Here is a 57,671-nt window from a genome sequence, read left to right as displayed (position 1 = left end):
TGGGTCAAACCGGCGTACAACTGCAACCGCTCGTGGAAGCACTGCGCGAGGCAGTGCTGGCCCAGCGAGTCGTCCATGCCGATGAAACACCCGTGCAGATGCTGGCACCGGGTGAAAAGAAAACGCACCGAGCGTATGTCTGGGCCTACTGCACGACACCATTCTCGGCACTGAAGGCGGTAGTCTACGACTTCAGCCCGAGCCGTGCTGGCGAACATGCGCGCAACTTCCTGGGCACTTGGAACGGCAAGCTGGTCTGCGATGGCTTCGCAGGCTACAAGGCCGGCTTCGAAGGGGGCATCACCGAAATCGGCTGCATGGCCCATGCTCGCCGCAAGTTCTTCGACCTGCATGTGGCGAACAAAAGCCAACTGGCCGAACAGGCGCTGCACTCAATCGGCGGCCTATACGAGGTTGAACGAAAGGCCAAAGAGATGAGCGATGAAGATCGCTGGCGATTACGTCAAGAAATGGCGATTCCTATCGCGGAGAAGTTGCATGAGTGGATGCTGGCTCAGCGCGAACTTGTGCCCGAGGGCTCGGCCACAGCCAAGGCTCTGGATTACAGCCTGAAACGCTGGGTAGCGCTGACGCGCTACCTCAATGATGGTGCTGTGCCCATCGACAACAATCGGGTCGAAAATACGATCCGGCCTTGGGCCCTTGGCCGTTCGAATTGGCTCTTCGCCGGATCACTGCGCAGCGGTAAACGAGCGGCGGCAATTATGAGCTTGATTCAATCGGCACGCATGAATGGGCATGATCCGTTCGCGTATCTCAAGGATGTACTGACGCGGTTGCCGACACAGAGGGCCAGTGCAATTGACCAATTACTACCGCATCAATGGGCACAGGGCTCCTAACACGCTATGAGCTACATTCAGTCCGACGCGTCTGAATCTAATGGTGTCGATGGAGGTATTTGCCATGCGGGTTTTTTGTCATCCTGACTGTCGAAAATACGCCGCGCCTTGCGGAAATCCTCAACGTTCTCGACAACCCAAGTCCAGATAGGTGACATGCGGATCAACAGTCCCATACCCAGCGGCGTCAGCTCATACTCGACACGTGGCGGAATCTCACCGAACTCCCGCCGAACCACTAGCCCATCCCGCTCCATGGAGCGTAGCGTCTTGGTTAACATCCGCTGAGTCACCCCAGTCATCTGCCTTTTTATTTCGGCATGGCGCATCGTGCCGTAAACCCCCAGGGCATGCAGAATACCTAACGACCAGCGGCTACCTGCGTGAGCAAGCACTTCTCGTCTGACGCCATCATCGTCTTCTCTAAGCGTTCGGCAAATTGTTTCTGCCTGGCTGAGAGCCTCCTGATCGGTCATTTCATTCTCTGGTATCACAGGTGTGCCTTCTTACGAACGTTGCCTAATCGTGCAAGCATTTGTTCATCTTACAGGCAACAGGTCTCAGGAGAAATCATGACCGAAGTGACCCAGCTTTCCCCCCAATCCATTCTCGTTCTAGGCGCCGGTGAGCTTGGGCTGCCGGTTCTGCGCAATCTTGCGCGAGTAGCAAAGCGCGCGCCCGGCTCCACAATCAGCGTCCTGCTCAGGGATTCGACCATCAACACTCAGGTGCCCGAGAAAAAGGTCGAAATCGATGAGCTTCGAGATCTTGGCATCCAGATGGTGGCCGCAGATCTCGTGAATAATTCAATCGATCAGTTGGCTGAAGTGTTCGCACGGTTCGATACCGTAATAGGCTGCGCAGGCATGGTTGCAGGCCGGGAAACCCCGATGAAGCTGGCTACAGCAGCTCTCAAGTCCGGTGTGAAGCGCTACTTTCCTTGGCAGTTTGGTGTCGACTTCGAGGTAATCGGTCGGGGCAGTCCTCAAGATCTGTTCGATGCTCAGCTTGATGTACGCGAATTGCTTCGCGCCCAGGATAAAACTGAATGGGTAATCATCTCGACGGGTATGTTCACCAGCTTTCTATTCGAGCCAGTATTCGAGGTGGTTGACTTCGAAAACGATACCGTGAACGCGCTAGGCAGTCTTGAGACCAGCGTGACGCTCACGACTCCAGAAGACATTGGTGCGTTGACAGCGGAAATTGTTTTCTTCGAACCTCGCTTCCGCGATCAGATTGTGTACCTCTCGGGAGATACAGTGACGTACGGAGAGGTTGCGAGCCTCCTCGAACGTGTACTGGGTCGCCCGTTCAAACGTAACGTGTGGACTGTTCCGTACTTGCTCCAAGAATTGGAGAGAGACCCAACGCATCACATCAAGAAGTACCGCGCTGTGTTCGCCCAGGGCAGAGGCGTGGCCTGGCCTAAAGCAGGCACTTTCAACGCGCAGCAGTCGACTCAAGTCACGACCGCTGAGGAGTGGGCCCGTGCAAATCTGGCAACCTCATCAGCATAAGGGCAGTAGCTGAACGAACGTTCTCGCGCTCGGAGTTGACCTGCTAAAAAGCTCCTCAGTCTGATAATGGGCGCTGATAACCGAAGCTAAGGCGCGGAGAATGGGTCTGGTAATCCAAGACGACCGAATCTTTATCTTATCCGCACCATCTGCCGAGGTCTGAGGCGTCCCACTTCACTATCTATTGAGTTTTCTAAGCGCGAATTCCGAACCACGGTGACTTAACCAAGCGCTTACTAAAGCCTTGCAAATGAGCGTGGTTTTGAGGAGCACGGGGGAGAATGGTGTGGTCAAGGTGTGTCTGCCGGACGCTTACCCCCCCTCCCACATTTTTGAATGTGTTCACAACTCAAATGTGGGAGGGGGCTTGCTCCCGATAGCTGTTTCCTTGTTGGTGCATACCGTGGGTGGGTAATCACTTTTTAAGTGCGATAAATCCCTATTTCCTGGGTTTATTTATATCTAATGCACCATTTAAATTCACAAAAGCGACATTTTGCCCTGTCGCGGTGCGACATGAATTGATAAAGTCCGGCTCAATCTCACTTAAAAACAATCAATTTGCCGAGACTTCTCATGATCGAATCCGTCGAATCCTTCCTTGCCCGCCTGAAAAAACGCGACCCTGACCAGCCGGAATTCCATCAGGCCGTAGAAGAAGTCCTACGCAGCCTGTGGCCGTTTCTTGAAGCCAATCCCCATTACCTGGCCTCGGGCATCCTGGAGCGCATCTGCGAGCCGGAGCGTGCGATTACCTTTCGGGTGTCGTGGGTGGATGATCACGGCAAGGTCCAGGTCAACCGCGGCTTTCGTATCCAGATGAACAGCGCCATCGGCCCCTACAAGGGCGGCCTGCGTTTCCACCCGTCGGTAAACCTGGGGGTGCTGAAATTCCTCGCCTTCGAGCAGACCTTCAAGAATTCCCTGACTTCGCTGCCCATGGGCGGCGGCAAGGGCGGCTCGGATTTTGATCCCAAAGGCAAGAGCGATGCCGAAGTCATGCGCTTCTGCCAGGCGTTCATGAGCGAGCTGTACCGCCATATCGGCGCAGACGTGGACGTACCGGCCGGCGACATCGGCGTGGGCGCCCGTGAAATTGGCTTCCTGTTTGGCCAGTACAAGCGCCTGAGCAACCAATTCACCTCGGTGCTGACCGGCAAGGGCATGACCTACGGCGGCAGCCTGATCCGCCCGGAAGCCACCGGGTTCGGGTGTGTGTACTTCGCCGAAGAAATGCTCAAGCGCGACGGCCTGCGAGTGGAAGGCAAGCGTGTCGCGGTCTCCGGCTCCGGCAACGTCGCCCAATACGCGGCGCGCAAGGTCATGGACCTGGGCGGCAAGGTGATTTCCCTGTCTGACTCCGAAGGCACGCTCTACGCCGAAAGCGGCTTGACCGAGGAACAATGGTCGGCGCTGCTGGAGCTGAAAAACGTGCAGCGCGGGCGCATCAGCGAACTGGCCGGCCGTTACGGCCTGGAGTTCCGCGCCGGCAAAACCCCTTGGGAGCTGGCCTGCGACATTGCCCTGCCATGCGCTACCCAGAACGAACTCGACGCCGAAGCGGCCCGCACGCTGCTGCGCAACGGCTGCATCTGCGTGGCCGAAGGCGCCAACATGCCGACCACCCTTGAGGCTGTGGATATCTTTATCGAGGCGGGCATCCTGTTTGCGCCGGGCAAGGCATCGAATGCCGGCGGCGTCGCCGTAAGCGGCCTGGAGATGTCGCAGAACGCCATGCGCCTGTTGTGGACCGCCGGTGAAGTGGACAGCAAGCTGCACAACATCATGCAGTCGATCCACCATGCCTGTGTGCACTACGGTGAAGAGAACGGTCGGATCAACTACGTGAAGGGCGCGAACATTGCGGGCTTCGTCAAGGTTGCCGACGCGATGCTGGCCCAAGGCATCGTCTAGGCCTCGGCCTCGATGCGCAGCACTTCGATCAACTGGTCGCCGACGGGGCGCTTCCACAGTACCTCGTCCCCCACCTGGGCGCCCAGCAAGGCACGGCCCAGGGGCGAGCCCCAGTTGATCAGGCCGGCGCCGGCATCGGCCTGGTCTTCCCCGACCAATTGAATGCGCTGCTGCTCGTCATGCTCATTGGCGAACGTCACCCAGTTGCCGATCTGCACCTTGTCGGTAGACGTAGCGGGCGCCACCACCTGGGCGCTTTGCACGCGCTGGTTGAAGTAGCGCAAATCCCGCTCAAGGTCGGCCTGGCGCTGCTTATCGGCCTGTTCGCCCTTGGCGGACTCGGCGCTGTGCGCGGCTTGTAGCTGCGTAACCTTGGCCTGCAATTGCGCCAACCCTTGCGCGGTCAGGCGATTGGGCTGCTCACTGACCTGGCGCTCCACCGGCTGATCTGCCTGGGCGGCGGCGTTGTCCTCATTTACAAAAGCTCGGCTCATGACGTTCTCCCTCTATGGAGCTTGGGCCATGTTCGCCGCGCTTTAGTTTCGATGAATGTCTGAAAGCGACCTATTGCGAGCGATAGGCCCGCGCAGCATCCCGGTTCTTCTCCTGTTGCCAGGCGCGTTCACGGTCATCCCAGTGATTGTCCTTGTAGTCGCGCAGCTCCTCGTTCTCGTGCATGGCCTTGCACTGGCGAAAACCATCCTCCCAGCCTTCGGCGTAGACCCGGTCTTTCAGGTAACGCGGCACGTTTTTGCGAAACACCCCGGTGATCACCCCCGCCGCCTGGCGGCCGCTGCTGCACCCATCGTCAAAACCATCGGCAAAGGCGGGCGGATAGCCCCGAGCCAGCAATTCCTGATGGGTTGACTGGCAACCCGATAGCCACACCACCGCACACAGCATTACTGCATACCGCCACATTGCTTGCTCCCTGGCCGTTTCACGGCTGATAGGGGAAGTCTAGATAGGGATTTGTCGGGGAGGCGTGAAAGGGGTGTGAGAAAGGTGTGGAGCACGATGAGATCGAGCGGTGGGCACTGAAACTGTGGCGAGGGCGCTGGCTTCCGTAGGACCGCAAAGCTGCCCCAATGCTGACGGTGGATATTTTTTCGGTAGGAACGCTTCGCTTGGTTCGGTGGCTGCTGCGCAGCCCAGCGGAAGCAAGCTCTTATCAAACTTAAAATAACTCACTGATTTTAAAGAGTTAAAATTTCACACTAAAGTCTTGAGTCTTGCATAAATAATTTCAGGCAAGCGCATTCTTGTGGTGAGCGGGCTTGTCCCGCGTTGGGCTGCGCAGCAGCCCCAAAACCAGGCGCAGAGGAGTGTCTGATACACACATTTGTCTTCATCAGGGGCGCTTCGCACCCCAACGCGGGACAAGCCCGCTCGCCACAGATTTCACTCGTATTGAATAAGTGTTGCTCGATCTAATCTGGCCTTCAGGCGTAATAGCCCACGGTCCTTTTCAACTGATCGGCGTACTCATAAATCTCATCAATGGATGAGATAGCATGCCGAGTCTCATTTTTCTCCTCGTCGAATATTCCGAGGTATTTCTGACTTCTGTTGAAGTGAAGGCGACAAATCGGTTTACGATTGTTGTCGTCCAGCAGGATGCCAAAATAACTTTGGGTGTCTCGTTGAACGATTCTTTTGGCATCGACAACGGAGCGGACGACAGCCCGAACGATGTGATAGCCCTCAAGCTCTTCAAGCGTTGTCAGGATTTTATCTTCTGACTCGTCTCGATCCTGAATGTCGACATTTGTGCTGTTCGCCATCGTCAGTGACGCTACCGTCGGCTGAATGGCGCCGCTCATAGCTGACTTGAGCCGGTCATTGATTTGGTCATTCAGAAACTGAGCTAACGCTTTTCGTGTCAGTTCGAAAAATTGCTCACGGACTTTCTGCGTGATTGCTCCCTCGTAAACGCGGGATGCGAAAAATTTCACGAAGTCGTCTTCAGGTTTACTGACTTGGGCGCCAATAAGCTTCTTTAGCTGGCTGACGTATTTCAACTCCCCCGCAGCATTGATGATTGAGTCGACATCAAAGGCCGACTTTGTAAGCTTTATCAGCTCCGGTACGGAGTACTCATCAATGTCCAGCAAATCTAATTCTAAAAATGGTTTTTCGTCCATTTTATTAGGTGCATCCAGGTCGGTGAAAAACCTGTAGACCTGGCCGTTCGTGAGAATTGAGATTCTTGCGCTTGTGACGTGAAAGTATCGAAACAGCTGTGATGCGTGATTAATGCTCAATGACTCGCCGATTTTTTTGCATTCGATGAGTATTTGAACCTCTCCGTTTTTCATAATCGCGTAGTCGATTTTTTCGCCTTTTTTTGTCCCTATGTCGCAGACAAACTCAGGCGTTACCTCCTGTGGATCAAACACGTCGTAACCCAAAACCGTGTTGATAAAAGGCATTACGAAAGCGTTTTTTGTTGCTTCTTCTGTTTGGATGGCGGGGCCTTGCAACCGAACTTTTGCTGCCAGATTGGTGAGCTTTTCAAAAAATTCCATATAAGCCTCTTACCCTATTCGAATCCGTGTATAGATGTGATGGCAAATTGACTGCCATTCGATACTAGACACAAATCCTCACAAAGAAAATGGAGTGAGAGACAGTTTGTTTCGACTGAAAAAAGCTAAAAAATTGTCGGAAATTTCCTGCCTATTTATCAATAGGTTGGAAGCCGAATAGTAATTTGTACTTGCAGGCAAAAGTTTGAAAATTCTGAGCAGGTCAGTTTTATGAATTAGGTTTGTGGCTTTCCTGCTTTCGTCAGGACTGAATGTTCCGCCAATTCCTGCTGGATAAACGCCGCGATCATTGCGCGATAGACCTGCTCGGTCACCTCGGGGTTGGCACCCACGGTCTGCGCCAGATCCCGCACCTTGGCGATCACCTGCTCGACCCGCTGCGGGGCCTTGACGCCATCGGTATCTTTTTTGAAGCGTGCCGCCTGGGAGACGTAGCGGCCGCGTTCGGCCAGCAGGGTGACGATTTGCTGGTCGAGGCGGTCGATGTTGTTTCGAACTTCTTCAAGGGTGGTGCAGGTAACGGCCATGTCGAGTGAACTCCTGATTGTGCGGGCAATGCTGACAAAAGGTGTTAGTCAGTAGTGATACCACTTCACCTCAAGCATCACTTCATTCACCGGCGTCGACAAGTGGCTGTACTCGCGCTGTGCACTCAGGCGCAGGCCGAGGTTGCGGGACAGTTCCCACTGCTGGTTCAGGCTGAGGCTGCGACGTACCTCGCCATTGGTGAAGAAGTCTCCTTTAGCCTCCAGGCTCAAGTTGCCCAGGGGGTTTTTCCACAGCACGCCGGTATTGAACCCGGCAGCGGGGGAGATGGCTTCGTTGAAGTCGTTGTTGTGTTCCACACGCACGGTGCCGAGGGCGAAGCCGAGCATGTCGTCGCGCAGTTGCCAGGTGCCGCCGGCGCCGCCGTTGACGTGGGCGACCAGGGTGTCGTCGTCGTGTTTACCGGGCACCCGCTCCAGGCCACCGGTGACTTGCCAGGACCACGGCTGCAGCAAGGCGTTGCGCGGGGTCAGGGAGCGGATGGTGGCCAGGTCCAGTTGCTGCAGTTGCCAGTGGTTGCCTTCGTACTGGCGCAGTTTCATTTGCAGGATTTCGATCTGGGCGCCGAGGGGGAAGCCTTCGGCGTTGTCGTTGAGGTCGTGGTAGGCCATGCGCAGGCCGTATTCGCCGAAGGCCTTGTCGCCACGGGTGCCGATGCCGGCTTGCCAGGTGCGGGACTCATGGCCGTTTTCGGGCAGGCCGGGGGGCGTGATCGTCAGGTCGGGCGCGGGGTTCTGGTTGATCGCGCGCAGCAGTTCGAAGCTGCGTTGGGAGCGCGCGGTGTCGCGCTCGAGGCCATTGGCACGGTAGCGGCCCAGGCGGTAGGCGGCGTCGATGATCAGGGCCTGGCGGTCGCGAGGCAACGCTTTAAAGGCCGGTTCCTGCAGTTGTTGCTGGTCGTCGCTGACCTTCAGTACCCATTGTTGCTCGTCGCTGTTCAGCGGCTTGGCACGCTCCAGCAACTCGCGCTCGCGGGAGGGGCGGTAGTCGATCTTTTCCACCAGTCCCGCATCCTTCACGGCCTTGACCGTGTCGGTGGGGATCGCGGTAAGCGGGAATTGCTCGGTCAGGCGCAGGCCGGGGCGCGCCACTTGCAGCAGTTCCAACAGGCGATAGGAGCAGTTTTCATCGAAGAAGAAGTAGTCGAACTGAATCTGCTTGAGCTCCCACACGTGCTCGACCATGCGCTCGGTCTCGACCTGGGTGAGGTTGAGGCGGTATTCCCACAGGTCGCGGTTTTCGAGGCTGCGGTATTCGGAGAGTTTTTCCTGGTAGGGCACCAGGGCGAACAGGCCGGGGTAGCCGCCCATCAGGCCTTTCCATGCGTAGAGGATGCTGTTGTCCGAGCCTTCGATGTAGGCGCCGAAGTTGATCGCGTAGCTGAGCAGCGCAGTCTTGTTGCTCTGCACGTCGGCCTGGTCGATACGCAACAGGGTATGGCCGAACATCGACGACGGACTGTTGAGGTAGGCCGCCGGGAAGATCATCACCGCGCTATGGGGCGCGACGTCCTTGAACCATTGCTTGAATTCCTTGCAGTCCACGGCGGGCAGGTCAGTGAGGTGCAACTGATCCTTGAGCCAGCGGGTACGTGCGGGGTAAACGCATTGAGCGTGTTTTTCACCCAGGCTGGCCGGAGCGTAAAGCGCTTCAACGGTGGCCTTGAGTTCTGCATCCGGGTGGTGGGCGCCATCGGCGGCGAGGAAGAATTTCTTTTCACTGACATAGCTGCGCCAGCCACTGATTTTGCCGGCTTCGTAATGGCCCAGAGAAAGCCAGAACGGATCATTGGCCAATTGCTGCAAACGTTGATCATCAAGATGCGGTGCCGCGTACAGCGGGGCGCAGGCAAAGAGTGCCATCCAGGCAAAGCGTTTGAGCATAGGGGCAACTTAAGTCGGAAATTAGAGAGACCCAAGGAGAGGCGGGTCCAAAAATAAAACCCGCGCCTGGGTAGGCGCGGGCAGGACGAGCTTAAGCCTGGGTAGCGTATTTCGCCAGACGGGCATCGCCTTTCAGTACAGCCAGGGTGTTGTTGTGCACGTCTTCAGCGGTCACATCGGCCTTGCTGAAGATTTGCTGGAAGTGTTCGTGAGCCACGGCAGCGAAGTGCTCGCGATCTTCCGGAGCAACGCCCAGTACCACGGCGTAGGTGGTCAGTGCTTCGCCATTACCCTTGGCCATGTCTTCGGACAGCTCGTTCATCATGCCATTCATGGCAATCCAGGACTTGCCGCCGTAGGTCAGCGCGCTGTTGGTGCTGCAACCGTTGGTGCCCGAGGTCATGCCGAAGGTGGCGTTACCCGAAGTACCGTTGGTGGTGGAAGCCAGGAAGTGAGCTGGAGTACCGCGCTGGCCTTCGAACAACATGTTGCCCCAACCGCAGTTCGGGCCACCTGGTGCTTCAGCCATTGCATTGAGGGAGACGACGGTGAAGAGAGTACCGAGAAGGATCCGTTTCATAGCTTTGTTCTCTTTGTGTGCAAACCAATGGACAAGGGTTCAGGCACTTCATAGCGCCCTCGGGATCGGTTATTAGTCCAACCCGCGCAGTTTGGAGTTTAGGCACGTTCCAAGGGTTCCGTGTGTTTTTATAAAACAATCAGCAATGTCGCGATTTTTTTTGCAGGGCGCCTCCCGTGTCCAGGGTTTCCCAACGGCGCGCCTTGCCAGAGCGCGCAACAGGGAGCCAGAATGCCGTCATCTGCCCCGCCTGATGTAAGGAAGCCCGATGCCTGATCCTGTTGCTGCCAGCTTGCGTCTAGCGCCCGAAGCGCTGACTCGCCCTTTCTCCGCTGAACAGTTCAGCTTCTCGACCACCAATGATTTGGAGCCCTTTCGCGGTGTGCTTGGCCAGGAACGTGCGGTTGAAGCGTTGCAGTTCGGCGTGGCCATGCCGCGCCCCGGCTACAACGTATTTGTCATGGGCGAGCCGGGTACCGGCCGCTTTTCGTTCGTCAAACGCTACCTGAAAGCCGAGGGCAAGCGCCTGCAGACCCCGGCGGACTGGGTCTATGTGAATAATTTTGACGAGCCTCGCGAACCCCGCGCCCTGGAATTGCCAGGCGGCGGTGCGGCGGCGTTCATTGCCGATATCAATGGCCTGGTCGACAACCTCGTCGCGACCTTCCCGGCGGTGTTCGAACACCCGACTTATCAACAGCGCAAGAGTGCCATCGACCGCGCTTTCAACCAGCGCTATGACAAGGCCCTGGACGTGATCGAGCGCCTGGCCCTGGAAAAGGACGTGGCGCTGTACCGCGACAGTTCCAACATCGCCTTCACCCCGATGCTCGACGGCAAGGCCCTGGATGAGGCCGAGTTCTCCCAGCTGCCGGAAGTGGATCGCGAGCGTTTCCACACGGATATTTCCGAGCTGGAAGAACGCCTCAACGAGGAGTTGGCCAGCCTGCCCCAGTGGAAGCGCGAGTCCAATAACCAACTGCGTCAGTTCAACGAAGAAACCATCACCCTGGCCTTGCAGCCTTTGCTCGCACCGCTGTCGGAAAAGTACGCGGAGAACGCCGGTGTCTGCGGTTACCTGCAGGCCATGCAGGTGTACCTGCTGAAAACCGTGGTCGAGCAACTGGTGGACGACGCCAAGACCGACGCCCAGGCCCGCAAGCTGCTCGAAGAGCAATACTGCCCGAGCCTGGTGGTGGGCCATCCGGTCAACGGTGGCGCGCCGGTGGTGTTTGAACCGCACCCGACCTACGACAACCTGTTCGGCCGTATCGAATACAGCACCGACCAGGGCGCGCTGTACACCACCTATCGCCAGTTGCGCCCGGGCGCTTTGCACCGTGCCAACGGCGGGTTCCTGATTCTTGAAGCCGAGAAGATGCTCAGCGAGCCGTTTGTGTGGGACGCCCTCAAGCGTTCCTTGCAGTCGCGCAAGCTGAAGATGGAATCGCCCCTGGGCGAACTGGGCCGCCTGGCCACCGTGACCCTTAACCCGCAGATGATCCCATTGCAGGTCAAGGTCATCATCATCGGTTCGCGCCAGTTGTATTACGCGCTGCAGGACGCCGATCCGGACTTCCAGGAGATGTTCCGGGTGCTGGTGGATTTCGACGAAGATATTCCGATGGTGGACGAGAGCCTGGAGCAGTTCGCCCAGTTGCTCAAGACCCGCACTTCGGAAGAAGGCATGGCGCCGCTGACTTCGGACGCGGTGGCGCGGCTGGCCACCTACAGCGCACGGCTGGCGGAGCACCAGGGCCGTTTGTCGGCGCGTATTGGGGATTTGTTCCAGCTGGTCAGCGAAGCGGACTTTATCCGGCACCTGGCGGGCGATGAGATGACCGATGCCGGCCATATCGAGCGTGCGCTGAAGGCCAAGGCCACGCGCACCGGGCGTGTGTCGGCGCGGATTCTCGACGATATGCTCGCCGGGGTGATCCTGATCGACACCGCCGGCGCGGCGGTCGGCAAGTGCAACGGGCTGACCGTGCTGGAGGTCGGTGACTCGGCGTTCGGTGTGCCGGCGCGGATTTCCGCCACGGTGTACCCGGGCGGCAGCGGAATCGTCGACATCGAGCGTGAAGTTAACCTCGGGCAGCCGATTCACTCCAAAGGCGTGATGATTCTCACCGGTTACCTGGGCAGCCGCTATGCCCAGGAATTTCCGCTGGCGATCTCGGCGAGTATCGCGCTGGAACAGTCCTACGGTTACGTGGACGGTGACAGCGCGTCCCTGGGCGAGGCCTGCACGTTGATCTCGGCCTTGTCGAAGACGCCGCTCAAGCAGTGCTTTGCGATCACCGGTTCGATCAACCAGTTTGGTGAAGTGCAGGCCGTGGGCGGGGTCAACGAGAAGATCGAAGGCTTCTTCCGCCTGTGCGAAGCCCGCGGTCTGACCGGCGAGCAAGGGGCGATCATTCCCCAGGCCAACGTGGCCACGTTGATGCTGGATGAGAAGGTGTTGCAGGCCGTGCGCGCCGGGCAATTCCACATCTATGCGGTGCGGCAGGCCGACGAGGCATTGAGCCTTCTGGTGGGCGAGGATGCCGGTGAGCCGGACGCCGAGGGGCAGTTCCCGGAAGGCACGGTCAATGCCCGCGTGGTCGAGCGCTTGCGCGCGATTGCCGAGATGATCAGCGAGGAAGACCTGAAGGAAGCGGAGAAGGAGCTGGCGCAGCAGGCGCTGGCCGAAGCCAAGCCCACCTGAGTTCTGAGGCCAGGCCGGATCAAACATGTGGGAGGGGGCTTGCTCCCGATTGCGATAGGTCAGTCATGTAGATGTCGACTGGCACACTGCATCGGGAGCAAGCCCCCTCCCACATTTGGATCTGGTTGCGTCACTAAATTGACGTCCTTCCGAGGGGCCAACGCCCGTTGGTCCCTACAGCCTTGGTTTGTCGTGTTTTTATTCTATTCTGAGCGTAGGGATATCCACAGGAGTCGCTGGATAGAAACAGCCTCGCCATAGGTTGAGGCTGAACACCGATCTACCGAGGGTCGCCGCCATGCCGCGCAACCTTTGCCTTACCCGCCAGTGCTTCGGCCTGGTTACCCGAATCGAATGTTCCGTTCGCCCGCTCGCGGGGGATAACGGGATGTGGACCTTGTTGTTTGCCGCCGGAATGACGGGTGAGCAGCCTTCCACAATCAAGTCCCAGGGCCCGTTTCATGGGCCCTTCGTGGCAGAAAGCATGCTGCAATCGATCGTCGACAGCCTGACCCTGCACGGCTATGAGCTGGCGGGTGACCCGCAGATCTGGTGCCTGCACATGCAGGCCCATCTGCGGCAGCTCAATGGCAGCCATGAGCAACTGGCGCTGTAGGCGCGGTTATTTGCTCTCGGGTTTGTCCAGCTTGACCTCAAAGCCGTATTGCACGGTACTCAGGTCGGTGCGCTGGTAGCTTTCCAGTGCCGTCGGCTGGCCGTAGAAGTAATGCACGTCAAACAAGGCCGTGCCGTATTCCTCGGCGCGATGGCTGACGCCGAGGATTTCCTTGAGGTAGTTGCCGCTGGCGTCCTTGGCATAGAAGCGCCAGCTGTCGGCCGGGAACTCCTTTTGGTCGACGATCAGTGCGTTGTCTTTGAGCGACAACCCCTTGGGCAGCTTGGCCGCATCGATGTCGCCTTTCTCGATAGTCGCCAGGAACAGTGGGATCGAACCCACCACAAACGCCGGGTTTTCCGGGAACAGGTTGAGGTCGTAGGTGAGGGTGCCGCGGGCCGGGTTCAATTCATACGCCTCGGTCGGCAATTCGATGGGCTCGCCGCGTTCACCTTTCTCATCGGCAGTGAAGAACGTCACCGGTGATTCGCTGCTGTTGCGCTCGCTGCCCACCAAGTCGTCATTGAAGGTGAATGGGTGGTCGAACACGATATGGGCGGCGCTGGCGTCTTCGACGGACTGGCTGATGGTGACGCTGTTCTTCAGTTGTTCCTCGGTCAACGAGGCGTCCTTGAGCCAGCTGGCGGCGCCGTCGTCGTACACGGTGACCGGCATGGGCAAGGCTTGTACGGTTTTTTCCAGGCTGTTCTTGTCGAAGCGCAGGACCGGCAGGTCCAGGTCCTTGCGGGTGACCGTGGCCGTGGAGAAATCCAGCACATTGATCTGCAGGGTGTCGATCAGGCCATTGAAATAGACCTTGGCGTAATGGCTGCTCTGCTTGTGTTCGAAGGCTTTCTGCTCATCAACCAGTTGCTTTTCAAACCCATCGGACCAGGCCTTCTGTTTTTGCATCTCGGCCAACTGCTTCTGGTAGAACTCGACTTGTGCGCTGCTTTCGTTGATCGAACCCGAGCGTGTGAGGAATTGCCCGGTGCTGTCCCGCGCCTGTACCAGCAAGGGGTTAGGCGATTCGTCACCCACCTCAGGTGCCAGTGGTTGGCTGTTGGTCAGTTCGATTTCGGCGTAGTTCTTTTCCAGGAGCAGCAGGTTGACGGTGATATTGCCTTCGGTGCGTTTGTGGCCCACGTCCTTTTTCGACAAGTCGAAGGTCAGCACTTTGCCCGGTGCGATCACTTCCACTGCGCCTTTGAGGCGAACGGGTTGCGGCTGGCTTTTGTTTTCCGTCTCGATGCCATCGATAAACGGGTAGGTGACCGTCAGGTCATCCGGGTTGGTCAGGTTGGAGCTGCTGGGGCTCAACTGGATACCGGGATCGGTTTCGGACCATTCCGGCTGGAACGGCACGACCTTGTTGTTGCTCAAGGTGACGGACTGCCATTCCAGGCCGTGGGGGAAGGGGAACTGGTCCGGCACATTGAAGTTGAATGGGAAGACCGGCTGCAGATCGGTCAGGTAGTCGGAATGTGAGGCTTTGCGCAGTACGAACAAGCCATTGATGTAGGTGTCCACCAGCCCTTGCGGCGTGGGGTAGTGCTTGAGCAGCGCGAGGGTGTCCTCGCCGTATTCGGCCTCGATGGGCTTGGTGGCGAGCTTGACCCGCGCCCGTTCCAGCAGCAGCAGCGAGCCGCCGAGGTCGGCAATGGCGTCGCGCAGTTTCGGATCCTGGATGCTGTCGAGGGACTGCTCGAACTTCGCGGTTTTCTCTTCGAGGGTGGCCTGTTTCTGCTCATCGCTTGGGGAACAGCCGCCGGCCAGCAACAAGGCGGCGCACAGGCCAACGCTGGCCAAAGGGGATCGCACATCCATCATCTGAGTTTTTTCCTGTCCGACGTCATCGAGCCGAGTTATTGGGCTCGACACTAGCAGAAAAATTCTCTTACAGATGCCGCCCAGGTCAGTTTTCTCGTGGTTACAGGTGTCTTATAGCGGCTGGTATACTCGCCGCCATTTCTAGCCATGCTGTGTGAGATCCAATGGAACGCTTTATCGAAAATGCTATGTACGCCTCGCGCTGGCTGCTGGCGCCTATCTATTTCGGCCTGTCCCTCGGGTTGCTGGCGCTGGCGTTGAAATTCTTCCAGGAAGTGATTCACCTGCTGCCGAGCGTGTTCTCGATGGCCGAGTCCGAGCTGATCCTGGTGCTGCTGTCGTTGATCGACATGGCCCTGGTCGGCGGCTTGCTGGTGATGGTGATGATTTCCGGCTACGAGAACTTTGTCTCGCAGCTGGACATCGATGAAAACAAGGAAAAGCTCAACTGGCTGGGCACCATGGACTCTTCGTCGCTGAAGATGAAAGTGGCGGCCTCCATCGTGGCGATTTCCTCCATCCACTTGCTGCGCATCTTCATGGACGCCAAGAACGTCGATCCGCAACACCTGATGTGGTACGTGATCATTCACATGACCTTCGTGATCTCGGCGTTCGCCATGGGTTACCTGGACAAGGTCACCAAGCACTGATGCCCCGCGCTGGCCTTACTGCTCGATGAAGTAGTAGGGCTGGCGGTTGATGGCCATCTCCTTGATCACCGTGACCTTGGTGGTCAAGTCGTTGGTATGGTCCAGCAGCGCAACGTTGCCGGGCTGGGCCGCAAGGTAGCTGTGCAGTTCGGGTTCCGTCTGCAGGATCCTCAGGTAACTCTTCATATAGAACACGCCGGCCCCCGCGATCCGCTCGTTGGGCTGGAACAGCGCGACTTCCTTGCCTTGCGCCTGCAGTGCCTGGACCTGACTGATCACCGGTACGAATGACTGGCGCGCGTCAGCTTTTGGCGCGAACCAGAATGCGGTCACCAGATAGCAGGCGATGAGCAGGCTGAAGACGCCGCCGATCACATGCCGGTGGTAGCGGTACAGCGCCGGCTTGTGGTCCTTGAGCCATTCCAGCAACACCCGGGCGTATTCGGCGGCCAGTACGGCGGCGGCCGGTGTCAGGGCCATCAAGTAAACCGTGCGCTTGCTTGAGGCCAGCGTCAGCAGGGTGAATTGCGCCACCAGCCATACGCTGAAAAACAGGCGGTAGCGGTTACGCACCAGGCTTTTCCGGAAGTGCCACAGGCCCAGGTACACCAGGATGTTCCACGGCAGGAAGGCCTCGGGCAGCTTGGCGATGTAGTAGTAGAACGGCTCGTAATGCCCGGCCTCTACGAACGAGCCGCTGAAGCGCCCGACGCTGTTGGTCCACAGTACTTCGCCCACGGCCTGCATCCCGCCGCGCTGGAACAGGAAGCACAACCAGATCATCAGCGGCACCAATGCCAACAGGGTGAACAGCGCCGGCTTGAGCCAGTCGGCGAGGCGCAGGCGCTTGTCCATCAGGCTGGTGCTGGCCAGGTACACGAAAATCACGATGCCCGGCATCGCCAGGCCCAGTACGCCTTTGCTCAAGGTGGCGATCACCATGCCGGCGGTAAACAGCGCCCAGGCCCAGGTCGTCGAGCCTTGGCGCTCGGACTCAGGCCGCATCGCCTGGTAGAACGCCAGCAGCGCGGTGGTCACGCCGAGGCTGAGCAGTGAGTCTTCCCCCACGCCACGCACATTGCTCCAGTAGCTGGCCATGGTCGCCAGGATCAGCGCCGCACTGAAGGCCAATGTTTTCGGGCGCCCGAACCTGCGCAGCATTCCATAGAACAGCATCACGCTGAACAGACCGGCAAATGCCGAGGCCAGGCGGACCGCCCCAGGCGTGCCGCCGAACAGGCGAATCGCTCCGGCGTCCAGCCACAGGCTCAGGGGCGGTTTTTCCAGGAAGGGTTCACGAAACAGTTGCGGCACGACCCAGTCATTGTCCAGGTGCATGGCCATGGCGATCCCCGCGACACGGGCCTCGGTGGAGCCTTGCAGTTCGTGGTTACCCAGGGCAAAGAAGAACAACAGAGCAGCAAGCAGGAGCAGCAGGGGAGCGGGGCGCGTCATGGAGTCTGGCTACCGAGGCAGAAGGCCGTTCGGGGGAACGGCTCGCAATCGGTGAGTATAGGGAGGCGATTCTTAATATTTCATGAATGGGAGTGGGTTTATATCGCTGGGCCAGGAGGTTGATGTTCCCCCTGGCTTCGCGTGAGGCATTACGAGGCTTTGACTTTGAAGCGGCTCAGGCCCTGTTGCATGGAACTGGCCCGTTCCGACAGGTTCTTGGCCGCCACCGCGCATTGTTGGGAGTTGACCTGATTCTGCTGGGTGACTTCGTCGATCTGCTCCAGGCCGATGCTCGCCTGCTGCAGGCCGGAAGCCTGTTCACTGGAGGCTTGGTAGATCAACGACACCAGGCTGGACACCGTGCTGGTGCCAGTAACGATATTTCTCAACGAGTCGGCTGTGCGGCCGGCGATGATCATGCCGCGCTGGGTCTTGGTCGAGGAATCTGCAATCAGCGCGGCGGTTTGCTGGGCGGCTTCGGCGCTGCGGGCGGCGAGGCTCCTGACCTCATCGGCGACCACTGCAAAGCCACGGCCCAGTTCGCCGGCACGGGCGGCCTCGATGGCCGCGTTCAGCGCCAGCAGATTGGTTTGAGCGGCGATGTTGTCGATGGTGGTGATAATGGCCGTGATGTCTTTGCCCGAGTTGTCGATCTCCGCCATGGCGGCGATCAATTCACTCATCAACTTGTCACTTTCCCCGGCGTCGGCGCGGGAAGCCTGGGATTGCTCGTCGGCCTTTTTCGCATTGGCGGCGTTGTCGGTGGTTTGCGCTGCCATCTGGGTCATCACCGCACTGATTTCAGTGATGGACGAGGCAGAATTGGACGCGCCGTCGGACAGCGACTGGCTCAACTCGGTGACCTGCGCGGAACTGCCGGTGATTTGCGTGGCGCTGGCCTGCACCTGGGAAATCAAGGTGTTCAGGTTGCCGACCATTTTTTCCAACGACTTGCCCAGGGTGTCATTGGGCGAGGACAGGCGCACTTCCAGATCCAGGTCCCCTTCGGAAATTCGCTCGGCCACGCGCACCTGGCGTTGCAGGCTTTCCGACATATCGTTCAAGGCAAAGGACAACTGGCCCACTTCATCTTCAGATTTTTGCACCAGCCGACGCGAGAAATCACCCAGGCTGATGTTGGCGGCCAGGGCGGCGGCTTCACGAATCGGACCGACGATTTTCGCCGTGGCGAACCACAGCGCCAGCAATGCCAGCAAGGAGATACCCACGCCGACCGAGACCTGCCAGATGCTGCTCTTGACGCCGCGTGACTGCAGTTCCTGCTCCAGGGCAATGGCCTGGCTCATGACCACCGCCTTGGGCAGATGGATCACGATCGCCCAGGGCTTGCCGGTGCGGCCCAGGTTGATCGGCATCTGCACTTCGATTTCCTGGGAATCCGGGTTGAACCGGCTGTCTCCCTGACCCTTCTGTACATTGCTCAACACGTTCTCCCAAGAGCCGGGCAACAACGCTTTCAATGACTGGCCAATGAGTTCCGGGCGTTTACTGTCGGCCACCACCAACCCTTGATTGCTCAGGATCGACACGGAGCCTTTGCCGCCATACAGGTCGGCGGACATTTGCTCGCTGAGTTTCTGGATAAACGAAATGTCGAAGTCTGCACCGACCACGCCGTAGAACTTGCCATTGGCGGTGATAGGTACCGACAGCGTGGTCAACCACACATTTTTGCCTTGCACCACGTAGGGAAGTGGGTCCAGCACGCTTTCTTTCTGGGTGTCCCGCGGGCCGGAATACCAGCCGCCCTTCAGCACACCATTGGGGTGGCGGGCATCGGAATCGTACTCAACCAGCGGTTGCACGGCGATATGGCCGTCTGAACTGCGTGTCCAGTAAGGTGTGAAACGGCCCGTCAACGGGTTGTTACCGCCTTCATTGATACGAAAGGCTTGGTCCTGGCCGTCCAGCGCGTCCGGCTCCCAGCATGAATACGTGCCGTTGAAGTCGGGGTTGTCCTTGAGCACGCTGAGCAGCATCGTATTGATCTGCTCGCGGCCCAGGCTCAGCGGGCTCTGGGCACTTTTACTTGCTCCCAGGGTATTGGCCATTGTGCGTGCCGAGTCCAAGGCGTTCTGCAGTTTTGCCTGGATGGCATTGGCACGCGACTCAGCCAGGTTTTGCACTTCGCGGATGGTGGCGCTTTCAATCAGGGTTGAAACTTCCGTGCCTACATAGGCCTGATTGGCGTTCGAGGAGTACAAACCATATGACACCAAACTCGCACATGAGATAAACAGGCAGAGTCCGGCGGTGAAGCAAATTCGAGTCTGCAATGAGTTGAATTTCATGATATTTCCTGCCCAGGCTAATAGTCGCCAACATCATCGAATGTCGACATTCCGGTACTTTCTTTGCACAAGGCATAGTGTTTTATCATTGGCTGCTTAGGCATATACATGCGGTACAGCGCTGGGTGTTGCTTAGTGCTCTTTGGGCGTCTCTTCATCGAGCCATAAACGGTCGGTGTTTTTAAAACCGTAACGCTGGTGCGGCACCCTCGCGACAATCCGGTCGGGTTGTGCGGGATCACTCAGGTCTATTATTTTCGGCGTTACATAGATATTCAGAACGGGCAGGAAAAACACTTTTATTTTTGGCGTCAATAAAGAATCAGGATGTTGTTCTATGACTACGCCGATACTGCCACTTTTCAATTGAACGATAGAACCGATCGGGTAAATACCCACGGACTTCAAAAACGCACGAAATACCTCGTCATCAAAGTGTCCGTCCCATGTGGACATTTGCTGGATGGCGACGGCGGGGTCCCAGCCCTGGTTGTAGGAACGGTCCGAGGTGATTGCATCGTAGACATCGCATACCGCAGCCATCCGGGCCATCAGGCTTATCTGGTCACCCGCCAATTGATGGGGGTAGCCGGTACCGTCGAACTTTTCGTGGTGATGCAGGCACACATCCACGACCATTTCGCACATCTGCGAGGCCGCCAGCAGGGTTTTCTCCCCCTCCAGTGGATGGGTGCGCACCAACTGCAATTCGTCACTGCTCAACCGGCCAGGCTTGTTGAGGATGGCACCTGGTATGGCCATTTTGCCGATGTCGTGCAGCAACCCGGCCATCCCGACCCGACGAATCAGTGCGGAGGACAGGCCCAATTGATTGCCCAGGGCAATCATCAACGCACACACGGCGACCGAATGCATGTAGGTGTAGTCGTCGATGCTTTTAAGGCGTGCCAGGCTGATAAAGGCGTTGGGATGGCGGGCGATCGAGCTCGAAATGTCGTCCACCAGTGCACTGACGTCTTCAAGCTCCAGGGCCCGGCCCATGCGGGCATGGCCGAACATTTCGACAACGGCGGTCTTGGCGCGGCTACAGATTTCCTGTGCGGCGACCAACTCGTCTTGCATGGATCTGGGGACGACGGGAACGGCTGGCGCAGCTGTCGGGGCCTGGGTGGCAGGCTGGGTGCCGCAGCCCAGGGCGCACGGCCCCTCTGAGGGTGCACCGTCCCGCCAGAAGGGCTTTGCCTCGCCGTCAGGCGCCTGCAGATTGAGTTCATTGCACTTCAACATGGTATGCCCTCTGTTGATGTTCTTCTTATACGTGTCTCATCAGCCTCCCTGGCTTGAGCAGTGTTGTCTTGCCTTTCAGATCGGGCTCGCGGCCTTGATACGCGCGACTACGCGGCCTGCCAGGTCATCCGGGCGAAACTTCGCCAGGAAGTCATCGGCCCCGACTTTCTTGACCATGGCCTGGTTGAAACCGCCCGACAGGGAGGTGTGCAGCACGATATGCAACTTGGCCATGCGCGGGTCGCCGCGGATTTCGGCGGTCAGGGTATAACCGTCCATTTCCGGCATTTCGATGTCTGAAATCATCATCAGGAACTCCTCGTGCGGGTTGCGCCCCTCGTCGAGCATGGCCCGAAGGTAATCCAGCGCCTGGCGCCCATCGTTCAAGGCGACCACCTCGACGCCTACCGTCTCCAGGCAGCGGGTCACCTGTTTACGCGCCACCATCGAGTCGTCCACGGTCAGCACACGCAGATGCCTGGCCTGTTGGGTGACGGCTTCATCCACCACGCCGACGGATATTTCCTCGGACGAGGGCGAGATTTCCGTCAGCACCTTTTCTACATCGATGATTTCGACCAGACGATCATCGGCACGGGTAACGGCCGTCAGGTAATTGTTGTCGCCGCTGCCCTTGGGGGGCGGATGAATGTCTTCCCAGTTCAAATTGACGATGTGTTCAACCGCATACACCAGAAAACCCTGAACGCGGTTGTTGTACTCCGTAAGTATAATAAAGGCGCTTTCTTTATCCGTGATCCCGGGCAGCCCCGTTGCCATCGCGAGGTCTAGAATGGGAATGCAAGCGCCGCGTATATTGGCAACGCCACAAATGTTGTTATTAGACTTTGGTAGTAGAGATAACTTGGGGCAGCGGATAACTTCCCGAACTTTAAAGACGTTGATTCCGTACAGCTGTTGGTCGTTGAAGCGGAATAGCAGTAATTCCAGCCTGTTCTGGCCGACCAGTTGTGTACGGCTGTTAACGGATGCCATTACACCTGCCATACACACCCCTTGATTCTGGTTGGAACAGCGTTGATGTCTTAATGACATTAGCATATGTGGGGGAATGTAAAATATATGTGAAATAAAAATAATCGACGGGTTTATCGTTAAAGCAATATCGGCGCGGATGATTAGCTATTCAGGCGGATGTTTTAAAATAGTTAGTTGGCTAACTTGCTGGTTTGAGTGTTGATAATGATTAAGATTGGAAACCCGTTTGCGGGGGCTTGAAGCACTCGACACGGTCGGCCTCGCAGAACGTCAACGACCTGCTCGACAAGAAATACTTCGATGCCATCAAAAGGCCGAGACGCGGAATGCGCCTCGGCCTTTTTGGTTACTGGAATGTTTGCGCGTCTTGGGTGAGTACCAGCGCTCGCTCGACCAACAGTTCACCCAGCACGATCAATTGTTGGGCGCCCAGTAGCTTGTGACGGTTGGCGCCTTCGAGTTCGAAGGCCAGGTCGGTGGTCATGGCGTTGAGTGAGGCGAGGGTTTCGCTGGCCTGGATCAGCAGGGTTTCGGGGGAGAGGTCCTGGGCGAGGGTGAAGAGGGTGGCTGAAGGGGGATTGGGGGTGATTTTTTTCATGGCTGAAACTCCTTGATTGATGGAGTCGCCAGACATCGCTGCTAAACGAAAAGGGTGGCGACTGAGCGCGGGTTAGCAGACCAGGAATCAAGGAACCCGGCGCACCCGAAAGTGCCCCACGCACAGCCGCCATAACGCGAACCAGCCGACGCGAGAAGCATCGTTGGAACGGAGGGTGGCTTTGCCGGCCTTGATATTAACCGAGCTGCTAAACCCGGTCGCTGATTTTGCAGCGACTGGGGGAGGCTATCCGCGTCAGTCACAGCGCGCCAGTTCATCAAGCGCGCGACATCTTGCAGGAAAATTCCGAAGGCCCGTCCTGCGGTGCCGCCAGCCCCAAGTTGAAAGTGACGACTTCCGAGTTCGCCTAACTTGAGTGCTGTCTTTCTACTGCAACGCCGGTTGTCATGCAGCGCACGTCGTAACTGATAAGGCGGGCGTGCATTGAAGTTCACATGCCCTGGGGTTTTGTGACCCGGCATAATGATTGGAAGACGAACCTGATTGGAGTGCGTCCCTCACTGGAGATAAACCCGGCTTTGGCTTGAGAAGCACAGGCAAGCAGGCGGTTTGGCGACGCTCGCGAACGCTGTCGCCAGTCGGTTAACCTTCAACGTATCTGGACGATGTTTCGGCCTTCGGCTCGCCGAGTATGATGTGTCCGTGGATATCTAACGTAGAAGGTGTCGAACCCACCCGCGCAGCGCCGGCAACGCGAGTGGCTTCACCATGACTCAGCAGTGAACAGGGATGGACATTACCGATGGTCAGCTCAGCCTTGCGGATAGGGTGTGCAGTCAGTGTGCTGTGTATGGCCTCGTTCACGATGGTGACGTCCGAGTTCGCCCCCATTGGTTTGTTGTCGCAGATATCATCCGACCTGGGTCAACCCCCGTCTACCGTCGGGCTGACGGTGACGTTGTACGCATGGATCGGCGCTGCCAGCGGCTTGTTATCCAACTGGCTGAACCGCTGGATTCCGCGCAAGACGCTGCTGATCGCGCTGATGCTGATACTGGCCGTATCCAACGGCCTGGCGGCGTTATCCCCCGAATTTTCGACGTTGCTCGGCGCCCGCGCCGTCGGCGCATTGGCCCATGGTGTGTTCTGGGCAATCGTGGCTGCCACTGCCGCGCATATTGTGCCGCTGCATCGCATGGGGCTAGCCACCTCGATCGTGTTGGGCGGCATAACGATCGCCACGGTCATGGGCGTTCCGTTGATCAATCTGGTGGGCCAATACGATGGCTGGCGCACGGCCTTTGTGTGCCTGGCCTTGATGTGTGTTGCCAGCGCCGGTGCGATAGCACTGGTGCTTCCCCGCATGCAGATTCATTCGCTTGCCAGGGGGGTCGGGTTCGCAGCGGTGCTGCGGCGTAAGGATCTATTGATCACTTACGTCATTACCGGCCTGACAGCGGCTGCGCATTTTGGTGCCTACACTTTCGTCGAACCGTTTATTGGCCAGGTACCTGGGATTACGGCGTACTTGATTGCTGTCTTGCTGTTCGCCTTCGGGGCCGCAGGTTTCCTCGGCAATCTGCTTAGTGCGCTTTTTATTGATCGCTACTTGAGCGCTTTCATTCTGATAGCGTTGATTGCGATGGCATTGGCCTTGGTGACCCTGGGCATTTACGGTCCTCTTCTGGGCATCGCGCCGGTGGTTATCTTGCTGGTGATCTGGGGGGTGGCCATTTCCGCTTTGTTTACTGGCCTGCAGACCTGGGTCTTGAGGATTGCCGGTGATCACACGGTACCGGCCACGGCAATCCATACCGCTGTACTGAATAGCGCGATCGGGCTGGGTGTGATTATCGGTGGAGGTGCGTTGAATGTGGCCGGATTCAAGGGGGCATTGCTATCGGCCAGCGTGCTTATTGTGCCCGCCATCGTCCTGATGGTTGCCGCAGGCGTTCGCGCTCGGACAGAACCAGTCTTCTCGTGAAGCAGGAGGGGGGATTTCTTTGGCTAATATCTGCGTTGATAAGGCTTAGGCGGGCAGATTGCCTCATCAAAACGGCCACCAGCCTGCAAGTGGCCACCGGCGTGTGCTTAGGGATCATCCGGGCTATTAAGACCCTGACTGGAATATCACTGGGAGTACCCAATCGCCTGGAACACTAAAAGCCTCGAAAGCCCTCAATGGCCCAGAAACCCTTGATTTCACTGGATTTCAGGCACAAAAAAAGACGTCCGTGGACGTCTTTAGATGAGGCCGGGGTAATCTGAATTCGCTCGGTAGGTTATTGATTCATAGCGTTAATATCGATTTTTGTTTTTAGTTGGAATACCACTTGGAATACCGTGCGAATTATTTTTGCATTCGATCTGATCAACGATTGCATGAGCGGTGATCTGTACGCTTCGCGACTAGGATTGGCATCGAACTACTCGAGATGCGACCAGCAAGGGCCATTAAACGTCGACAACGCTTTCCGGGGTAGCGATGCTTCTGACGTTGCGTTTGGGCCCATTTTCCAGCGACCATCTTTAGCCGATTACGTTTAGAAAGTTGCCTTATGGCTGGCATTTCTTTCGTCCGCGGTTTTTCTCAGAATTCCTCAAGGCCTAGGCTGTCATTGAACTGAGTCGTCAGACGGTTGCAATCAACCATAGCGAAATGCCACGTCGTGGCGCACGGCTGGCGCTTAACCTTAATCCAGCCCATAACGACGCGACAACGCGACAAGTAGCGCCGAATCTGCTTATTGCTCCAGTCGCAGGATCGACTGAGTATTTCGAGCTGAAATTGATCTCATCGCCTTTGAACACCGGAAGGGCTCGCGTTCAATTTTCGGTTTGCAGTGCCATTCTTGGCCCTTGTGAGTCGGTAGCCACTGGGCATCCAGTTCTTAAGGCTTCAAGGCGGCATTCGGTGCAGCCGGAAATTTCTAGATAGGCGCGCCGCGAGTGCGACAGTACCCATTGCTGCTGGACTCTCTTTAGCCAAGGGCTAGGGCCCCTAGCTGCGTAATTGAAACCGGCGGGCCAGTTCGGATCAGTAGACCTCCCTGCTAAGGAATCACTAGAGGTAAAACAGAGAACCGCAATCATCACTGAGTAGGCCGTGATCGATCAAAAATGAATTTCGGCGATACCTATTAACCTCAACCAGTCGGATTACCGCCTAGGAAGCAAGCTCACTGCAGCTGTGGTAGTCTGAGCCACCATATACGAATCCCAGATAACTCTTCCCGCATGTATTGTGATTGAAACCATGACCAAAGGCATTGACAGACCCGAGTATGAGGTTTTTTTAGGGCGACGTGAGCTCTTGGGTATTCAAGCTGGGTTGACCAAAACTCGATACTCTCAGGCGGTTGGTCACCCTCGATTTTTGCTAAGCGGTGTAGAGCGGCTCGCGTCGGCTCGACATCGTCCAGCGTCGAGATTTCTCTTGTATTACAAACACATCTTCCAAAAGTTGCCACAGAATATGGTGCCCCATTACGCCAGCGTTGACTTTAAGATACAAAATATATGGTTATGCTCTGTTAAAATATTTATGTGGAACATAAGTTGGGTGTCTGAGGTGTAGATACACAGCATTGTTTTGGTGTGATTTTAAATAAATTTATAGAAGATGAAAAACAAGTGACCGACGAGCAAAAGAAGCAGCTAGAGCAAAAGCTATGGGATATAGCAAACACACTTCGTGGGAAAATGAATGCCGACGAGTTTCGAGATTATATTTTAGGATTTATTTTTTATAAGTATCTTTCTGAGCGGATGTATAATTATGCCAATCAGATTTTGAGCGAGGATGGTATTGATTTCGGCTCCATAGATGCAGGTACGGTGGACGGTCAGTTATATCTTTCAGCGGTGAGAGAGGCGTCAATTGAAGCATTAGGATATTTTTTGAAGCCCTCAGAACTTTTTAGCGCGGTTGCAAAAAGAGGTTCTCAACCTGGTCAGTTCATTCTTTCAGATCTGACAAATATTTTGAATAATATTCAAAGATCAACGATGGGGACGGAGTCAGAGGAGGATTTCGATCATCTCTTCGAGGATCTAGATTTAACTTCTACTAAGTTGGGCAGATCTGAAGAGGCAAAAAATTCACTTATTGTAAAGGTCTTAACTCACCTAGACGAGATTGATTTTAGGTTAGAGGACGCAAGCTCTGATATTTTAGGTGACGCATACGAGTACTTAATAGGGAAGTTTGCGAGCGGGGCAGGGAAAAAGGCGGGCGAATTTTATACACCACAAGAAGTTTCAACCGTTATTGCCCGAATAGTAACTGCTGGGAAGACGCGCCTCAAATCGGTTTATGACCCAACTTGCGGTTCGGGATCACTTTTGCTTCGAGTTGCACGAGAGGTTGACGAGGTAGGGGATTTCTTTGGACAAGAGATGAATCGCACTACGTACAACTTGGCTCGTATGAATATGATTCTACATGGAGTGCATTATCGTAACTTTAACTTAAAGCAAGAAGATACTTTAATTGCCCCGCAGCACGAGGGCATGGTGTTTGAGGCTGTTGTAGCTAATCCCCCATTTTCCGCTCAATGGTCTGCGAGCAAGCTATTCGAGTCTGATGATAGGTTTGCGAGATATGGACGGCTAGCACCAGCTTCTAAAGCTGATTTTGCTTTCGTCCAGCATATGCTCCATCATTTAGACGAAAATGGAACAATGGCCGTAATTCTGCCACATGGTGTTTTGTTTCGTGGAGGTGCAGAGAGCGCGATTCGTGAGTATTTAATTAAAGATTGTAATTGGCTTGATGCAGTCATTGGCCTTCCTTCAAATATTTTTTATGGGACATCAATTCCTACCTGTATTTTGGTATTTAAGAAGTGTCGAGAGGCTGAAGACGTACTTTTCATTGACGCATCTGCATGTTTTGAAAAGGCTAAAAATCAGAATTTTCTACGGTCTGAGGATATTGATCGCATCGTTTCGACGTATCGTGATCGAGGCGACCAAGATCGATTCAGTCGTAAGGTCTCGAGAGAGGTTATTGCTTATAATGATTATAATCTTAATATTCCTCGATATGTCGATTCCTTTGAGCATGAACAACTAATCGACTTAGAGGTTGTATCGAGTCAGTTGAAGCTTATCAAAAAAGATATGCTTGTTATTGATGAGGCTATAGTTGGATTTTGCTTGGAGCTCGGATTGGAGAGCCCAGTATGAGCATGCCAAAATTAAGGTTTCCAGAATTCAGTCACGAATGGGAGGAAAAGCTCCTTGGTGATTTTTTCAGCTTTAAGAATGGCGTAAATGCAGACAAAAGCATGTACGGCTTCGGACATAAGTTTATCAATGTACTTGATGTTATCGCTGATCATCCAATCTACTGGGATACTATATTAGGTAGTGTTTCTATAACTGATAAAGAGTTTGAGAAAAACGAAGTTGTATTTGGAGATATACTGTTTCAGCGAAGTTCCGAGATCCGAGAGGAGGCAGGGCAAAGTAATGTGTATCTCGATGCGGAGAGAAAAGCAACTTTTGGCGGTTTTGTGATAAGAGGCAGGCCGATAACTGAGCTTAACTCAATATATTTTAATGCGCTCCTAAAAACATCAAAAGCAAGGAAAGATATATCCGATCGAAGTGGTGGGAGTACGAGATTCAACGTAGGGCAGAAAACACTCGCTTCTGTACCCGTTGATGTGACGCCACTGATAGTTGAACAGGAAAAGATCGCAAGTTTTCTTGACGTCGTGGATGCTCGACGCCGCAGTACAGTGCGTGAAAAAGAACTGCTTGTACAGTATAAAGTTGGCTTGATGCAGCAGTTGTTTACCCGTCAAGTACGTTTTTGTGATGAAAACGGAATGGCTTTTCCTGATTGGGTTGAATCACCATTGAAGGAGGTGTTTAGTGAGCGAAGCGAGCGGGGAAACGCAAACGAAGCATTACTCTCGATTACTATGCAGCGGGGGATTGTAAGGGCTGAGGATTTACAGCGATCAACGTCAGCAAGTGCAGACCGATCAAATTATAAAACGGTATACCCTGGCGATATTGCCTATAATTCGATGCGCATGTGGCAGGGCGCGAGCGGTGTGGCGAACGAAATAGGTATTGTAAGCCCTGCGTATACTGTCATCACTCCACTCGAGGGGCAAGTTGCCGATTTTTGGGGGCACTATTTTAAGCTGGATAGAGCTATAAAGTTATTTCAGAGCTATTCGCAAGGATTGACTTCAGATACTTGGAATTTAAAGTTTCCTGCCTTATCGTCAATTGCCTTTACCTATCCATGTGTCGCCGAACAGCGTCGGATAGCGGATGTACTTAATTTGTTTGATGACAAAATAGCTGCTGTAGAGTCTCAACTTAAGAAAATCAATTTATTCAAAAAGGGGCTGCTACAGCAGCTATTTGTCTAATATGATGGAACCTGCGATTCAGATCATCGTCGATAATGCTGATGAACATCCAGAATTTCGTTACTACATCAAGCTAATGAAAAAAGCGGAGCGGAATCTTGAATCTCAGCCAGATATTTGTATCGAGATTTGTAAAGCTTTAATCGAAGGTGTATCCAAAACGATTATTCTCGATGCAAATCCAGAGGTAGATAAGAAAAAACTTAACAGTATGGACGTATCTCCACTCGCTAAATGGGCTTGTCAGTTACTTAAGCAGGATAACAACGTAATTGAAGATGAGTTTGCTAGGCGTGTAGCCTCAGTTGCTGAGTTTCTTGGAGTCTTAAGAAATGAGCGGGGCGATGTTTGTCATGGTAGGTCAGTGCCTAAACCTGTTCAAAGTAATAATAAACTCGCAGCAGTGATTTTTCAAATTTCTAGTGGCTTATTGACTTATATGCTTGATGGTTTTTTTTCGACCAAGAGTAATATGAGAGAGGCGATTGCCGAACTTGCGGTTGCAGTGGATCTCGAGAAGTCCGAAATGCTGGAGCTGGCAGAAGTCGATTACGAGGCTAATCAGGAATTTAATAGTTGGCTAGATGACCAGTATCCATATGATGGTAAGTTGAATTATAGTTTTGCACTGTATTCTTTATACTACGAAGATTACCTGATCAGGCTTACTACCTTCGATGAAAGCTTGGAAAGCGAGGAATTATGATTCAGTCTGAAGCTCAGCTTGAGTTAAGTCTAGTCGATCGCCTTGAAGGGTTGGGGTGGCAGCCAATTTCTTTATCCGACTCGAATACTCTTCATAACAATCTTAAGTTACAGCTAGAGTTACATAATGGGCTTCAGCTTTCGGATCATGAATTTTTACGGGTTGTAAATCACCTGTCGAAAGGTAACGTTTTTGAAAAAGCGACTATTCTTCGTGATCGCTATGCATTGATTCGAGATGATGAAAGCATATCTTACCTACAATTTTTCAATTCTCAGGAGTGGTGTCGTAACCGATATCAAGTTGCGACACAGGTAAGTCAGGCTGGTCACTCTCGTAATAGATATGATGTAACGCTGCTGATTAATGGACTCCCGTTAGTTCAGATCGAGCTCAAGCGCAGAGGCATGGAGCTAAAAGAAGCTTTTAATCAAGTCAATCGTTATCAGCACCAATCCTACGGTGCGAACAGTGCACTCTTTAACTATGTACAAATATTTGTAATTTCAAATGGAGTAAATACTAAATATTACGCAAATAATCGGGATCAAGACTATAAGCAGGCTTACTATTGGGCGCACGAAGATAACCGTCTAATAACTCAGTTGGATGAGTTCGCCGATGGGTTTCTCGAGAAATGTCATGTATCAAAAATGATCGCCAAATACATTGTGTTGCATCAAAGTGATCGGGTGCTAATGGTTTTGCGTCCTTATCAGTATTTTGCGGTTGAAGCTATTCTTGAACGAGTTAAAGTGGGTGCTAAAAACGGATACATTTGGCATACGACAGGCTCTGGTAAAACATTGACAAGCTTTAAAGCGGCTCAGCTGCTGCTCGATATTCCGAAAGTTTACAAGGTGATTTTCGTAGTTGACCGAGCTGACCTAGATTATCAAACAACAAAAGAGTTCAATTATTTTTCTGAAGGATCTGTAGACGGTACAGATAACACAAAAGCTTTAGTAGAGCAGTTGTCAGGTGATAATCGTATGATTGTTACCACTATTCAGAAGCTTAATAATGCAATAACTCGCGATCAGTATGATGAGCTTTTGAAAAGCTCTAAATCTGAAAGAATTGTATTTATTTTTGATGAGTGTCATCGTTCACAGTTCGGTGAAACGCACAAGAATATTGTAAAATATTTTCCTAGATCTCAAATGTTTGGTTTTACAGGTACGCCGATTTTTGCAGATAATGCTATCGGTAAGCGTACGACTAAAGATCTATTCCTAGAATGTTTGCATCGTTATGTGATCACAGATGCAATTAGCGATGAAAATGTGCTGAGGTTTTCTATCGAGTATTGGGGGAAATTAAAGCGTAAAGATGGCTCCTTAATTGATGAGGAAGTCTCGGGTATCAATACTAAGGAGTTCTTTGATAACCCTGATAGAATTGAAAGTACTGTTAATTGGATTATTGAAAATCATGGGCGTAAGACCAGAGATCGACAATTTGGTGCTATTTTTTGCGTAAGCTCGGTAGATGCTGCGATTCTTTATTATGAATGCTTCAAAGCTAAAGCTTTCGAAGGCGAGCACAATCTTAAAATTGCAACGATATTCACGTCATCTGCCAATGAGGAAGATGCAAGTGCTAATGGACTATTGGATGAGCCAAGTTTTGAATTTGCTACAGATAGTCCTGACGCCCAATATAGTCGGGTAAAACTGAGCGAGTTTGTCTCAGACTACAATACGATGTACTGCACTAACGAAAGCATTACTGAAGGGCGTGGATTTTATACGTATTATAAATCTCTTGCGAAACGGATGAAGGCTCGTGATAAAAAAGGGTTTATTACTTCGGATGGTTTAGATATTTTAATCGTTGTGAATATGTTCTTAACAGGCTTCGACTCCAAGATGTTGAATACGCTTTATGTAGACAAAAATCTCAAAAATCATGGCTTGATCCAGGCGTTCTCTCGAACCAACCGTGTCGTGGGGCAGGTAAAGTCCCAGGGTAATATAGTTTGTTTTCGTAATTTGAAGTCGAAAACTGATCAGGCAATCGAGCTGTTTTCGAATAAAGATGCTGTGGAGACAATACTTCTTGAACCTTACGAATATTACGTAAGTGAGTTTGACTTATCTCTTAAGGATTTAAGGTCGATTGCCCCTACGCCAGACGCGGTGAATGATCTGAAATCGGAAGGCGAGAAATTTTCGTTTGTTCAAGCATTTCGTAAGTTGATTAGGATTCGAAATGTTATGATTAGTTTTGTCGATTTCGAACCTAATAGTATTTCTATCAGTGCTCAGGAGTTTGAGGATTATAAAAGTAAGTACTTGGATATTCATGACCAAGTAAAACGTCCTAAGGATTTCGATAAGGTTTCTATTATTGAGGATGTAGACTTCGAGCTTGAGTTAATTCAGCGTGATGAGATAAACGTCGCTTATATTTTGCAGCTTATTGCCAGAGGGCTCGTCGGAGAGGCGTCAGGTGATTCGCTCATGCTCCAATCACGTAAAGATCAGATAACTCATTTGTTAAGCGCGGAAGCGCAACTGAGGAGCAAGAAAGCTTTAATTGAGGCTTTTATCGAGCGGCACGCGGGCACGTTGATTACTGACCAAGATCTTTCGCTTTCTTTCCAGATGTTTTGGGAGGAATCAAAAAAAGATGCAATTCTTAAGCTGTGTGCTGATGAGAATCTAGACCAAGGGCGGCTAACTGCGATGATGATGCGATATCAATTTACCGGCAAGCGGCCGTTGAGTGATGAGGTGATTTCTGCTTTGACAGTCAAACCTAGTATTTTACATCGAAAAACTATTGTTGAACGAGTCTCGCAGCAACTAGTTGAAATCATTGAGCGTTATGAAGATAACATCGGGAGCCTTGAAGTTCTTGAGGATTAGTTGCTAAAAATATTAGCTATTACCTGCTGGGGCATAAGAAGGAGAGGATTAAGTTGCATGGTGGTCCCACTGTAGTTGTTCGCTGCTGATCTTTTCTTCGGCAGAAATGGTTGGACACCATTAACGCCAATTGGTCATGTTTTGGTACGTTAATTAATCGACTAGAGGTCGTCGACATAGCGTTGCTGACCGAAAGCTGATTCAGTAAAGGTTTGGGCCAATTTTTAATCTGTACCAAAATGACTAGCGCAGCCAGCCTGGACTGTGGCACGTGCGACGCCAGCGTATGCAAGCAGGTGGTTAGTGCGCATGAGATATTCCAGCTGATGCAGTCACGTACAGTGCATGAGACGACACATTTCGTTTGTGTGGCGGAAATAGAGTAAGCGCTCCACAAACCCCGCCGATTTCCATCTGATTAATGCGCCCAGCTAAGCGACGCCATCACTATGCCTCAGCGCAGTGCATGGTAAAGATGTTAATGATCATCATTGATAGAGCGGCTTTTTCTTTGGGGCGGATGCAGTTCTGACTTAGCCTCCCAATCAACCCGCTTTGATGCCTGAGTCTGTAATTGACGTTTAAGATTTGCTTTTCCCGCCAAACCCTTCGATCAAGCGATCTTTGATCGCGCTGATCGGAGGGTTCACTCGCTTTTTTTCCCGAAGCCTCCGCGTTCCACCCTCCCATTTTCAAATTTGATTAACGCCACGCTTGCTTTCACCCGTCAGTAATTCCCTGCAATCTCTATCGAGCGCAGCGCCATTTCAGTGTGTGTGCGAATCTTTTCGTTTGGCGTGGATGTAGGTGTGGCGACAGCGGCGACGCCGGCGACAACCCATGCAGCACTGGGCCTGGAGCGTGGCGACAGAGGTGGCGACAGTCGCCACTTTCTGAGCGCTTTGGCCGTGACGCTTGACCGCCTTTTCGAGGGGGTATAAAAATTGGCGCACGGATCGCTGTTGTTGACAGCACCTGCCCAGGTAGCCAGAACTTTTAAGGCTACGCCACTTGCGTGGTGGTTCTTCCCCAAGTGCGATTAGCATCCGGCGGCTCGCATGGTCACTCCCCAAGAGTGATGGATGCCTACTCTACCAATCTGTCCACTGGGGCAGACGACGGACCTACCTCGCTGCGCTGCGGCAACCTCACCTTTCGGCACACATTGTTGCGCCAGACCTCGCCCGTCTCTTTCTCCTGGAAAGAGACGGGCGCTCGTACCACTGCTGCAAGCCACGTCGTACAGGGCACTGCCGCAACTCTCCTCGTGACAATCGGCCTGACAAATCCGATTCGTCGCCATCCGCAACGACACAGGCACCGGTGCCGCAGCCCATGGAAGTGCTGCACCTGACTGACAGTCAGGCATGCCCCAGGTGTCAAGGTCTTTGCCTTCTCCCCCCCAGGATCTCTAGCTGCCGAACTCGTCAGTCGGCACAGCCTCCACCCGCCCGCATTTTCTGATGCGTCTAAGGAGGCCAGATTCATGGGGTCATGCCCTTGCTCCCGGTCGTAAGGAGCCGTTCGTTCCGCGTCAGTGAACACCTCACAGGCCGCAGGGGCCTTGATCCCTGATAACACTCAACAGCCGTGGCGGAGTTACGTGAGGACAACCAGCAATGAACGAGGAGAGGGCCCATGCAGCAGTTAGATCCGAAGCTTGAACTACCACGACCGCCTCGACCGCTGGTTGAGTCGAATCCCGTTGCCCAGCCTTATCCGGTGCAGGCGCTGGGTGGGATTCTTGGGCCTGCGGTTGAGCGTATGGCCGAGGTCATCGGCGTGCCCCAAGCGCTGGCCGCGCAATCGGTCTTGGCCACCTCGGCGCTGGCCACCCAAGGTCATGCGGGCTTACAGCTCGACGGGAGACATTATCCCCTGTCGTTGTACCTGATCACCGTCGCCGCGTCAGGGGATCGCAAGACGGCGACAGATCGATGTGCCTTGCTGCCAGCACGGCTATGGGAGCGTGAACAGTGGAAGCGCTATCGTGAACAGCTCTCCCGGTACCGTGCCGCACAGCGACAAGCGCAGCGTATCAACCCTGCCGATCCCGCTCCCACAAACAGCGTACCGCTCGACGCGGAGCCTTCAGCCCCGAGGCTGATCACCACGGACCCGACGATCGAGGCCTTGATCAAAGGGCTCTGTCACGACCTGCCCAGCATGGGGTTGTTCTGTGACGAAGGCGGACAATTCCTCGGTAGCAGCACCATGAGTCGGGATAATCGTTTGAAAGCGGTCACGACCTTGTCGTCACTCTGGGATGGCAGTCCGATAGATCGCGCGCGCTCCATGGTTGGTGAAAGCTTGCGAGCCTACGACAGACGCTTGAGCCTGCACCTAATGCTGCAACCGTACTTGGCCATGCAGTTACTCAGTGACCCGTTGCTGCAGGGGCAAGGCATTCTAGGGCGCTGCTTGATGACCTGGCCCACCAGTCTAGCCGGGCAACGTAGCTACCAGGCTGTCGACTTGTCCAAAGACGCCGCCCTCAAGCGCTATCACCACCGCCTTTCGGCGCTGTTTCATCAGCCGTGGTCACTTACATCTGACGGTGCTCTGCAGCTATCACCGCTGACCCTCAGCCCGTTAGCCCGCCGTCGCTGGATTGATTTGCATGATGCTATCGAAGCTCAGCTGGGCGAGTTTGGTGAGCTGGCCAGCGTGCGGCCCAGCGGATCGAAGGCCGCCGATAACCTGCTGCGCGTCGCCGGAATTCTGGCAGTTGTGGAGGAGAGCAACGTCGTGGAGGTCGACCATATCCAACGGGCCTCGGCCTTAGTTGGCTACTACCTCACCGAGATCCAACGACTGACTGAGCAGGAACCAGTGTGTCGAATTAAGGAGGAGGCGGACCGACTGCTGCGCTGGCTCCAGGTCAAAGATTGGAAGCGCTTCAGTATTCGAGACCTGAACCGCAACGGTCCCCGGTTTGCCCGTAAGAGCAGTCGTCATGCCGCCAAGCTGTTGGTCGAGTTGATTGATCATCATTGGCTGATCACCGAAGGCCACACCTTCGAGGTGCGCCATGTTCAATCTTGATGAGGCGCTACGTAACCATCTGGCTCTGCGCAAAAAGGAGCCAAAAGCGCGATTTGTCGCCGCGTCTGTCGCCACTTTGTCGCCACGCTCAAAGCCAGGCAGGACAAGGGGTGTCGCCGCTGTCGCCGGTGTCGCCACCACCAGTAAAACTATCACCTCGATGACAGCCATTATTCAGTGGTTGAAAGAGGAGGGCGCGCATCTCTACGTCACTGACAACGCGCTGTGTTTTCGCCCGACTGATTGGGCTCAACTCGCCATCGTGAGCGCACACTGGCGAGCCCTTTTGCATGATCTCGCGACAGTCGATCAGGAACAGAAAAATGGCTCGGCTCGGTAAGCGGGCGGGGCGCAATTTCGGCTTCGGTCGCCAGCTTAGCTATGCTGGACCGCAAGCACTGAAAGACCTGTTTGGCGACGGCCATTTTGCTACCGTCAAAGCCCATAGTGATCGCTGGCAGGCGTTCGTGCATTGGTGTCGATCCGATGAAGGACCGAGGGTCAACGACGCGCGCCAGATAGACCGCAAGATCCTCATGCGGTACGCCGTCCACGTGCGGCAGCAGGTTGATCAGGGCAACCTCGGCGTTGCCACCGCGCAAAACCGACTCTCCAGCGTGAACCGAACGATGGCCGCGCTGCGCGGTGATCAGTACGTCAAAATCCCGAGTCCGAGTAAGGCGCTTGGCTTGCAGCGCTCAAGCCTGCGTAGTGAGGCTCCGCAAGGCCAAGACCGTGCGCAGGTCGAGTTGATCGCGCGGGCGCTGTCAGATAGTCAGCAATCGAGGGTGAGTGCCATTGTGCTCCTCGCCCGTGAGACTGGTATGCGCCTGCGCGAAGCGATCCTGGCCGATCTACCCCGACTGCAACGTGAGGTTCGGCAACTGGGCAAGATCAACATCCAGGATGGCACCAAAGGTGGTCGATCAGGGGCCTCTGCACCGCGCTGGATTACAGTAACGGATCAAGTTCGCGATGCCCTGGATTGGGCCAGCGCGACCTCACCCAATGGCAGCCGGAATTTGTTGGCGCCCGACGAAAGCTACAAAGTCTTTATGCAGGCAGTTGTGCGACCGGCACGGGACATCTTGCATGAGTATGGATTGAAAGGCTTTCATGAGCTGCGGGCGGCTTACGCCTGTGAGCGCTATGAGCAACTGACTGGCTTGAATACACCCATCAATGGCGGTCGTGTTCATCGAGACGATCGAGAGCTTGATCAGCATGCACGACAGCAGATCAGCCACGAGCTGGGACATAACCGCATCGATGTGGTGAGTGCCTACATCGGAGGTCGGCGATGACGTCCGAGTTCGACATAGCGTTGTTTCTGAGCCCTGTGCTCAAAGGTGCGCATGCCACGCGGCAGCGGCACATCAGGCAAGCAGAAAGGATGCACGAGGTGATTCGTGAACGCTGGGGTTGCGCGACGCCCTGGTCCTGGAGAGAAAAGCACGTGAGATGGTTTCTGGAGCACTATTTGCGGCGCTCAGCTCCAGCTACCATCTACTACTACGAGTTAACAGCAGGGTTGATCCGTCGTAGAAAGGCAAAAGTCGTGGTTGCCTGATAGATCTTTAAGCGTGAGCCCCTGAGTATGGGAATGCGGAGCCTTCCCATACTCAGGGGCTTGGCTGAAAAAGCGCAGGCATACCAGAGATCTGGCAACTGTCGTCACTCCTCTCGCCCTACTACACGACACGGATCGTAGCCGGTGGCGCACCCCTTTTGGATATTCAGCGAATCGGTACGACGTTGCGATCTCTAGTTTGATTGATGGCCGATGCCGACAGGCTGCCGGTGGCCGCCTTCTGGATATGTTCACTCCACCAAGCCATCATCGGACGCCGGCGTTCGATGTAATCCGTCCGGTTGTAGGCGCTACGAACTTCGTCCTTGTCGACATGCGCCAGTGCGACCTCGATCAGCTCCGGATCCCAGCCATGCTCATTCAGGATGGTGCTGGCCATCGAGCGCAAGCCGTGGCTGACTAGACGGTCCTGAAAGCCCATGCGCTTCAACGCCATGTTGGCGGTCTGGCTATTGGCATGGGTGCGGGGATTTCTATCAGAGGGGAACACGTACTCTCTGTTACCGCTGAGTTGCTTGAGCGTCTCCAGTAACGAAAGTGCCTGATCGGTAAGAGGGATTGTGTGCGGCCGACGCTTTTTCATGCGCTCTGGCGGAATGGTCCATATGCGCTTGTCGAAGTCGATATCTGCCCATCGTGTGGTGGCTGCTTCGGCAGGGCGGGTCATCGTGTGCAGTTGCCATTCGATTAGGCAGCGGGTCGTGCGCTTGATGCTGGCGTTCGCGATTTCCATCATGAGCTCGGGAAGCTCCTCAGGTGGTAGCGCAGCCATGTTCTCTTTCTTGGGTTTCTTGAACACCGCCCGAATTCCATTGAGGGGGTTCGCGAATATCAGCCCGGAGTTGACCCCGTAGGTCATGATCTCGTTGAGTCGTTGGCTCAATCGTTTCACGGTTTCGAGGCTCCCTTTGGCCTCGATTGGACGAAGGATCTTGATAACCATCGGAGCAGTGATTTGAGAGAGCGGCGTTGTTTTCATGCTTGGGAAAACATGAAGCGTCAGCGATCTCCAAATGTCTTCGGCGTAGGCTTTGGTTACGGAGTCTTTCTTCAGCTCGAACCAGGCCTTGGCCACCTTCTCGAACGTGTGTTCAGTTTCAGCGAGCTTGGCTTGCCGTATCTCATCGCGTTGGGTTTTGGGATCAATTCCCAGAGCGAGCAACTCACGTGCCTCTACGGCTTTCTTGCGGGCGTTGGCTAACGAGAGGTGTGGGTACGGGCCGAGCGCCATATTGATACGGCTTCTGGTTAACGGCTCGCGGTAATTGAAATTCCACATCATCGAACCGCTGGCGCGTACTCGAAGTTGCAAGCCATCGCCGTCGCTGAGGACGAAGTCTTTACCAGTTGCCTTGACTGCCTTGAGCTGGCGATCGGAGAGGCGAGTTGCGTTAGTAGGCATGGGGCTACCTCCAGCACCGTTTTGGTATCCTGAAAATAGCACCTGGTAGCCCGGGATACCACCTGGGATACCAAAGCGCCTGGAACTCAGAAAACGTTCAAAGCTCCCGATAGCCCTGAAACCCCCGTATTTACTGGATTTCAGGCACAAAAAAAGACGTCCGTGGACGTCTTTAGATGATGAAGTGGTGGAGCCGGGGGGATTTGAACCCCCGTCCGCCAGTACTCCGCTGTCGGTACTACATGCGTAGCCGTTTCTATTAAGTTAACCCTCAGCGACCCGAAGGGCAGGGTGCTTTGGGCGAGTTGTGTAAGTTTTAGCCGCTTCGTCCACAACGTACTGCACGGCGATTCTGTTCTATATGACAATCACTTTGGGTTTACAGACATCCCCTGGTGATTGCTGGACCCGAAGGTACCAGAAGCTCAGGTCTAAGGCTGCTTACGCAGCGATAGCGAATTCCTGGCCGTAGTTTTCGTCATTGGCAACTATAAGTAGTTGCAACAGTGGATTTACGAGTTCTGTTACCAACTCGGCATGCACCTAAAGTTTCGCGACCGGCGTCGAATCCTAAACGGCCCCGTGCTTGTAACTCGTTGTTTCATAGTGAGTGACAAGCCTGTGCAGTGTACGCCAAACGGTCACGGAAGGCCAACCCGAAGGTTGGCCCTGCGCTTATTGACCGCCTTTGTCCAGGTTCTGCAGGTCTTGCAGGGCCTTGGAGGTGATTTCGATGCACTTCTTGTCGTCACCGGCGGCGTGGGCAGCCTTGGCCTGGGAGACGGCTGTGTCGATTTCGCCGCTTTTGCTACTGGTGTCGGTGGCGAGCAGCGCTTTACCGTTGTTGATTTTGTCCAGGTTGATCTTGCACAGGTCGGGCTCGCCAGCAGCGAAAGCAGGGGAGGCCAACATCGCAGCGGTAATGAACAAGCCAGCAAGAGCGGAACGCTTCATAGGGTATCTCCTTGCGCAAAAAAGGCTCGACGCTGCTGGCGTTCATGGGCTGCCAGCGACATCACTGATGGGCCTCGTGCGTCGAGGCCTATGCAGATGACTACGCCAGCGCGCAGGGGTTCTGTTTTTTTGCGGGATTAATGGGCGCGGGCCTGGGTCACGCGATCCACGAGGTACACCAATCCGTGATAGTCGATGCCGCCATGCTGGCTCAGGCCGATCTCGCAGGTGCGGCTGGTGGAGATGCCTTCACTGCAATACTGCACTGCATCCTTGAGGGAGCGCAGCGAGTGGGCGTTGAGTTCCGGCGTGGTGAAACCTTTGTCGCCGGCAAACCCGCAGCAGTGAATGCCTTCCGGGATCACCACGGTTTTGGCACAGCGGCGGGCGAGGTCGATCAGGGCCTGGCTTTCTCCCAGGTGTTGGGTGCTGCAGGTGACGTGTACGGCGATCGGCGCTTCCTGGGGGGTGAAATCGAGACGGTCCATCAGGTGCGTGCGGATGAAACGTACGGGGTCGTAAAGGTCCAGGCGCGTTTCGCCGAGGTCTTGCACCAGGCGCAGGGTGCAGGGGCTGGTGTCGCAATAGATCGGGTCCAGGCCGCCGCGGCTGGCATGGAGCAGGGCGCCGATCAGTTCCTGGCGTTTGTGTTCTGCCTGTTCGGCGTAGCCTTTGGAAGCGAAAGGCTGGCCGCAGCACAGGTTGTCCTGGTTGTCGGGAAACACGACCTGGTAACCGGCTTTTTCCAGCAGGCCCTGGGTTTTTTCGTACAAAGACATCTGCTCTTTATCACCGGCCGCCGGGCCCATGGCGCGTGAGACGCAGGCCGCCAGGTAGACCACCCGTGGCCGCTCATCCGTCACCGCCGGGCTGAAACGAATGGCTTTTTCCGGTTGTGGCATGGCGTTGGTCCACTGCGGAATCTGTCCCTTGGACAACTTGGTCATGGTGGCCGACAGCTTCGCCAGGCGAGGCGCTCCCAGCAGCATGCGTGCACCATTGGCTACATGCAGGGTAAAGCGCGCACCTTGCAGTGCCGTGGCGAAATGGGTGGCCAGCCATTCGGCGGTTTTCGTACGGTCGGCGTCACGGCTTCGCAGTTTTTTCACCAGGTCGCCGGTATTGATTCCTACCGGGCAGCGCTGGGCGCATAGGCCGGTGGCGGCGCACGTGTCGATGCCCTGGTAGTGGTAGGCCGCTTCCAATTCGGTGGTGTCGACGCCGGCGCGTTTTTTCGCCTGTATATCTCGCCAGATCACGATGCGCTGGCGCGGGCTCAACGTCAGGCCCTTCGATGGGCATACCGGTTCACAGAAACCGCACTCAATGCACTTATCCACAAGCTCGTCGGCCGCAGGCAGCGGCTTGAGGTGCTTGAGGTGAATCTGCGGATCTTCGCTGAGCACCACATCAGGATTGAGAATGCCGTTGGGGTCGAGCAGGCGTTTGAGTTGCCACATCAATTGATAGGCGTCGCTGCCCCATTCCAGCTCCACGAACGGTGCCATATTGCGGCCGGTGCCGTGTTCGGCTTTCAGCGAACCGCCGAACTCCACGGCCACCAATTGCGCGACGTCATCCATGAACGCTTGATAGCGTGTGACTTCATCCGCGCTGTTGAAGCCTTGGGTGAACACAAAGTGCAGATTGCCTTCCAGGGCATGTCCGAAAAGGATGGCTTCGTCGTAGTGATGTTTGTCGAACAGTTCGATCAAGCGGTTCACGCCAATGGCCAGTTGCTCGACCGGGAAGGTGACGTCTTCGATGATCACCGTGGTGCCGGTTTTGCGTACAGCACCTACGGCAGGGAAGGTGTCCTTGCGGATGGCCCAAAGGCGGGCGTTTTCCACCGGGTCTTCGGTGAAGTCGACCTGTTTCTCCACCGGGAAACCGGCCAGCGACGCCATGATCAGCGCCAATTGTTCGTGCAGCAATGACGGCGATGCGGCGCGGGATTCAATCAGCAGGGCGCAGGCACTTTCTGACAAGTGCTGTACGAATGCGGGCATGCCCGGTTTGTTCTGCACCGAGCGCATGCTGCGTCGGTCCAGCAACTCGACAGCCGACACCGGTTGGGTTTTCAGGATGGTGACTGCGTTGCAGCAGGTCTCCACATCCGGAAACACGATCAACGCCGACGCCTTGTTCGGGTGGTCGATCACGGTGTCGTAGGTGACTGCGCTGATAAAACCGAGGGTACCCTCGGAGCCCACCAACAAATGGCTGAGGATATCCAGCGGTTCATCAAAATCCACCAGGGCGTTGAGTGACAGGCCGGTGGTATTTTTCAGACGGTATTTGTGGCGGATTTTTGCTGCCAATTCCGCGTTTGCCCGCGTTTCACGGCCGAGTGTGGCCAGGCGCTCGAGCAGTGCGCCGTGCTGTTCACGAAACGCCGTAACGCTGCTTGCGTCTTCTGTATCGAGGCGGCTGCCATCGGCCAGGACCAGACGAATTCCGGCCAGGGTGTGGTACGTGTTCTGCGCCGTACCGCAGCACATGCCACTGGCGTTGTTGGCGACGATTCCGCCGATCTTGCAGGCATTGATCGACGCCGGGTCTGGGCCGATCTTGCGCCCGAATGGCGCCAGCCAGGCGTTGGCCTGTGCGCCGATCACGCCGGGTTGCAGGCGGATCTGAGTGCCTTGCCCGCGAATCTCACGGCCGTTCCAATTGTCCCCCAGCACGATCAGTACCGAGTCGCTTATCGCTTGCCCGGACAGGCTGGTGCCGGCTGCGCGGAAGGTTACCGGCACACGTTCACGCTGGGCCAGTTGCAGCAGCGCCACCACTTCGTCTTCCGATTCGACGCGGATCACCAGTTGTGGGACCAATCGGTAAAAGCTGGCGTCGGTGCCGAATGCGAGGGTGGAAAGTGGATCGTCGAAACGTCGGTCTTGTGGGATCAGCTGTGCGACGTCAGCAAGGAAAGCGGCAGGCAGACTCATTGGTCCTCCAGGATCAGCACCCCCTGGGCGCCGTATTGACACGATTGCGCAAAGCCGACGCCGAAGTTATAGCCCGGCGTCGGTTATGACCCTATTGCTACGGCTTTAGTGCACCAGCATGCCGGTAAACCAGTAAGCCTGGGCCAGGGTGATCAGCCCGACGATCGTGGCGAAGAACAGGCTGTGCTTGAGGGTGAAGCGGAACAGGTCGGATTCTTTACCCACCAGTCCGGTAGCGGCGCAAGCCACGGCGATCGATTGCGGCGAAATCATTTTGCCGGTCACGCCGCCGCTGGTGTTTGCAGCGACCAGAAGCGTGTCGTTGACGCCGATCTGGTGCGCCGTGGTGGCTTGCAACGAGCTGAACAGGGCGTTGGACGATGTGTCGGAGCCTGTCAGGAAAACCCCCAGCCAGCCTAGGAACGGCGAGAAGAACGGGAAGGCTGCACCAGTGCCAGCCAATACCAGCGCCATGGTCGAAGACATGCCGGAGTAATTGGTGACAAAGGCGAATGCCAGCACCATGCCGATAGACAGGATCGGCCACCGCAACTCGTAGAAGGTCTCTTTTAAAGTGGTAAGACCAATCTTGATATTGATCTTCAGGACCAGCATCGAGATCAGTGCCGAGAAGAAAATAGCGGTACCGGTCGCTGAAATCGGGTCCAGCTTGAATATCGCTGGGATCGCAGTCGGGTTGGTCACGATGGGTGCAACCTTGATCACCATTTGATCCAGGTGCGGGATCGCGAAGTTGAATACCCAGCTGTACATCGAGCCGCCTGCGGCGAACATCGCCTTGAACGGTTTGAGGGTCCAGATGGTGACCAGCACGGTGAGGATCAGGAACGGTGACCACGCCTTGAAGATCTGCCCCAGGCTGTAAGGTGAGGCGACGGTGCTGCGCGGCAGGCCGAAGCCGCCGGCGCTGGCGGTAATCGCTGCGTCGGAAGTGGCACCGGCAATCTGCGCGCCCGCAGTGCGTTTGGGTTGCCATACTTTCAGGAACAGGGTCAGAGAGATCAGGCTGGCCAGGGCCGAGGTGATATCCGGCAGTTCCGGGCCGATGAAGTTGGACGTGAAGTATTGGGTGATGGCAAAGCTCAGGCCCGCGACCAGCGCAGCTGGCCAGGTTTCGCGAACGCCGCGCAGGCCGTCCATCATGAAGACCAGCCAGAACGGCACGAACAGCGACAGCAGCGGCAGTTGGCGGCCAGTCATGGCGCCGATCTTGAATGCATCGATTCCGGTCACTTGCCCGGCAACGATGATCGGAATTCCCAAGGCGCCAAAGGCGACGGGTGCGGTGTTGGCAATCAGGCACAGGCCGGCCGCGTACAGCGGGTTGAAGCCCAGGCCTACCAGCAGTGCGGCGGTAATCGCCACGGGGGCGCCGAAACCGGCAGCACCTTCCAGGAATGCGCCGAAGCAGAAGCCGATCAACAGCACCTGCAGGCGCTGGTCATCGGTGATCGACAGGACAGAGCTGCGGATGATCTCGAACTGGCCGCTCTTGACGGTGAGTTTGTAGAGAAACACCGCCGCGACAATGATCCAGGCAATAGGCCACAGGCCATAGGCAAAACCGTAGCCAGCGGCGGCCAGCGCCATGTCCACTGGCATGTGGAAGGCAAAGATCGCTACCAGTATCGACAACGCCAGCGTGATGCTGCCGGCCACGTGGCCTTTGAGGCGAAACACGGCCAGAGCCAGGAAGAAAAACACGATCGGAATAACGGCGGCCAGTGCGGACAGGCCGAGGCTGCCGAGCGGGCTGTAGAGCTGTTGCCAGGTTTGCATATGGGGTGGCCCCTAATTGTTGTTGGTCAGGCACTTCATAGTCGACTTGGATAATTGGTAATACCAATTTACAATCGCTGGAGGCTAGGTTAAAAGTCTTCGCGGGATGTGTCAATTTGTCGCTCGCGAAACTTTGGTCGTAGCCCGGCAGGCGAGGTGGTTTGATCGGGTGAATCGAAGCGGTTCTGATAGGTGCTGGAAGGGCGGCGATAGGCCAGAATAGAGGCCCCGGCGAGTGGTCGGGATGGTGGGGAGTGAGTTATGGGGTTTGATCAGGTGCGTCAGCGCCGTTTGTCTGACGATATAGTCGAGCAGCTTGAGGGGATGATCCTTGAGGGCACTTTGAAGTCGGGTGAGCGCTTGCCGGCCGAGCGCGCTTTGGCTGAACAGTTTGGTGTGTCGCGTCCTTCGTTGAGGGAGGCGATTCAGAAGCTGGCGGCCAAGGGCTTGTTGGTGAGCCGTCAGGGTGGGGGCAATTATGTTGCCGAGTCACTGGGCTCGACATTCAGCGATCCGTTGCTGCACCTGTTGGAAAACAATCCCGAGGCCCAGCGTGACCTGCTGGAGTTTCGTCAGACCCTTGAAGCGTCCTGTGCTTATTACGCAGCATTGCGAGCTACTGAGGTCGACCGTGAGCGGCTGACCGCTGCATTCGAGGCGTTGCAGGATTGCTATGCCCGCGTTGATGAAGTGAGTCGGGTCGAGGAGGGGGCTGCGGATGCACAGTTCCACCTGGCCATTGCGGAGGCCAGCCATAACGCGGTGTTGCTGCACACCATTCGCGGTTTGTTCGACCTGCTCAAGCGTAACGTGGTGACCAATATTGGCGGCATGTATCAGCAACGTACGGAGACGCGCGACATGCTGATCAGTCAGCACCGGGAACTGTACCTGGCGATTATCGAGGGCCGGGCCGAGCAGGCGCGAGAAGTCTCGACACGTCACCTGGAGTACGTGCAGGAAGTGTTGGAGGAAGTACGTCAGGAGGTTCAGCGCGTGGCGCGGGCGGAGCGGCGCAAGGGGATGTAGCCGGGGGAAGTCCCGAGGCTACATCGTTACAAGGATTATTCTTCCTTGCCCTTGTTGCGCACCGCGCGATGCAGTTCGCGGTTGGAATCGCGTTCGCGCTCAGTATCACGCTTATCGTATTCCTTCTTGCCCTTGCCCAGTGCGATCTCGCACTTGACCAGGTGCTTGCTCCAATACCAGGACAGGCAGATACAGGCATAGCCTTTCTGCTGTACGGCTGCGGCGAGCTTTTCCAGTTCGCGGGCATTGAGCAATAGTTTGCGCGTGCGCACCGGGTCGGCAATCACGTGGGTGCTCGCGGTTGTCAGCGGGGTGATATGACTGCCGAGCAGCCATGCCTCGCCATCCTTGAGCAATACGTAGCTGTCGACCAGTTGCAACTTGCTGGCACGCAGACTCTTTACTTCCCAGCCGGCCAGGACCAGACCAGCCTCGAACCGATGTTCGATGAAGTAATCGTGTCGCGCTTTTTTATTTTGCGCGATGGTCCCTGTGGGGTGTTTCTTTTGTTTAGCCATAGGGGCGGCATTATAGGGAGTTGCGAGCGTGTCGGCTACGGTCAACCTGCGTGCTTGAGCGTGTTGGTCGAATCCCGGACAATACCGGCAGTTCTTTGGTTTTTTTCTTTCGCGGATCGGACTGTTGTTTCGCGATGTTTGCCGCTCAGCTGTGGAAATCACGCACACATGACGACGCATATTCAACGTTCGGCCCTGCTGCCCTATCCGGCGCAGGCGCTCTATGACCTGGTCAACGACGTGGCGCGTTACCCGGAATTCCTGCCTTGGTGCTCAACTGCCGAGGTGCTGGAAAGCAGTGATGAACATATGGTTGCCAGTGTTGGGGTGGCGAAAGGCGGGCTCAGTCAGCACTTTGTTACGCGGAATGCGCTGGTGCCGGGCAAGTCCATTGAAATGAATTTGCAGGAAGGGCCGTTTACCCAGCTACATGGTGTATGGGTTTTCAAGGCGCTTACCGACAAGGCCTGCAAGATCAGCCTGGATTTGTCGTTTGATTACGCTGGGCCGATTGTGCGGGCGACATTGGGGCCGTTGTTCAATCAGGCGGCCAATACCCTGGTGGATGCATTCTGCCAGCGAGCCAAGCAATTGCATGGTTGAGATCGAGGTGGTTTATGCCGCCGAGGATCGCCAGGTTCTGCTGGCGCTGACGGTGGCTTCGGGAACCAGTCTGCGTGCAGCAGTGCAGTTGTCAGGGATGGCTATGCAGTTTCCTGAACTGGATCTGGCTGCTTGCCCCTTGGGGGTATTCGGTAAGGTCGTCACGGATGCTGAGGTGCGCCCCGTGCAATCGGGCGATCGCATTGAAATCTATCGGCCCTTGCTTGTGGACCCTAAAGAAGTGCGCAGGCTGCGTGCCGCCAGGGCGGCGTTGGCGAAGCGGCAGCATCCATAAGCTGGTTGAATGACAGGCAACAAAAAGCCCGGCATGCCGGGCTTTTTATATGCGCCGCAATGTTACTGCGGGCTGGTGTCCAGAGGCTGAGGCGTCGGGACAGGGACCGTTTCGACCCCGTCGACGTCTTTCTGGATCTTGTCGAGCAAGGAGCCTGGCTTGGCTGGTACTTCGGACTTCGGCTTCTCGCTTTCCTGCACAGGGGCAGTCACGTTTGTGCCGTTATCGTTGCCGAGCAGCGCTTGATCACGGCTTACGCCTGGCATGAAGTCACCCGACAGGCTGACAAGCTGGTCATTGCCATTGAAAATGACGCTGACACGCTCCTGTTGGCGTTCACCGCCACCAGGCTGCAGGCTGTAGAGATAATCCCAGCGATCGGCGTGGAAAGTGTCGGTCAGCAGGGGGTTGCCCATAATAAACCGTACTTGCCGTCGGGTCATTCCCGGGCGTAACTGGTCTATCATGTCCTGCGTGACGACATTGCCCTGCTGGATGTCGATTTTGTAAACCCCGGGGAATGAACAACCGGCGAGTGCGAGCAGTCCCACAAAGGTGAAACTGGTTAGCAAGAGCTTGGTGTTTTGCATCGGTGGGCGACTTCCACTATCTTGGCTGGGACAACGTAAACGCCGATCATACCCGTATTAAGAGAAGCTGCGAAGCAGCATCCGCGAGAAAGCTAACCATGGTTGAAAATAGCGAACTACGCAAAGCCGGTCTTAAAGTGACTCTGCCACGAGTCAAGATTCTACAAATGCTCGATTCTGCTGAGCAGCGCCACATGAGTGCCGAGGATGTTTACAAGGCGCTGATGGAGTCTAACGAGGACGTCGGCCTGGCCACGGTTTACCGTGTACTGACCCAGTTTGAAGCCGCAGGGCTGGTGGTTCGTCATAATTTCGACGGCGGTCATGCAGTGTTCGAATTGGCTGACGGTGGTCATCACGACCACATGGTCGACCTGGATACCAATGAGGTTATCGAGTTCACCAGCCCGGCAATCGAAAAGCTCCAGCACGAAATTGCTGAGGAGCATGGTTTCGATTTGGTCGACCACAATCTTGTGTTGTACATCCGTAAGAAAAAGTAAAAAGCGACGCAGAATTGCTCTGCGAAACGATCGAAGGCGACCCTGGGGTCGCCTTCGTGCTTTCTATAAGAAGGAAAAGCTCGGCTCAGGCCTTGGCGGCTACGACCATTTTCTTCGCGTGTGCCAAAGATTCTTTGGTCAGGTCGATCCCTCCGAGCATCCGCGCCACTTCTTCCACGCGCTCCGACTTGTTCAGCTTGGATACCGCTGTGTGTGTCGCTTCGCTGTCTCTCACCTTGTGCACAAACAAGTGCTGATGTCCTTGAGCCGCCACTTGTGGCAAGTGAGTAACGGTCAGCACCTGGCCGCGATCCCCCAGGCGGCGCAGTAACTGACCCACAATTTCCGCCGTGGGGCCACCGATACCTACGTCTACTTCATCGAACACCAGTGTCGGTACCCGTGAGGTTTGCGCGGTAATCACTTGGATCGCCAGGCTGATTCGCGACAGCTCACCACCAGACGCCACCTTTGCCAGTGCCTTGAGCGGTTGCCCGGGGTTGGCGCTGACCAGTAGTTCTACCTGCTCCAGGCCGTAGGGCTGCAGTTCATTGCTGGCGTTGGTGCGCAACTCGATGGTAAAGCGCCCGCCCGGCATGCCCAGGCGCTGAATTTCCTGCTCGACGGCGCCAGCCAGGCTGGTGGCGGCCTGTTGGCGCAGATCGCTCAGCTCGCGGGCCTTCTCCTGATAGTGGCGGGCAAAAGAGCCGAGCTCTTGGCCCAGTCGCTCAATGGATTCGTCATTCGCGTTCAGGGTCTCGATTTCATCCAGCAGCTTCTGCTGCATGGTTGCCACTTCGGTGGGCTGGATTCGATGTTTGCGCGCCAGCGTATAGATGGTGTCCAGGCGCTCTTCTATTTCCTGCAGCCGCGCCGGGTCGGCGTCGAAATGGTCAAGAAAGCGATTGAGTTCGCCGACGGCTTCTTCTACCTGGATTTGAGCACTGGTCAGCAGGGTGGTGGCTTCATTCAGTGAGCTTGAGGCGCTGTTAACACTGGACAGTCGGTTGAGGCTGGCGGTGAGTGCATTGAGCACATTGCCGGAATCGCTCTCGCTGCATTGCTCCACTACCTGGCGGCAGATAGACAGCAGGGTTTCGGCGTTGGTGAGGTTCTTGTGTTCCTGTTCCAGTTGTTCCAGCTCGGTTTCGCCAAGACCCAGGCTTTCCAGCTCTTCAAGCTGATAGCTGAGCAATTGATGGCGAGCGCGTTGCTCGTCACCGGAATTGGACAGTCGCTCCAGCTCCTGTCGGGTCTGGCGCCAGCGCTGGGCGGCCAGTTGTACCTGTCGGGCAAGGTCGGTGGCGCCAGCGTACTCGTCAAGCAGGCGGCGGTGGGTGTCGGTTTTGAGCAGGGATTGGTGTTCATGCTGGCTATGGATGTCGATCAGCAGTTCACCCAGGGCCTTCAGGTCGCCAAGGGGGCAGGGGGTTCCATTGATATAGCCGCGCGAGCGGCCCTCGGCGGTGATGACTCGGCGCAGGATGCACGGACCGTCGTTATTAAGGTCGCGCTCGACCAGCCAGGCTTCGGCTTCGGGGATGTCCGCGAGGTCGAAGGTGGCCAGAATGTCGGCCTTATCCGCGCCGGGGCGCACCACGCCACTGTCGGCGCGGTCGCCCAGGGTCAGGCCCAGGGCGTCGAGCATGATCGACTTGCCGGCGCCGGTTTCGCCTGTGATTACGCTCATCCCGCGATCCAGTTCGAGATCCAGATGTTCAACGATGGCGTAGTTGTGTACAGACAGGTGCACGAGCATGACGGCCGCTCCCAGGCTTTAGGTCTGGTTATTTATACAGTGTTTTGTTCTGGGCTGACAATCCTGATGCTTAGCTCAATTTGCTCGGTCGCCCGGCTTTTTTAGTGCAAAGGAGAATGATCGGGTCGAAGTTGATCTGGGGCAGGCGAAAGACTTTTGGTAGAGCCTGCACCCTTGAACCTGGAAATTGTGGCCCCATATACCGGAACAGAAGCGCGAGTTGAGTTCGCGCATGATTTTGAAAGGAGAAATCTATGGCTGACGAACAGACGCAGGATACGCAAACTCCGGACGCCAATTCGGCTGTCGGTGATGAACTGGCAACTCGTGTGCAAGTGCTCGAAGAGCAGTTGGCCGCTGCGCAGGATCAGTCTTTGCGTGTTGCCGCCGATCTGCAGAACGTCCGCCGCCGTGCCGAGCAGGACGTAGAAAAAGCTCACAAGTTCGGGCTGGAAAAGTTCGCGTGCGACCTGCTGCCAATTATTGACAGCCTGGAGCGTGGCCTCGAGTTGTCCAACCCGGATGACGAAAACATCCGCCCGATGCGCGAAGGGATCGAACTGACCCTGAAAATGTTTCAGGACACCCTGAAGCGTTATCAGCTGGAAGCCATTGATCCGCAAGGCGGCGAACCGTTCAGCGCTGAGCTTCACCAGGCCATGGCCATGCAAGAAAGCCACGACCTCGAACCCAACAGTGTGTTGAAAGTGTTCCAGAAGGGCTATCAGCTCAACGGTCGCCTGTTGCGCCCTGCAATGGTGGTAGTGAGCAAGGCTCCTGCACCCGTTGCACCTTCTATTGATGAGCAGGCTTGAAATCCGCCGCAAGGCCCCCATTTATAAGTCAAGCGTTTAAGTGCTACCGCAGTTAGCCACCACTGCTGCGGCAACCAAATTCAAGTTTCGGGAGAGTAAATCATGGGCAAAATTATCGGTATTGACCTGGGGACCACCAACTCCTGCGTCTCCGTGTTGGAAAACGGCGTTGCAAAAGTAATCGAAAACGCCGAAGGCGCGCGTACCACGCCGTCGATCATCGCTTACGCCAACGATGGTGAAATCCTGGTTGGCCAGTCGGCCAAGCGCCAGGCTGTGACCAACCCGCATAACACCCTGTACGCGGTGAAGCGCCTGATCGGTCGTAAGTTCGACGAAGAAGTCGTACAGAAAGACATCAAAATGGTCCCTTACAAGATCGCCAAGGCTGACAACGGTGACGCCTGGGTTGAAGTAAATGGCCAGAAAATGTCGCCACCGCAAATCTCGGCTGAAATCTTGAAGAAGATGAAGAAGACTGCCGAAGATTACCTGGGTGAGACAGTGACTGAGGCGGTGATCACCGTTCCAGCCTATTTCAACGACAGCCAGCGCCAGGCGACCAAAGACGCCGGCCGCATCGCGGGCCTGGATGTAAAACGTATCATCAACGAACCGACCGCAGCTGCTCTGGCTTACGGTATGGACAAGGCCAAGGGCGATCATACCGTGATCGTTTATGACCTGGGTGGCGGTACGTTCGACGTTTCCGTGATCGAGATCGCTGAAGTAGACGGCGAGCACCAGTTCGAAGTGTTGGCCACCAACGGCGACACCTTCCTGGGTGGTGAGGACTTTGACATTCGTCTGATCGACTACCTCGTTGACGAATTCAAGAAAGAAAGCGGCATGAACCTCAAGGGTGACCCTCTGGCGATGCAGCGCCTGAAAGAAGCTGCTGAGAAAGCCAAGATCGAGCTGTCTTCCGCTCAGTCGACCGACGTTAACCTGCCGTACATCACTGCAGACGCCACCGGTCCTAAGCACTTGAACGTGAAGATCTCTCGCGCCAAGCTGGAAGCGCTGGTCGAAGACCTGGTTCAACGCACCATCGAGCCATGCCGCATTGCGCTGAAAGACTCCGGTATTGATGTTGGTGCGATCAACGACGTGATCCTGGTAGGCGGTCAGACCCGTATGCCACTGGTTCAGAAGTTGGTTACCGAGTTCTTCGGCAAAGAAGCGCGTAAAGATGTGAACCCGGACGAAGCGGTCGCCATGGGTGCTGCCATCCAGGGCGCGGTATTGGCCGGTGACGTGAAAGACGTGTTGCTGCTGGACGTAAGCCCGCTGACCCTGGGTATCGAAACCATGGGTGGCGTGATGACTGCGCTGATCGAGAAAAACACCACGATTCCTACCAAGAAATCCCAGGTGTTCTCGACGGCTGATGATAACCAGGGTGCTGTGACCATTCACGTGCTGCAAGGTGAGCGTAAGCAGGCTGCTCAGAACAAGTCCCTGGGCAAGTTCGACCTGGCTGAGATTCCACCAGCACCACGTGGCGTGCCACAAATCGAAGTGACCTTCGATATCGACGCCAACGGCATTCTGCACGTAGGTGCGAAAGACAAGGCTACCGGCAAAGAGCAGAAGATCACCATCAAGGCCAACTCCGGTCTTTCTGATGAAGAAATTCAACAGATGATCCGTGATGCTGAAACCAATGCTGAAGCTGACAAGAAGTTCGAAGAGCTGGCAGGTGCCCGCAACCAGGGCGACGCACTGGTTCACTCGACACGCAAAATGATCGCTGATGCTGGCGAGAAAGTGACCGCTGAAGAGAAGGCTGCGATCGAAGCTGCTGTAGTTGCCCTGGAAGCCGCTGTCAAAGGCGACGACAAGGCTGCCATTGAAGCCAAGGTTGAAGAATTGTCGAAAGTCTCCGCGCCAGTGGCTCAAAAAATGTACGCCGAACAGGCTCAGCCAGCTGACGGTGCTGCTCAAAAGGCAGAGCCTGAAGCTAAAGACGATGTTGTCGATGCCGAGTTCGAAGAAGTTACAGACAAGAAGTAAGTTGGTCGCCCGGTTGACCGCTATCAAGCGGTGACTGGTAGGATGTCGCCGCGCGGGAGCTTGCTCCCGCGTTGGCGTGTCTGGGGTATGTGAATTTTTACAGCATGCGACAGCGTTCGGATGTTGGCGGTGTGATCGGGGATGCTCCTGCTTTCCGAGCAATAAATACCGCGTTTTTGGCCGGGTCCCTGGCTAAAAAGTAGTAATGACCAGGATCGTTGAATTGACGTGAGTTGGGTCCGGGCCTGTATTGGGGCTCAACGAGTTTAGCCAGGCTCAGGAGGGTCTGGCTGAACGTCCTTAAGAGTGCAAAGACTTATGGCAAAGCGTGACTATTACGAAGTATTGGGTGTGGAGCGCGGCTCCAGCGAGGCGGACCTGAAAAAGGCTTACCGTCGCCTGGCAATGAAGCACCACCCGGACCGTAATCCGGATAGCAAAGAATCCGAAGATATGTTCAAAGAGGCCAACGAGGCCTACGAATGTTTGTCTGATCCCAACAAGCGTGCGGCCTACGACCAGTATGGACATGCCGGTGTCGATCCGAGCATGGGTGGCGGCGGTGCCGGTTTTGGCGGTCAGAACTTCTCCGATATTTTCGGCGATGTATTCAGTGACTTCTTCGGCGGTGGCCGTGGTGGTCAGCGTGGCGGTGCCCAGCGTGGCAGCGACTTGCGCTACACCCTGGAGTTGAATCTGGAAGAAGCCGTGCGTGGCACCAGCGTTAATATCCGCGTGCCGACGCTGGTTAACTGCAAGCCGTGTGATGGTTCGGGTGCCAAGAAAGGCTCCGCGCCGATTACTTGCCCGACGTGCGGCGGTATCGGCCAGGTGCGTATGCAGCAGGGTTTCTTCTCGGTGCAGCAGACCTGTCCGCGTTGCCATGGGCAGGGCAAGATCATTTCCGATCCGTGCGATTCCTGCCACGGCGAAGGTCGCGTCGAAGAGTACAAGACCCTGGCGGTAAAAGTGCCGGCGGGTGTGGATACCGGAGACCGTATTCGTCTGTCGGGTGAGGGTGAGGCCGGTACCCAGGGCGGTCCGACGGGCGACCTGTACGTGGTGATCAATGTGCGCGAGCACTCGATCTTCCAACGCGACGGCAAGCACCTGTTCTGTGAAGTGCCGATCAGTTTTGTCGATGCAGCCCTGGGTGGCGAATTGGAGATTCCGACCCTGGACGGTCGGGTCAAGCTCAAGATCCCTGAAGGTACGCAGACCGGCAAGCAGTTCCGTATTCGTGGCAAGGGCGTAGCGCCGGTGCGCGGTGGTGGTGCTGGCGACTTGATGTGTCGTGTGGCCGTGGAGACTCCGGTCAATCTGGGGCGCCGTCAGCGTGAATTGCTTGAGGAATTCCGCAGTTCGCTGGAGGGCGATGACACGCATTCGCCGAAAACCACTGGCTTTTTCGAAGGCGTGAAGCGCTTCTTCGGCGACCTGTAAGGAAGTGAGTATGCGACGTATAGCCGTAATGGGCGCTGCCGGGCGCATGGGCAAGACGCTGGTCGAGGCGGTGCAGCAGCGCTCCCCGGCCTCTGGGCTGACCGCGGCGATTGTTCGTCCCGGTAGCACGTTGATCGGTGCGGATGCGGGTGAGTTGGCTTCGCTGGGGCGTATCGGTGTCTCATTGTCAGGCAGCCTGGAGCAGGTGGCTGACGAATTCGATGTGCTGATCGACTTCACCCTGCCGGAGGTGATGCTGAAAAACCTCGCGTTCTGCCGCAAGGCGGGCAAGGCGATGGTGATTGGTACCACGGGTTTGACTGCGCAGCAGAAGCAGTTGTTGGAGGAGGCGGGCAAGGATATTCCCGTCGTCTTCGCTGCCAACTTCAGTGTCGGCGTGAACCTGTCGCTCAAGTTGCTGGACATGGCGGCGCGGGTGTTGGGGGATGAGGCGGATATCGAGATTATCGAGACGCATCACCGTCACAAGATCGATGCGCCGTCGGGTACCGCGCTGCGCATGGGTGAGGCTATTGCTGATGCGCTGGGGCGTGATCTGTCCAAGGTGGCGGTTTACGGTCGCGAAGGGCATACCGGTGCGCGTGCGCGTGACACCATTGGTTTTGCGACCGTCCGTGGCGGTGATGTGGTGGGCGACCACACGGTATTGTTTGCTACCGAGGGTGAGCGCCTGGAAATTACCCACAAGGCTTCGAGCCGCATGACATTCGCCAAGGGCGCGGTGCGTGCTGCGCTCTGGTTGGAAGGTCGCGAGGCTGGTCTGTACGATATGCGCGATGTGTTGGATCTGCACTAAGCAGTAGCTAAAACCGGGCCTCGGGATTATCCTGAGGCCCCGTTTTTACCCGCTAAGCGACGTCCCGTCGCATTCTCCTGCCTTTAAGGCTCATTAGCGGTGGACCAAAAAAGCCTTTTTCTGTAAGCTACAGCTTTAGTGTGTCCACTAAAAGCGCGCAGAATAATTCAGTGAAGAAGCGGGGTGACGTGTCCATACGTCACTCCGCTTTTTTACAACCTGCGATCGCCCTTTCAGGCTTTATTTACGGGAGGTCTTCTTGACTAAGCCAGCCATACTCGCCCTTGCTGATGGCAGCATTTTTCGCGGCGAAGCCATTGGAGCCGACGGTCAAACCGTTGGAGAGGTGGTGTTTAACACCGCCATGACCGGCTATCAGGAAATCCTTACCGATCCTTCCTACGCCCAACAGATCGTTACCCTGACCTATCCGCACATCGGCAACACCGGTACTACGCCGGAAGACGTTGAGTCTGATCGTGTCTGGTCGGCGGGTCTGGTCATTCGTGATCTGCCACTGGTTGCGAGCAACTGGCGTAACACGATGTCGCTGTCCGATTACCTGAAAGCCAACAACGTTGTGGCGATCGCCGGTATCGATACGCGCCGCCTGACGCGCATCTTGCGTGAAAAGGGCTCGCAGAATGGCTGCATCATGGTCGGTGACAATATTTCCGAAGCAGCGGCGATTGCTGCAGCGCAAGGCTTCCCAGGCCTGAAAGGCATGGACCTGGCGAAAGTCGTCAGCACCAAGGAGCAGTACGAGTGGCGCTCCACTGTCTGGGACTTGAAGACCGACAGCCACGAGACTATCGAAGCGGCTGACCTGCCGTATCACGTGGTCGCATACGACTACGGCGTCAAGTACAACATCCTGCGTATGCTGGTCGAGCGTGGGTGCCGCGTGACCGTGGTGCCGGCGCAAACGCCTGCCAGCGACGTGCTGGCTCTGCAACCTGACGGCGTGTTCCTGTCCAACGGCCCGGGTGATCCGGAGCCTTGTGACTACGCCATCCAGGCCATCAAGGAAGTGCTGGAAACCGAGATTCCGGTATTTGGCATCTGCCTCGGTCACCAGCTGCTGGCGCTGGCCTCCGGTGCCAAGACCCTGAAAATGGGTCATGGTCATCACGGCGCCAACCACCCTGTGCAGGACCTTGACACCGGCGTTGTGATGATCACCAGCCAGAACCACGGTTTTGCGGTGGATGAAGCGACCTTGCCGAGCAATGTCCGCGCGATTCACAAGTCGTTGTTCGACGGTTCCCTGCAGGGTATCGAGCGTACTGACAAGAGCGCGTTCAGCTTCCAGGGCCACCCTGAAGCAAGCCCGGGCCCGAACGACGTAGCACCGCTGTTCGACCGTTTCATCAATGAGATGGCCAAGCGACGCTGACTGAGCGGCCTGCGGGCGGCCCCTACCTTGGTGGCCCCTGCAGGCTCTTCGAAGATTGTTCAAGACGGCTTGCCGACTGACCTGCGGATTTGAGTGACAAACCCATGCCAAAACGTACAGACATAAAAAGCATCCTGATTCTCGGCGCTGGCCCGATCGTTATCGGCCAGGCCTGCGAATTCGACTACTCCGGCGCCCAGGCCTGTAAAGCCCTGCGCGAAGAGGGTTACCGCGTCATCCTGGTGAACTCCAACCCGGCCACCATCATGACCGATCCGGACATGGCCGACGCTACCTACATCGAGCCGATCAAGTGGCAGACGGTTGCCAAGATCATCGAGAAAGAGCGTCCGGACGCACTGCTGCCGACCATGGGCGGCCAGACTGCATTGAACTGCGCCCTGGACCTGGAGCGCGAAGGCGTCCTGGAAAAATTCGGCGTAGAGATGATCGGCGCCAACGCCGACACCATCGACAAGGCTGAAGACCGTTCGCGCTTCGACAAGGCCATGAAGTCCATCGGCCTTGACTGCCCGCGCTCCGGTATCGCCCATAGTATGGAGGAGGCCAACGCAGTTCTCGAAAAGCTGGGCTTCCCGTGCATTATCCGTCCGTCCTTCACCATGGGCGGCACCGGTGGTGGCATTGCCTACAACCGTGAAGAGTTCGAAGAAATCTGCGCCCGTGGCCTGGACCTGTCTCCGACCAAAGAGCTGCTGATCGACGAATCCCTGATTGGCTGGAAAGAGTATGAGATGGAGGTTGTCCGCGACAAAAAGGACAATTGCATCATCGTCTGCTCCATCGAAAACTTCGACCCGATGGGTGTGCACACCGGTGACTCGATCACCGTTGCTCCGGCGCAGACCCTGACGGACAAGGAATACCAGATCATGCGTAACGCCTCTTTGGCGGTATTGCGTGAGATCGGCGTTGAAACCGGTGGTTCCAACGTTCAGTTCGGCATCTGCCCGGACACCGGCCGCATGGTCGTGATCGAGATGAACCCGCGTGTATCGCGTTCTTCGGCGCTGGCATCGAAAGCGACCGGTTTCCCAATTGCGCGTATCGCCGCCAAGCTGGCTATCGGTTACACCCTGGACGAACTGCAAAACGAAATCACGGGCGGCGCTACGCCGGCGTCCTTCGAGCCGTCCATCGACTATGTCGTGACCAAGCTGCCACGCTTTGCCTTCGAGAAGTTCGCCAAGGCCGACGCGCGCCTGACCACCCAGATGAAGTCGGTGGGTGAGGTCATGGCTATCGGCCGGACCTTCCAGGAGTCCTTGCAGAAAGCCCTGCGTGGCCTGGAAGTGGGCGTTTGCGGCCTGGACGAGAAGCTCGACCTGAGCAATCCGGAAAGCATGAGCATCCTCAAGCGTGAGCTGACCGTACCGGGCGCCGAGCGTATCTGGTATGTGGCTGATGCCTTCCGCGCCGGCATGACTGTCGAAGACATCTTTGGCATGAACATGATCGATCCGTGGTTCCTGGTGCAGATCGAAGATCTGATCAAGGAAGAGGAGAAGGTCAAGACCTTGGGTCTGGCCAGCATCGACCGCGACATGATGTTCCGCCTCAAGCGCAAAGGCTTCTCCGACCAGCGCCTGGCCAAGCTGCTGGGTGTGACCGAGAAAAACCTGCGCACGCATCGCCACAAGCTGGAGATCTTCCCGGTCTACAAGCGCGTTGACACCTGTGCCGCCGAGTTCGCCACCGACACTGCGTACCTGTACTCCACCTACGAGGAAGAGTGCGAGGCCGCGCCGTCGGGCCGCGACAAGATTATCATCCTGGGCGGTGGTCCGAACCGTATCGGCCAGGGTATCGAATTCGACTATTGCTGCGTACACGCCGCCCTCGCACTGCGCGAAGACGGGTACGAGACCATCATGGTCAACTGCAACCCGGAAACTGTTTCCACTGACTACGACACTTC

Annotated in this window: 45 protein-coding genes and 1 other RNA gene (2 of these 46 cut by a window edge); 25 read left to right on the top strand and 21 right to left on the bottom strand. The window is 55.8% G+C overall.

Going from position 1 to position 57,671, the window contains the following annotated elements; genetic code table 11:
- On the top strand, nt 1–863 hold the 3' portion of the coding sequence (tnpC, locus tag F6S08_RS27220; protein WP_042944682.1) for an IS66 family transposase. The gene continues 667 nt to the left of window position 1, outside the view; only the last 863 of its 1,530 coding nucleotides appear in the window; its start codon lies beyond the left edge, outside the window; it ends in the stop codon at nt 861–863.
- A gap of 17 nt (nt 864–880) precedes the next feature.
- Here the strand turns inward: tnpC and F6S08_RS27215 are convergent, their stop codons facing one another.
- A complete protein-coding gene (locus F6S08_RS27215; RefSeq protein WP_003429427.1) occupies nt 881–1,339 on the bottom strand; it encodes a winged helix-turn-helix transcriptional regulator in 459 nt (152 codons plus the stop codon).
- 96 nt (nt 1,340–1,435) lie between these two features.
- Here F6S08_RS27215 and F6S08_RS27210 point away from each other — a divergent pair, with 96 nt between their 5' ends.
- A complete protein-coding gene (locus F6S08_RS27210; RefSeq protein ID WP_003173940.1) occupies nt 1,436–2,383 on the top strand; it encodes an aromatic alcohol reductase in 948 nt (315 codons plus the stop codon).
- A gap of 576 nt (nt 2,384–2,959) precedes the next feature.
- Nucleotides 2,960–4,297, top strand: coding sequence for an NADP-specific glutamate dehydrogenase (gene gdhA / locus F6S08_RS27205; protein ID WP_065938305.1), 1,338 nt, complete (start codon nt 2,960–2,962; stop codon nt 4,295–4,297).
- Here the strand turns inward: gdhA and F6S08_RS27200 are convergent.
- The 6 genes from F6S08_RS27200 to F6S08_RS27175 form a co-directional block, all read right to left on the bottom strand.
- The gene (locus F6S08_RS27200; RefSeq protein WP_065925346.1) at nt 4,294–4,791 is read right to left on the bottom strand and encodes a GreA/GreB family elongation factor; all 498 of its coding nucleotides are present in this window, start codon (nt 4,789–4,791) and stop codon (nt 4,294–4,296) included. The two genes, gdhA and F6S08_RS27200, sit on opposite strands and share 4 nt — an antisense overlap.
- Nucleotides 4,792–4,861: 70 nt before the next feature.
- On the bottom strand, nt 4,862–5,218 hold the full coding sequence (locus tag F6S08_RS27195) for a hypothetical protein (RefSeq protein ID WP_065925345.1): 357 nt from the start codon (nt 5,216–5,218) through the stop codon (nt 4,862–4,864).
- Between the two features lie 521 nt (nt 5,219–5,739).
- Nucleotides 5,740–6,825, bottom strand: a complete 1,086-nt coding sequence (locus F6S08_RS27190; RefSeq protein ID WP_027605324.1) for a type I restriction endonuclease — start codon at nt 6,823–6,825, stop codon at nt 5,740–5,742.
- A 236-nt stretch (nt 6,826–7,061) separates the two neighbouring features.
- On the bottom strand, nt 7,062–7,373 hold the full coding sequence (locus tag F6S08_RS27185) for a chorismate mutase (RefSeq protein ID WP_065925344.1): 312 nt from the start codon (nt 7,371–7,373) through the stop codon (nt 7,062–7,064).
- Nucleotides 7,374–7,421: 48 nt separating this feature from the next.
- Nucleotides 7,422–9,275: a DUF4105 domain-containing protein gene (locus F6S08_RS27180; protein ID WP_065947672.1), complete on the bottom strand. Its 1,854-nt coding sequence runs from the start codon at nt 9,273–9,275 to the stop codon at nt 7,422–7,424.
- A gap of 91 nt (nt 9,276–9,366) precedes the next feature.
- Nucleotides 9,367–9,855 carry a DUF3015 domain-containing protein gene (locus F6S08_RS27175; protein WP_027605327.1) on the bottom strand — a complete coding sequence of 163 codons (489 nt, stop codon included), beginning with the start codon at nt 9,853–9,855 and terminating at the stop codon, nt 9,367–9,369.
- A gap of 268 nt (nt 9,856–10,123) precedes the next feature.
- On the opposite strand from F6S08_RS27175, the gene F6S08_RS27170 reads away from it, so the two are divergent.
- Complete coding sequence (locus F6S08_RS27170) at nt 10,124–12,562, top strand: Lon protease family protein (protein ID WP_065925342.1); 2,439 nt, start codon at nt 10,124–10,126, stop codon at nt 12,560–12,562.
- Between the two features lie 298 nt (nt 12,563–12,860).
- A complete protein-coding gene (locus F6S08_RS27165; protein ID WP_027605329.1) occupies nt 12,861–13,178 on the top strand; it encodes a hypothetical protein in 318 nt (105 codons plus the stop codon).
- 6 nt (nt 13,179–13,184) lie between these two features.
- Here the strand turns inward: F6S08_RS27165 and F6S08_RS27160 are convergent, their stop codons facing one another.
- Entirely contained in the window at nt 13,185–15,008 is a 1,824-nt protein-coding gene (locus tag F6S08_RS27160; RefSeq protein WP_083221199.1) for a hypothetical protein, read from the bottom strand.
- A 164-nt stretch (nt 15,009–15,172) separates the two neighbouring features.
- On the opposite strand from F6S08_RS27160, the gene F6S08_RS27155 reads away from it, so the two are divergent.
- Nucleotides 15,173–15,661, top strand: coding sequence for a TIGR00645 family protein (locus F6S08_RS27155; protein ID WP_017253710.1), 489 nt, complete (start codon nt 15,173–15,175; stop codon nt 15,659–15,661).
- A gap of 15 nt (nt 15,662–15,676) precedes the next feature.
- Here F6S08_RS27155 and F6S08_RS27150 read toward each other — a convergent pair whose 3' ends face one another.
- The 5 genes from F6S08_RS27150 to F6S08_RS27130 form a co-directional block, all read right to left on the bottom strand.
- Complete coding sequence (locus F6S08_RS27150; RefSeq protein WP_315872579.1) at nt 15,677–17,116, bottom strand: ArnT family glycosyltransferase; 1,440 nt, start codon at nt 17,114–17,116, stop codon at nt 15,677–15,679.
- Nucleotides 17,117–17,265: 149 nt separating this feature from the next.
- Complete coding sequence (locus F6S08_RS27145; RefSeq protein WP_315872578.1) at nt 17,266–19,428, bottom strand: methyl-accepting chemotaxis protein; 2,163 nt, start codon at nt 19,426–19,428, stop codon at nt 17,266–17,268.
- 132 nt (nt 19,429–19,560) lie between these two features.
- A complete protein-coding gene (locus F6S08_RS27140; RefSeq protein WP_315872577.1) occupies nt 19,561–20,676 on the bottom strand; it encodes an HD-GYP domain-containing protein in 1,116 nt (371 codons plus the stop codon).
- Nucleotides 20,677–20,751: 75 nt separating this feature from the next.
- Entirely contained in the window at nt 20,752–21,684 is a 933-nt protein-coding gene (locus F6S08_RS27135) for a chemotaxis protein CheV (RefSeq protein WP_065947675.1), read from the bottom strand.
- 337 nt (nt 21,685–22,021) lie between these two features.
- The gene (locus F6S08_RS27130) at nt 22,022–22,273 is read right to left on the bottom strand and encodes a DUF6124 family protein (RefSeq protein WP_315872576.1); all 252 of its coding nucleotides are present in this window, start codon (nt 22,271–22,273) and stop codon (nt 22,022–22,024) included.
- A gap of 811 nt (nt 22,274–23,084) precedes the next feature.
- On the opposite strand from F6S08_RS27130, the gene F6S08_RS27125 reads away from it, so the two are divergent.
- From F6S08_RS27125 to F6S08_RS27085, 9 genes are all read left to right on the top strand, one after another.
- Complete coding sequence (locus F6S08_RS27125; protein WP_315872575.1) at nt 23,085–24,218, top strand: MFS transporter; 1,134 nt, start codon at nt 23,085–23,087, stop codon at nt 24,216–24,218.
- A gap of 1,613 nt (nt 24,219–25,831) precedes the next feature.
- The gene (locus tag F6S08_RS27120) at nt 25,832–27,424 is read left to right on the top strand and encodes a type I restriction-modification system subunit M (RefSeq protein WP_315872574.1); all 1,593 of its coding nucleotides are present in this window, start codon (nt 25,832–25,834) and stop codon (nt 27,422–27,424) included.
- Nucleotides 27,421–28,629 (top strand): restriction endonuclease subunit S, encoded by a 1,209-nt coding sequence (locus tag F6S08_RS27115; RefSeq protein ID WP_315872573.1) that lies wholly within the window; start codon nt 27,421–27,423, stop codon nt 28,627–28,629. The genes F6S08_RS27120 and F6S08_RS27115 overlap by 4 nt, the downstream gene beginning before the upstream one ends.
- 4 nt (nt 28,630–28,633) lie before the next feature.
- On the top strand, nt 28,634–29,335 hold the full coding sequence (locus F6S08_RS27110) for a hypothetical protein (protein WP_315872572.1): 702 nt from the start codon (nt 28,634–28,636) through the stop codon (nt 29,333–29,335).
- Nucleotides 29,332–32,208 carry a type I restriction endonuclease subunit R gene (locus F6S08_RS27105; RefSeq protein WP_315872571.1) on the top strand — a complete coding sequence of 959 codons (2,877 nt, stop codon included), beginning with the start codon at nt 29,332–29,334 and terminating at the stop codon, nt 32,206–32,208. Before F6S08_RS27110 ends, F6S08_RS27105 begins: the two co-directional genes overlap by 4 nt.
- Before the next feature lie 1,638 nt (nt 32,209–33,846).
- Nucleotides 33,847–35,253 carry a YfjI family protein gene (locus tag F6S08_RS27100; protein WP_315872570.1) on the top strand — a complete coding sequence of 469 codons (1,407 nt, stop codon included), beginning with the start codon at nt 33,847–33,849 and terminating at the stop codon, nt 35,251–35,253.
- Nucleotides 35,240–35,593: a hypothetical protein gene (locus F6S08_RS27095; RefSeq protein ID WP_315872569.1), complete on the top strand. Its 354-nt coding sequence runs from the start codon at nt 35,240–35,242 to the stop codon at nt 35,591–35,593. The genes F6S08_RS27100 and F6S08_RS27095 overlap by 14 nt, the downstream gene beginning before the upstream one ends.
- A complete protein-coding gene (locus F6S08_RS27090; RefSeq protein ID WP_315872568.1) occupies nt 35,577–36,557 on the top strand; it encodes an integrase domain-containing protein in 981 nt (326 codons plus the stop codon). The genes F6S08_RS27095 and F6S08_RS27090 overlap by 17 nt, the downstream gene beginning before the upstream one ends.
- Entirely contained in the window at nt 36,554–36,823 is a 270-nt protein-coding gene (locus F6S08_RS27085; protein ID WP_072451312.1) for a hypothetical protein, read from the top strand. Before F6S08_RS27090 ends, F6S08_RS27085 begins: the two co-directional genes overlap by 4 nt.
- 166 nt (nt 36,824–36,989) lie before the next feature.
- Here the strand turns inward: F6S08_RS27085 and F6S08_RS27080 are convergent, their stop codons facing one another.
- The 5 genes from F6S08_RS27080 to F6S08_RS27060 form a co-directional block, all read right to left on the bottom strand.
- Nucleotides 36,990–38,246 carry an integrase domain-containing protein gene (locus F6S08_RS27080; protein ID WP_315872567.1) on the bottom strand — a complete coding sequence of 419 codons (1,257 nt, stop codon included), beginning with the start codon at nt 38,244–38,246 and terminating at the stop codon, nt 36,990–36,992.
- Nucleotides 38,247–38,431: 185 nt separating this feature from the next.
- Nucleotides 38,432–38,828, bottom strand: a transfer-messenger RNA (tmRNA) gene (ssrA, locus tag F6S08_RS27075).
- 93 nt (nt 38,829–38,921) lie between these two features.
- The gene (locus F6S08_RS27070) at nt 38,922–39,200 is read right to left on the bottom strand and encodes a hypothetical protein (protein ID WP_315872566.1); all 279 of its coding nucleotides are present in this window, start codon (nt 39,198–39,200) and stop codon (nt 38,922–38,924) included.
- A 137-nt stretch (nt 39,201–39,337) separates the two neighbouring features.
- Entirely contained in the window at nt 39,338–42,148 is a 2,811-nt protein-coding gene (locus tag F6S08_RS27065) for an FAD-binding and (Fe-S)-binding domain-containing protein (RefSeq protein WP_315872565.1), read from the bottom strand.
- Nucleotides 42,149–42,253: 105 nt separating this feature from the next.
- Complete coding sequence (locus F6S08_RS27060; RefSeq protein WP_065947685.1) at nt 42,254–43,948, bottom strand: lactate permease LctP family transporter; 1,695 nt, start codon at nt 43,946–43,948, stop codon at nt 42,254–42,256.
- 261 nt (nt 43,949–44,209) lie between these two features.
- On the opposite strand from F6S08_RS27060, the gene F6S08_RS27055 reads away from it, so the two are divergent.
- The gene (locus F6S08_RS27055; RefSeq protein ID WP_065938286.1) at nt 44,210–44,977 is read left to right on the top strand and encodes an FCD domain-containing protein; all 768 of its coding nucleotides are present in this window, start codon (nt 44,210–44,212) and stop codon (nt 44,975–44,977) included.
- Between the two features lie 35 nt (nt 44,978–45,012).
- Here the strand turns inward: F6S08_RS27055 and smpB are convergent, their stop codons facing one another.
- Nucleotides 45,013–45,495, bottom strand: a complete 483-nt coding sequence (gene smpB, locus F6S08_RS27050; RefSeq protein ID WP_003176160.1) for an SsrA-binding protein SmpB — start codon at nt 45,493–45,495, stop codon at nt 45,013–45,015.
- Between the two features lie 168 nt (nt 45,496–45,663).
- Here smpB and F6S08_RS27045 point away from each other — a divergent pair, with 168 nt between their 5' ends.
- Both F6S08_RS27045 and F6S08_RS27040 read left to right on the top strand, forming a co-directional pair.
- Nucleotides 45,664–46,098 (top strand): type II toxin-antitoxin system RatA family toxin, encoded by a 435-nt coding sequence (locus F6S08_RS27045; RefSeq protein ID WP_027605353.1) that lies wholly within the window; start codon nt 45,664–45,666, stop codon nt 46,096–46,098.
- On the top strand, nt 46,091–46,393 hold the full coding sequence (locus F6S08_RS27040) for an RnfH family protein (protein WP_065925317.1): 303 nt from the start codon (nt 46,091–46,093) through the stop codon (nt 46,391–46,393). The genes F6S08_RS27045 and F6S08_RS27040 overlap by 8 nt, the downstream gene beginning before the upstream one ends.
- A gap of 62 nt (nt 46,394–46,455) precedes the next feature.
- On the opposite strand, the gene F6S08_RS27035 is transcribed toward F6S08_RS27040, so the two are convergent.
- A complete protein-coding gene (locus F6S08_RS27035; RefSeq protein WP_027605355.1) occupies nt 46,456–46,983 on the bottom strand; it encodes an outer membrane protein assembly factor BamE in 528 nt (175 codons plus the stop codon).
- A 98-nt stretch (nt 46,984–47,081) separates the two neighbouring features.
- Between F6S08_RS27035 and fur the strand changes: the two genes are divergently transcribed.
- Complete coding sequence (gene fur / locus F6S08_RS27030) at nt 47,082–47,486, top strand: ferric iron uptake transcriptional regulator (protein ID WP_010562662.1); 405 nt, start codon at nt 47,082–47,084, stop codon at nt 47,484–47,486.
- Nucleotides 47,487–47,571: 85 nt separating this feature from the next.
- Here the strand turns inward: fur and recN are convergent, their stop codons facing one another.
- The gene (gene recN, locus F6S08_RS27025) at nt 47,572–49,245 is read right to left on the bottom strand and encodes a DNA repair protein RecN (protein WP_065925315.1); all 1,674 of its coding nucleotides are present in this window, start codon (nt 49,243–49,245) and stop codon (nt 47,572–47,574) included.
- Nucleotides 49,246–49,499: 254 nt separating this feature from the next.
- Here recN and grpE point away from each other — a divergent pair, with 254 nt between their 5' ends.
- From grpE to carB, 6 genes are all read left to right on the top strand, one after another.
- Entirely contained in the window at nt 49,500–50,060 is a 561-nt protein-coding gene (gene grpE, locus F6S08_RS27020) for a nucleotide exchange factor GrpE (protein ID WP_315872564.1), read from the top strand.
- Nucleotides 50,061–50,162: 102 nt separating this feature from the next.
- Nucleotides 50,163–52,076 (top strand): molecular chaperone DnaK, encoded by a 1,914-nt coding sequence (gene dnaK / locus F6S08_RS27015; RefSeq protein WP_053137821.1) that lies wholly within the window; start codon nt 50,163–50,165, stop codon nt 52,074–52,076.
- Between the two features lie 318 nt (nt 52,077–52,394).
- Entirely contained in the window at nt 52,395–53,519 is a 1,125-nt protein-coding gene (gene dnaJ / locus F6S08_RS27010; RefSeq protein WP_065925314.1) for a molecular chaperone DnaJ, read from the top strand.
- 10 nt (nt 53,520–53,529) lie between these two features.
- Entirely contained in the window at nt 53,530–54,336 is an 807-nt protein-coding gene (gene dapB / locus F6S08_RS27005; protein ID WP_027605360.1) for a 4-hydroxy-tetrahydrodipicolinate reductase, read from the top strand.
- 259 nt (nt 54,337–54,595) lie between these two features.
- Complete coding sequence (gene carA, locus F6S08_RS27000) at nt 54,596–55,732, top strand: glutamine-hydrolyzing carbamoyl-phosphate synthase small subunit (protein ID WP_027605361.1); 1,137 nt, start codon at nt 54,596–54,598, stop codon at nt 55,730–55,732.
- Nucleotides 55,733–55,836: 104 nt separating this feature from the next.
- Nucleotides 55,837–57,671, top strand: the 5' portion of a protein-coding gene (gene carB, locus F6S08_RS26995) for a carbamoyl-phosphate synthase large subunit (protein WP_027605362.1). It continues 1,387 nt past the right edge of the window; 1,835 of the gene's 3,222 nt are visible here — the first part of the coding sequence; the start codon lies at nt 55,837–55,839; the stop codon falls past the right edge of the window.

Origin of the sequence: Pseudomonas sp. JV449 (genome assembly GCF_032424295.1) — a bacterium.
In the GTDB taxonomy this organism is placed as follows: Bacteria; Pseudomonadota; Gammaproteobacteria; order Pseudomonadales; family Pseudomonadaceae; genus Aquipseudomonas; species Aquipseudomonas marginalis.
The sequence above is the reverse complement of the archived record's forward strand: the minus strand, read 5'-3'. Positions and strand labels throughout refer to the sequence as shown.

Bases quoted from the DNA above. Each gene is read 5' to 3' on its own strand.
- F6S08_RS27215 (WP_003429427.1), bottom strand. From the start codon at position 1,339: ATGACCGATCAGGAGGCTCTCAGCCAGGCAGAAACAATTTGCCGAACG.
- F6S08_RS27210 (WP_003173940.1), top strand. From the start codon at position 1,436: ATGACCGAAGTGACCCAGCTTTCCCCCCAATCCATTCTCGTTCTAGGC.
- gdhA (WP_065938305.1), top strand. From the start codon at position 2,960: ATGATCGAATCCGTCGAATCCTTCCTTGCCCGCCTGAAAAAACGCGAC.
- F6S08_RS27200 (WP_065925346.1), bottom strand. From the start codon at position 4,791: ATGAGCCGAGCTTTTGTAAATGAGGACAACGCCGCCGCCCAGGCAGAT.
- F6S08_RS27195 (WP_065925345.1), bottom strand. From the start codon at position 5,218: ATGTGGCGGTATGCAGTAATGCTGTGTGCGGTGGTGTGGCTATCGGGT.
- F6S08_RS27190 (WP_027605324.1), bottom strand. From the start codon at position 6,825: ATGGAATTTTTTGAAAAGCTCACCAATCTGGCAGCAAAAGTTCGGTTG.
- F6S08_RS27185 (WP_065925344.1), bottom strand. From the start codon at position 7,373: ATGGCCGTTACCTGCACCACCCTTGAAGAAGTTCGAAACAACATCGAC.
- F6S08_RS27180 (WP_065947672.1), bottom strand. From the start codon at position 9,275: ATGCTCAAACGCTTTGCCTGGATGGCACTCTTTGCCTGCGCCCCGCTG.
- F6S08_RS27175 (WP_027605327.1), bottom strand. From the start codon at position 9,855: ATGAAACGGATCCTTCTCGGTACTCTCTTCACCGTCGTCTCCCTCAAT.
- F6S08_RS27170 (WP_065925342.1), top strand. From the start codon at position 10,124: ATGCCTGATCCTGTTGCTGCCAGCTTGCGTCTAGCGCCCGAAGCGCTG.
- F6S08_RS27165 (WP_027605329.1), top strand. From the start codon at position 12,861: ATGCCGCGCAACCTTTGCCTTACCCGCCAGTGCTTCGGCCTGGTTACC.
- F6S08_RS27160 (WP_083221199.1), bottom strand. From the start codon at position 15,008: ATGATGGATGTGCGATCCCCTTTGGCCAGCGTTGGCCTGTGCGCCGCC.
- F6S08_RS27155 (WP_017253710.1), top strand. From the start codon at position 15,173: ATGGAACGCTTTATCGAAAATGCTATGTACGCCTCGCGCTGGCTGCTG.
- F6S08_RS27150 (WP_315872579.1), bottom strand. From the start codon at position 17,116: ATGACGCGCCCCGCTCCCCTGCTGCTCCTGCTTGCTGCTCTGTTGTTC.
- F6S08_RS27145 (WP_315872578.1), bottom strand. From the start codon at position 19,428: ATGAAATTCAACTCATTGCAGACTCGAATTTGCTTCACCGCCGGACTC.
- F6S08_RS27140 (WP_315872577.1), bottom strand. From the start codon at position 20,676: ATGTTGAAGTGCAATGAACTCAATCTGCAGGCGCCTGACGGCGAGGCA.
- F6S08_RS27135 (WP_065947675.1), bottom strand. From the start codon at position 21,684: ATGGCAGGTGTAATGGCATCCGTTAACAGCCGTACACAACTGGTCGGC.
- F6S08_RS27130 (WP_315872576.1), bottom strand. From the start codon at position 22,273: ATGAAAAAAATCACCCCCAATCCCCCTTCAGCCACCCTCTTCACCCTC.
- F6S08_RS27125 (WP_315872575.1), top strand. From the start codon at position 23,085: ATGGCCTCGTTCACGATGGTGACGTCCGAGTTCGCCCCCATTGGTTTG.
- F6S08_RS27115 (WP_315872573.1), top strand. From the start codon at position 27,421: ATGAGCATGCCAAAATTAAGGTTTCCAGAATTCAGTCACGAATGGGAG.
- F6S08_RS27110 (WP_315872572.1), top strand. From the start codon at position 28,634: ATGGAACCTGCGATTCAGATCATCGTCGATAATGCTGATGAACATCCA.
- F6S08_RS27105 (WP_315872571.1), top strand. From the start codon at position 29,332: ATGATTCAGTCTGAAGCTCAGCTTGAGTTAAGTCTAGTCGATCGCCTT.
- F6S08_RS27100 (WP_315872570.1), top strand. From the start codon at position 33,847: ATGCAGCAGTTAGATCCGAAGCTTGAACTACCACGACCGCCTCGACCG.
- F6S08_RS27095 (WP_315872569.1), top strand. From the start codon at position 35,240: ATGTTCAATCTTGATGAGGCGCTACGTAACCATCTGGCTCTGCGCAAA.
- F6S08_RS27090 (WP_315872568.1), top strand. From the start codon at position 35,577: ATGGCTCGGCTCGGTAAGCGGGCGGGGCGCAATTTCGGCTTCGGTCGC.
- F6S08_RS27085 (WP_072451312.1), top strand. From the start codon at position 36,554: ATGACGTCCGAGTTCGACATAGCGTTGTTTCTGAGCCCTGTGCTCAAA.
- F6S08_RS27080 (WP_315872567.1), bottom strand. From the start codon at position 38,246: ATGCCTACTAACGCAACTCGCCTCTCCGATCGCCAGCTCAAGGCAGTC.
- F6S08_RS27070 (WP_315872566.1), bottom strand. From the start codon at position 39,200: ATGAAGCGTTCCGCTCTTGCTGGCTTGTTCATTACCGCTGCGATGTTG.
- F6S08_RS27065 (WP_315872565.1), bottom strand. From the start codon at position 42,148: ATGAGTCTGCCTGCCGCTTTCCTTGCTGACGTCGCACAGCTGATCCCA.
- F6S08_RS27060 (WP_065947685.1), bottom strand. From the start codon at position 43,948: ATGCAAACCTGGCAACAGCTCTACAGCCCGCTCGGCAGCCTCGGCCTG.
- F6S08_RS27055 (WP_065938286.1), top strand. From the start codon at position 44,210: ATGGGGTTTGATCAGGTGCGTCAGCGCCGTTTGTCTGACGATATAGTC.
- smpB (WP_003176160.1), bottom strand. From the start codon at position 45,495: ATGGCTAAACAAAAGAAACACCCCACAGGGACCATCGCGCAAAATAAA.
- F6S08_RS27045 (WP_027605353.1), top strand. From the start codon at position 45,664: ATGACGACGCATATTCAACGTTCGGCCCTGCTGCCCTATCCGGCGCAG.
- F6S08_RS27040 (WP_065925317.1), top strand. From the start codon at position 46,091: ATGGTTGAGATCGAGGTGGTTTATGCCGCCGAGGATCGCCAGGTTCTG.
- F6S08_RS27035 (WP_027605355.1), bottom strand. From the start codon at position 46,983: ATGCAAAACACCAAGCTCTTGCTAACCAGTTTCACCTTTGTGGGACTG.
- fur (WP_010562662.1), top strand. From the start codon at position 47,082: ATGGTTGAAAATAGCGAACTACGCAAAGCCGGTCTTAAAGTGACTCTG.
- recN (WP_065925315.1), bottom strand. From the start codon at position 49,245: ATGCTCGTGCACCTGTCTGTACACAACTACGCCATCGTTGAACATCTG.
- grpE (WP_315872564.1), top strand. From the start codon at position 49,500: ATGGCTGACGAACAGACGCAGGATACGCAAACTCCGGACGCCAATTCG.
- dnaK (WP_053137821.1), top strand. From the start codon at position 50,163: ATGGGCAAAATTATCGGTATTGACCTGGGGACCACCAACTCCTGCGTC.
- dnaJ (WP_065925314.1), top strand. From the start codon at position 52,395: ATGGCAAAGCGTGACTATTACGAAGTATTGGGTGTGGAGCGCGGCTCC.
- dapB (WP_027605360.1), top strand. From the start codon at position 53,530: ATGCGACGTATAGCCGTAATGGGCGCTGCCGGGCGCATGGGCAAGACG.